The sequence below is a fragment of the Brevundimonas sp. Root1423 genome (genome assembly GCF_001426805.1).
In genome coordinates this window covers 1-57040 of the sequence record NZ_LMFL01000007.1, presented here as the reverse complement: position 1 = coordinate 57040, position 57040 = coordinate 1, and the positions used below count along the sequence as shown (strand labels likewise).

Here is a 57040-nt window from a genome sequence, read left to right as displayed (position 1 = left end):
GCCCGGCGGCGAACGGCGATGCTAGCGCTCCCCCTCCGGCGACCCCTGGCGGGTGCGGGCCATGACGCGCGTCACAGCCTCAAGCTGGGCGCCGGGCTGCTGCTGGTCGAGGTGGGCGTCATACAGCGCCTGCAGGTATGATCGGTCCCAGTCGGTCAGCCCCGACGGCGCGCCCGGACCGTCGAACAGGTTCAGGATGGTGTCGTACCCGGACGTGTCCGCGTCCGGATTGACCTGAGCGAGGGCGACCATGGCGACATAGTCGCTCAGGGGCCCGATGCTGGTCCCGCTCGCCCGGTTGAAGTCCACAATGACGAAGACCCGCTGCAGGTCGTTCCGCAGCTCGGTCCGAAGGCGCGAGCCGGTTTCACCCGACGATGCTCCCGGCGCCCCTCCGGGCAAGCTGACAGCCGCCTGCTCGCTGTAGGTGTTGACCGGAAGGCTGATATGCCACCAGCGCACCGGCTCATCCGCAGCCTGAAAGGCCTCCAGAGCGCTGCGGCTCCGGTTGGCGCCGGTGACATTCGTCAGGAACAGGCTGGACCGGGCGCCGACCATGGCGCGGGCCATTTCGTCGCCGTCCGCGGCGGCGACGACCAGCACATTGGGCCGGCAACCCGGGCTGCCGGTTTCGACCCCGATCTCACGCGCGATCTCCCCGACCCTCTGGACCATGAACCGCGCCAGCGGGGGCCTCAGGTACGCCACGCCGACGCACAGCCTGCGGTCCCACCGGGCGGGGCCGAAGCCGGGCAAGGGATCGGCAACCTCGTCCACGAAGGTTCGGACGATCTCCTCCAGCGGCCGGTTCTCCACCGTGACGTCCGGAAGCTGCGTCGGTTGTTGGGGCGCGGTCTGCGGCGCGCCAAGCGCGATCGCTGCGGCCGCCACGGCAATGGGTCCAGCCACCAGCGTGTCTCCTGCGAGCTACGTTGTCCCTGACGCGGGCGGCACATTGCTCCAGATCGCCCTGAACACGAGACGGGCCGCCGCTGCGATCGCAACGGCGGCCCGGAAATCGTCGGATCGAACGACCGATCAGATGTCGTCGTCTTCCTTGAGCAGCTCTTCCTTGGTGATCGGCGTATCGGTCACCTTGGCGGTGTCAAAGATCAGGTCGCAGACCTTTTCCTCATAGATCGGGGCGCGCATCTGGGCGGCGGCGTTCGGGTTCTGGCGGTAGAAGTCCAGCACCTGACGCTCCTGACCCGGATAGTTGCGGGCCTCGTTCATGATGGCGTTGTTCAGCTCCTGATCGGTGACCTGGACGTTGTTGGCGCGGCCGATCTCGGCCAGCACCAGACCCAGACGCACACGGCGCTCGGCGATCTTCTGGTACTCTTCCTTGAGCTTCTTCTCGGACTTCTTGGCGTCGTCCTCGGGCAGGCGGCCGGCTTCCTTGTCGGCCTGGACCTGCTGCCAGATGCCGTCGAACTCGGCCTCGACCATCTTGGGCGGCAGAGCGAAGTCGTGGGCCTTGTCCAGGGCGTCCAGCAGCGAGCGCTTCAGCTTGAAGCGGGCGGCGCCGACGTATTGCTGGTTCAGGTTGGTGCGCAGCAGTTCCTTCAGCTTGTCCAGCGACTCGATGCCGATGCGCTTGGCGAAGTCCTCGTCGACCACGGCGGGTGCCTCGGCCTTGATGGCCTTGACCTTGACGTCGAAGGTCACGGCCTTGCCGGCCAGATGAGCGGCCTGGTAGTCCTCGGGGAAGGTCACGTTCAGGACCTTCTCCTCGCCGACCTTGGCGCCCTTCAGCTGCTCTTCGAAGCCCGGGATGAAGCGGTTGGAGCCGATCACCAGCTGGGTGTCCTCGGCGGCGCCGCCTTCGAAGGGCTCGCCGTCCAGCTTGCCCAGGAAGTCGATGGTGACCTCGTCGCCGTCGGCGGCCTTCACGGTCTTGCCGGTCTTTTCGACATACGACTTGGCCTGGCCGGCCAGTTCGGTCAGGGCCTCGTCCAGATCGGCGTCCGACGCTTCATAGGTCGGGCGTTCCAGCTTCAGCTTCTTGATGTCGGTCGGGGTGAAGTCGGGCATGACCTCSARGGCCATTTCRTAGGCCAGGTCYTCSGTSCCKGCGATGACCTTGTCCATGTCSGAGGTCAGCTTCATCTCGGCGGGGGCGGCCGGACGCACCTTGGCGTCGTCGAGGGCCTTCTGGCTCGAGCTGTTCAGCGCGTCATTGACGATTTCGCCCATCAGGTCGCGGCCGAAGGTCTTCTTGACGTGCGACATCGGGACCTTGCCGGGACGGAAGCCCTTCAGCTTCATCTGCGGCGCGACTTCCTTCAGCTTGGCGTCCAGCTTCTGGTTCAGCTCGGCGACGGGGATGGTCACCGCGATGACGCGGCTGAGACCTTCGTTGGACTTTTCGACAACTTGCATGGCCGGGATTCTGACGCTCTGTGGCGGCGCCATTGAGGCAGGCGCTGCGCGGTGTGGGTAAAGCAACAAGGGCCGCCCTTTGGAGGCGGCGCCTTTGAAGCCCGCCCTTATGTCGATGACGGTCCCAAAGGTCAACGTGAGACGCGGCCAAGGATGGTTTCGGTCGGGACGGAGGCGCGCTATCTGGACGCCATGAGCTCCTCCCCTCCCCCAATCGGCGTCGCCGTCTTCCCGGTCACGCCCCTGCAGCAGAACTGCACCCTCGTCTGGTGCCGCAACACCCTGAAGGCGGCGATCATCGATCCGGGCGGTTCGGTGGACGCCCTGCTGGCGGCGGTGGCGAAACAGGGGCTGACGCTCGACGCGATCTGGATCACCCACGGGCACCTCGATCACGCCGGCGGTGCGGCCGAGATGCAGGAGAAGACCGGGCTCGACATCATCGGCCCGCACCCGGACGACCAGTTCTGGATCGAGGGCATCCCGGTGCAGGGCCAGCTCTACGGCCTGCCCGACGCCCGCACCTTCACCCCGACCCGATGGCTGGCCGATGGCGACACGCTGACGCTGGGTGACACGAGCTGGGAAGTCTACCACTGCCCGGGGCATACGCCGGGGCATGTGATCTTCTTCAACCGCGCGGCCCGCTTCGCCCAGGCGGGGGACGTGCTCTTCCAGGGTTCGATCGGCCGCACCGACTTTCCGCGCAGTGACCACGCCAGTCTGCTGAACGCCATCACCACCAAACTCTGGCCTTTGGGCGATGACGTCGCCTTCGTGCCGGGCCACGGCCCCACCTCCACCTTCGGAGCCGAGCGGCGCAGCAATCCCTTCGTCTCCGACGAGGCGATGCGCCGGGCGCCGATCGCGCGCCCGGCGTCGGGTCCGTCCTAGCGCGCGGCCAGCAGGCCGATCACCACGCCGATGCCGAGCGCATAGAGCGTCGCCTTGAGCGGCTCGGCCTCGACGACGCCGCGCAGGCGGTCGGCCCGGGTCTGGCCCCAGTCACGCGCGTGCACAGCGTCCTCGCGGATCGCCTGCCTCAGCGGGCGGGCGCCGAAGGTGCGATTTTCAGCATCCGCCAGAATCTCGTCAGCGCGACGGTCGAGGGCGGCCGTCGAGCCGTCGGCGGCGTCCTCGATATCCTCGCTATTGGTCGGGCCGGTGTAGGTCTCGGTCATGGCGGGCTCCTGCAGCTTGGGTTCAGCCCGTCAAACCGCCGCGCGGCGAGGCGGTTCCGGGCAAAACGTCGCGCTCCCGAAACGTGATTGAACAGCGCTGCGGTACGGGACGTTTCCTTTCCCGAGAAGGAGACCGCGATGACCTATATCGAGCCCGACACGCCCGACGGCCAGCCCGAGATCATGCCGCCCGATACGCCCGGTCCGGACTACGAACCGGGCGGCGTCCCACCCGAAGATCCGGGCGGCATGCCCGAGGAAATACCGCAGCAGGATATCCCCGGAGGCGAGCCCGGAGACTCCCGTCCGTACGGCTGATGAAGACGCAAACTCTGTGATTCGTTCGCAATTCTGTGACCCGACACCCGGAACCGGACCGGGGTGGAAGGGTTCAGTTCAGCAACCGCCACCGCCGCCACGAAAGGAACCCCCCGATGGCTCAAGGTCAGCCCACCCGCGCCTCCGGCGTCTCCAAACGGGGCTTCGCCTCGATGGACCCCGAACGTCAGCGTGAGATCGCCCGCAAGGGCGGCGCCAGCGTACCCAGCGAGAAGCGGAGCTTCTCCCAGGACCGCAGCCTCGCGGCGCAGGCCGGCCGCAAGGGCGGTGAAGCATCGCATGGAGCTCGCACGCGAGAGCCGGGCACGATCGTAGAATAACGGTCAGCGACGCAGACTTCGAAGGGCGGCGTCCACGCGGACGCCGCCCTTTTTCGTGTCAGGCTTCCAGCAACGCGAGGGCGACGGCGGGAGCGTCGCCCGTTTCAAACGCCGCCACCGACCAGCCTGCGGCCGCAGCCAACCGGCGAACGGCGTCCTCGGTGAATTTCCGCGAGTTCTCGGTGTGGATGGTTTCGCCCCGGGCGAAGTTGATGATCTCGTCGCCCAGACGGACCGCCATGTCGCGGGTCGCCTCCAGATGCATTTCCATCCGCGATTCCGCCGGGTTCCAGACCGCGCGGTGCGCGAAGGCGTCGACGTCGAAGTCCGCTTCCAGTTCGCGGTTGGCGCGTATCAGCAGGTTCTTGTTGAACGCCGCCGTCACGCCCGCCGCATCGTCATAGGCGGCTATCAGGACCTCGGGCTCCTTGACCAGATCCACCCCGAGGATGAACAGGGCGTCGTCGCCCAGCAGGGACCGCGCAGCCTTGAGGAAGGCGACGGCCTCCTCGGGCTCCAGATTGCCGATGGTGGACCCGGGGAAGAACCCGACCCTCCGGCCCTGCCCTGTCCCCGCCGGCAGTGCGCCCAGATGCAGGAAATCGCCGACCAGCGGCGCGACCGTCAGAGCGGGATAGGCGTCGGCAATCCGGCGCGCGGCGGCGTCCAGCGCGTCGGCGCTGATGTCGATCGGCACATAGGCGGCCAGGCCGGGCGCCGCGTCCAGCACGATCCGGGTCTTCTCGCTCGCGCCCGAACCGAACTCGACCAGCACCGCGTCCGGTTCGAACCGGGCCGCCCACTCCGGCGCGACCCGGCGGAGCAGCGCGGCCTCCTGACGGGTCGGATAATATTCCGCCAGCCGGGTGATTTCCTCGAACAGGCGCGAGCCCTCGGCGTCGTAGAACCATTTCGGCGAGGCGACCTTCGGCGACCGCGACAGCCCCGCGACCAGATCGCGGCGGAAACGGGCGGTCTCGCTGGTCTCGGCGTCCCGCGTCAGCGGCGCCGCAGCGTCGTCGGCCAGTCGCAGTCCCATGAACGCCCACCTTTGATGCGGATAGAAGAAGTTTCGATACGTGAGCCGGGCGTGTCCGGATGCGGTGGCGAAGGAAGACCCGCGCAGCACCATCTGGTTGGCCATGAACTTGCCGTTGTACTCGGAGGCCGTGCCCTCGGTCGGTTTGAACCCGGCGTAAGGGGCGTAGGCGCTGGCGGTCCACTGCCAGACCTCGCCGAAGGCGTTGGAAAAGGCGTCGGGACGGCTCCGCACCGCATGCTCCCACTCGGCCTCGCTCGGCAACCGCTGGCCCGCCCAGCGGGCGAAGGCGTCCGCCTCATAGAAGCTGACGTGCCGGACGGGTTCCGCCGGATCGACGTCGCTTCGCCCGGTCAGGCTCATCTGCGTCCAGCGCTCGCCGTCAGCGCGCCAGTACAACGGCGCGGTCCAGCCTTCGGCCTTCACCACCGCCCATCCGTCCGACAGCCACAGCTCGGGCCGGGCGTAGCCGCCGTCCTCGATGAAGGCGATCCAGTCGCCGTTGGTGACCAGATCGTTGGCCAGCGCATAGGGCTCCAGCCACACGCGGTGCGCCGGGCGCTCGTTGTCGAAGGCGAAGCCCGCGCCGCCGTGACCGATCTCGACCAGACCGCCGTCAAACCCGGACCAGCCGCCGCGCGCAGGCTCAAGCCCGCTCGCCCGCGGCGCTGTTTCGTAGGCCGCCGGCTCCAGCGGCGACCGCGACATAAGGTTCAGCAGATCCATCAGGAACAGCTCCTGATGCTGCTGGTCGTGATGCAGGCCCAGGGTGAACAGATAGCGTCGCCGGGGATCCGTATCCCCCTGCCCCAGCCACGCCGTCATGCGGCGATCGATCTCGCGGCGATAGGCCAGAACATCGTCCAGCGACGGCCGGGTCATCAGACCGCGATCGCGGCGCTCAACCCGCTGGCCGAGGGCCTCGTAGTAGCTGTTGAACAGGGTCTGGAACCGGGGATCGACCGGTTCATATCCCGGTTCCTCCCCAAGGATCATGGCTTCAAAAAACCAGCTGGTGTGGGCCAGATGCCATTTGCCCGGACTGCAGTCGGGCATCGACTGCGCCGCCAGATCCTCGGCGCTCAATCCCGCGGCCAGCGCGGGCATCGCCGCTCGCACTTCGCGGTAGCGTGTCAGGTCCCCGGCGATCACGTCGGGAATGCGCGATGGCGCGTTCATCTGGTCCGCCCCTGGCTGTCTACGCCGGACCGGCGCTCGGGCTTCGAACGGTCACGGTCCCGGTTTGTTCCAAGTTAGGGACGTTCTGTGAAGCTTCAACCGCGGCCCGCGCCTAAAGCGTCGAGATGGCCTCGATTATCTCGTCCACAGCCGACTCATGCGTGGCCCACGAACAGACAAACCGCACCGAACCGTCGTCGAAGCGGTAACAGGCCCAGCCCATGTCGTTCAGCCGCTGGTGCGCCGCCGGGGGCATGCGCACGAAGACGGCGTTGGCCTCGACCGGATGCGCCAGGGTGAAGGGCGAACGCGCGGCAATGCCGTCAGCCAGCCGCTGGGCCATCAGATTGGCGTGGGCGGCGCCGTTCTCCCATGCCTCGCTTTCCAGCAGTCCCACGAAAGGCGCCGCGAGGAAGCGCGCCTTGGACGCGGTCTGCCCCGCCTGTTTCATTGGCGCCGGCCTTGGCCCCGCCGAACACCAGCACGTCCACGCCCAGCCGCGCGATCTGCGTCAGGTCGAAGCCCGCCGCCGCCGCATTGGCCAGCCGCGCGCCGTCCATATGCACGCCGCAGCCCCTCAATTTCACCGGCTCGATCAGGTGGCGCAGTTCTTCCTCGGTGTAGACCGTGCCGTACTCCGTCGACTGGGTCAGGCTGAGCGCGGCGGGCGGCTGACGGTGACCGACCTCGGGCTCCTCAAGCGCGGCGTTCAGCGTCAGCGGGTCGATCTTGCCGGAGAACCCCGGCAGGCCGATCAGGCCGACGCCGGAGCCGAAGAAGCCGGGCGCCCCGGTCTCGTCCGTGCAGACGTGCGCGGCGTGGTGGGCCAGCACCGCCTCATGCGGCCAGGCCAGCATCGACAGGGCTATGGCGTTGGCTGCTGTGCCCGAGAAGACGAAGCGGATGTCCGCGTCCGCGTCCAGCCGCCGCCGGATCAGGTCCGCGGCCCGCGCCGTAACGTCGTCCGAGCCATATGCCCGGGCGAAGCCCTCGTTGGCCTCGACCACCGCCTGCATCGCCGCGGGAGCCATGCCCGCCGTATTGTCGGATCCGAAATCGTAACGCACGCCTCAGCCCTCGCCGCCGCTGTCCTGATGGGCGTCGCCCGGCGACGGATCGCTGGCCTTGCCCGATCTGGTCTTTCGCGCCGCCTTCCGCGCCGGAGGCGCCTGGGACGGTCTGTCCTCGGCATACGGTACGGCGACCTGATGGGGAAACGGGATTTCGAGCCCGGCGGCGTCCAACGCTTCCTTGGCCGCCTGCAGCACATCGGCCTTGGCCTGCCAGTAGTCGTCCGATTTCGTCCACGCCTGCAGGGTCATTTCGACCGAACTGTCCTTCAGCAACGTCACCCCGGCCCAGGGCTCGGGGTCGGGCAGGACGTGCGGGTGGGCCGACGCCGCGCCGATCAGGGCCTCGCGGGCGGTGTTCAGATTGTCGCCGTAGCCGACCCCGAACTTCAGTTCCATCCGCCTGGTCTTCTGACCGGACAGGTTCAGGATGGTGTCGCTGAACACCTTGGCGTTGGGGACCACGATCTTGACGTTGTTCGCGTCGGACATCTGGGTGAGGAACAGGTCCAGCCGCTGGACCTTGCCGACCCGGCCGCCCACGTCGATCAGGTCGCCGACGCGATAGGGCCTCAGGATCAGCAGCATCACCCCCGCCGCGACGTTCGACAGCGTCCCCTGCAGCGCCAGACCCACCGCCAGCGACGCCGCGCCCAGCACGGCGATGATCGAGGTCGTCTGCACCCCCAGCCGCTGCAGCACGGCGATGAAGCCGATGATGTAGACCAGCACCCGCACCACCTGCACGGCGAAGCTGAGCACCGTCGGGTCATGCCGGAAGCCCCTAACCCGCGACAGGGCCCGGCGCGTCAGCCCGGTCGCCCAGCGCGCGGCGAAGACGGTGACGATCAGGATGATGACCGCGACGGTCAGATTGATTGCGAAGTCGCCGGCCATTTCGGTCAGCTTGGCGATCATGGCGGCGTCGAGCGCAGCGGCCTTCTGGCCCGCGGAGAGCGCTTCATTCAGGGGAGCGACAAGGGGTGACATGAGCCGGGTCTAACGCCTCGGCCCCGATTTGGAACCCCGACGACTGTATTTCCGGCTTCTTGCCCGGGCCTCGCCGTCCTAAACCTCAGGTATGAGCGAGTCCGCAAAACTTTCGGCCCTCAAGGTCGGCGTCGACGTCCCCTGGGTCACCAGCTGGACCGGCGAGCCGGTGCTGGGCGTGCGGCCCTGCGCTTCGGTGAACGGCGCGCTCGCCATCGTGCAGGCGGACAACGCCGGCTACGGCAAGCCTTTGTATTCGCAGAACCATGCGGTGCGTCAGCGACTGACCATCCGCGACATGCTTTGTCCCATGTGCGGTCAGCCGACGACGCCGGAGGATCGCTATACGCAGGTGGCGCACCCGTTCGCCGCGGGGTCCCTGAGGGCCAGTGGACGCGGCGACGCCCTGCCGGCCGATATCGACGACGACCGGATTCTGATCGACGCCGGAGCCATCGCCCCGCTGCACAAGGCCTGTTCGAGCCGGTCCTTGCGGTACTGCCCGCACCTGAAGGCTGACCCGCACATCGACGTGCGCGCCTTTCCACGGTCATGGGTGGTGCTGCCCCTGATGGCCCGCGCCGAGGCGCCGCCGCAGCTGTTCCTTGCGCAGGCCCGGCCCGCTCGGGCGATCCCGGTGATCGGTTTCCTGCAGCTCTGCGGCCTGACCGATGATCGCGACCCGGCGTGGAGAAACCGTCAGCCCCTCGCAGGCTGAGCGATCCGTCCGCCGCCGCCCTCGATGGCGTCCAGCAGGTCCATGACGTCGGCGATGGTGTTCGCCTCCCGCGCGGGCTTGTCCCAGCGGATGCGACTGACCCTCGGGAAGCGCATGGCGACCCCCGACTTGTGCCGGGTCGACCGGTTCAGCCCCTCGAAGGCGATCTCCAGCACCAGCCCGAAATCCCGCTCGGCCCGCACCGAACGGACCGGTCCGAACCGGTCGACGGTATGGTCGCGCACGAACTTGTCCAGCTGCTTCAGCTCCTCGTCGGTGAAGCCGAAATAGGCCTTGCCGACGGGCGTCAGCGGCCCCTCGTCCGTCCAGACGCCGAAGGTGTAGTCGGAATAGAAGCTGGACCGTTTCCCGTGGCCGCGCTGGGCATACATCAGCACGGCGTCGATGACGTGCGGGTCGCGCTTCCACTTGAACCACGGCCCTTTCGGCCGGCCGGCGACATAGGGACTATCCCAGCGCTTCAGCATCAATCCCTCGGCCGCCGCCCCAACAGGCGGGTCAGCGCGCAACACGGCCAGATCGTCCCATGTCGCATACGGAACCACGGGTGACAGATGCAGCCGCTCCCCTCCGTCTGCGGCCACCGCCTCCAGTCGCGCGCGCCGCTCGCGCAGCGGCAAGGCCCGCAGGTCCTCTTCGTGGTCCGCCAGAATGTCATAGGCGACGATCGCGGCGGGGAAGGCGGCCATGGTCTTCGCATCCACCGCCTTGCGGTTCAGCCGCTGCTGCAGATCGCCGAAGGGAGCCACCCCGCCCTCTCCCGCATCATCGGCCCGCCAGACCACCAGTTCCCCGTCCAGCGCGCCCTCGAACGTCAAGCCCGCCATCACATCGGGAAATGCGCCAGAAATCTCGTCACCGGTGCGGGAATATAGCTTCTGAACCCCGCCCTCGCGCACGGCCTGGACGCGGATGCCGTCCCACTTCCATTCGGCGGCGAAATCCCCGGGCGACAGTTTGGGGAAGTCGACCGCCTCGTCGATGGCGACCGCCAGCATGACCGGCCGGAACCGCCCCGGCGCATCGCCGCTGGGCCGTTCGGAGCGGCCTTCGAGCCAGGCGAACAGGTCGGCGTAGGGCGGCTCAAGCGCGTGCCAGATTTCCTCGATGTCGGAGGCGTCCACCGGTTCCAGCGGCTTGACGGCTTCATCACCCTCGGGATCGGGCGGTTCGCTGACCGTCGCCGGCCGCATCATGGCCGCCGCCGTCTTGGCCAGACGCGCCGACAGGCCGACGCGGAGCCCGCCCGTCATCAGTTTCAGCAGCGCCCAGCGCCCCTTGGGCTCCAGCGCGTTCAGCCATCCTTCCAGCAGCGCCTTGACCTCGCCACGCCCCGCCGTGCGCAGGGCCTCGACCACCTCGCCCAGCTCGGGCTCGCGGTTGGGCTTGTAGTCAGGGTCGCGCGGCCAGATCAGCGCCACCGTCTCGGCCAGATCGCCGACATAATCGTAGGACCAGCCAAACAGCACGGAATCGATGCGCGCCTCGACCGCCTTGCGGATCATCGCCGGCTTGGCCGCGTCGAAGGTCAGCTCCCCGGTCAGGGCCGCCAGCGCCCAGCCCCGGTCCGGATCGGGCGTCGCCTTCAGATAGTCCCGCAGCAGCACCAGCTTCGCATTGCGCGACGCCGTCAGCGACAGTCGGTCCAGCAGTTCGGCGAAGGCGCGCATCGGACCTCATGTAAGCAGCTCGAACCCAAACGAAAAACGCCCCGGAGGTTTCCCTCCGGGGCGCCGACTCTTCGTGCGCGGGCCGTTTAGTTGAACAGGCTCGCGATGACGGCGGCGATCAGGCCGCTGTTCGAGTTCGACAGAAGCATGTCATTGCCGCTGCGGACATACTGATAGCCACGCGGCGGAGCCTGCAGGCCGTAACGATTGTAGTCGTTCACCACGTACTGGCTCGAGCGATAGGACGACGGCAGGCTCTGGCCATAGGCCCACTGGCGGGTCTGATAGCCGCGCGGCGCCTGGTATCGGCCGGCGCTGTAGCGGCGCTCGGCGCGCTGCCAGCGAGCGTAGGCGCGCTGTTGCTGGCGGGCCTCCTGACGGTTCTCGCGGGCGTCCTGACGCCATTCACGGCGGTCGTCACGACGGTCATTGCGGTCGTCACGACGATCGTCGTGACCGTTCTGGCGATGCTCGTGATGGCCGCGCGACTGGGCTTCGGCGGCGGAGGCCAGACCGAACGAGCTCATGGCGAGCGTGGCGGCGACAGCGGCGGTGAGAAACTTCTTCATGAGACGTCTCCAGATGAGGCCGAAAGATTTCGACTTGGCCTCACACTGGTCCCCCGCCCTTGAGCCGGGTGTGAACGGCGCTGGTCATGCGCGGTTCAGGCGACGGTCGCCTTTGGAACGCTATTGAAGGCAGGCCGTCGCGTCAGGCGGCGGCGGCCTGCGGGTTGTCGATGCAGCTGCGGACTCCGGCCCGGCCCAATCCCACCCGGTTCATCAGTTCGGCCAGCGCGCCGAAGTCGATGGGCTTGTTGAGATAGGCGTCGGCCCCGGCGTCCAGGCCCGCGGCGTGATCCTCGCTGCGCGCCGATGCGGACAGCACCACGATAGGCGTCTCGCGGTTGGAGCCCTCGCCGGCCCGGATCGCCCGCGTGGCGGTCAGACCGTCCATCACCGGCATGTTCACGTCCATGATGATCAGGTCGAAGGTCTGTTCCCGGGCCATATCGATGGCGACCTGGCCGTTCTCGGCGCTGACGGAGGCATGACCCGCCGAGCCCAGCCAGGCTTCCAGGATCATCCGGTTCACCGGGTGGTCCTCGACCACCAGCACAGTCAGCGCCTGACCGTCGATCAGCTCGGCCGCGATGGCTTCCACCTCGGACTGCCGCGCCCATTCGACGACCTCGGTCTCGACCGAGAAGGTGAAGGTCGATCCCTCGCCCACGATCGAGGTCACGCTGATGTCGCCGCCCATGATGTTGGCCATGCGGCGGGCGATGGTCAGACCCAGACCCGTGCCGCCGAAGCGGCGCGTCGACGAGCCGTCAACCTGGGTGAACGGCTGGAACAGCCGCTCCAGATCCTCGGGCGAGATGCCGGCGCCGGAATCGGTCACGGCGAAGTCGAAGCGCACCCGATCCTCGTCGAGACGCTCGCCGCGGACGACATAGGTGACGTCGCCGCGGTCGGTAAATTTCACGGCGTTCGACAGCAGATTGTGGATGACCTGACAGACCCTCAGCGGATCCCCGCGCACCACCGAGGGAATGTCCCCCTCGAACTGCGTCGCGAAGGTCAGGCCCTTGGCCTCGGCTTGGGCCTGGAACGGCCCCGTCACGCGCTTGTGCAGGTCGTCGACCGCGACGTCGACGACGTCGAATGTCATCTTGCCCGCCTCGATCTTGGTCATGTCGAGGATGTCGTTCAGCAGGCTCAGCAGATTGTCGCCGGAGTTGCGGATGATCGACAGATATTCACGCTGCGTCGGCTCCAGCGACGTCGCGCCCAGCAACTGGGCGGCGCCGAGGACGCCGTTCATCGGCGTGCGCAGTTCGTGGGAGATGACTCCGAGGAAGCTCGACTTGGCGTCGTTTGCGGCGTTGGCCCGGTCGCGGGCGGCCTCCAGCTCCTCGATCAGATGGGCCTGATGCTCCTGGAAGGCGCGGATCCGCTCCTCCCGCAGCATCGTCATCATGACCAGCACCACAAGACCCGCGGCCGTGAACGGCACGACAGCGATGAACTGCCAGAACGTCGGCGTGCCCCAGAGGCTGGCCGCGATCACCAGAGCCGCGACACCATAGGGCGAGGAAATCACCATGGCCTGACGCGGCGAACTGCGCAGCTGGGCGAAGACCAGCACATAGCCCGACACCAGCAAGGCCATGGCCAGCGCATGGCCGAAGGCGGCGCCCGAGAACCAGGCCAGAACCGGCGCGACCGCCCAGGAGGCCGTCGTCGCGGTCGCCACGGCCGGGAACACCAGTCCCCAGCCCGCGCCCACGCGTTCGCTGATCCGTTTCTCGACCGCCCCGCGCAGGGCGCCGGCGGCCAAGGTGCCCACGAACCACAGGGCTGCGGTGGTCAGGCCGACCGTGGCCATCAGGCCGACAGCCCATGTGCCGATGATCATATAGCGGAGGTATTGCGTCTGCAGGATCGCGCGAAGCGCCTGCGCGGCTTCGCCAGCGCCCGGTTCGCCGTTGATCGACTTGCCGATGCCGTCGGATTCCACCATGCGCGCCCCAACCCCCGTTACGTCCGGGCCGAACGCTATGTGTAAGTATCTAAGACGAGATGAACGATGACAGATTTCTGAAATCGTTGTTTTTCGGCGCTCAGCCCCCGGCCTCCGCCTCGGCCGGCGTCAGGGCCCGTATGGACAGGGCGTGCACCGGCCCGGCCAGTTCCTCGCGCAACAGGGCGTTGATGGCCCGCTGCCGCTGCACCCGACCCTGCCCCTCGAAGGCCGCCGCGACCACCGTCAGATTGAAGTGACTCTCGCCGCCGGCCTGCCCGTCCATGCCGCCTTCATGATGATGACCGGCGTGCCGGGCGCTGTCGTCCTCGATCACCAGCCGGTCCGGAGACAGCCCCGCCGTGAGTTTTTCCCGGATAATCGTCGCAATCGGGCCGTCCGGCATCGGTGTGTCCTTGTTGGTGACCAATTCGACCTTACACTTGCACCGATGTCATCCGAGTTTGAATACAAGCCCCGTTTCAAGGACATGCGGATCAAACCGCCCCGCCCCGAAGAGGAGGCGGCGGAGGCCGACGTCCTGCACCTGAAACCCGGCGAGAAGCCGTGCCAGTGGCCCGACTGCCGCGCGGCCGCCACGGCTCGCGCGCCCAAGTCGCGCGAACGGCTCAACGACTTCTACGATTTCTGCCAGCGCCACGCGGGCGAGTACAACAAGGGCTGGAATTTCTACGCCGGCATGAGCGACGGCGAAGTCCGCGCGGCCAAGGAAAACGAGGCCATGACGGGCGGCCGCCCGACCTGGGAGATGAAGGCGGGCAAGTTCAGCCGCGAGGCCGCCGCCTTCGCCGCCAAGATGGGCACCGCCAACACCAAGGGCGCCGGCAGCTGGCAGGACAGCTTCGGCCTCTTCGGCCGCCGCATGAAGGAACAGACCGGCCCGGCCGGCGAGGATACGCTGCGCCTCGGCAAGCTCGAGCGCGCGGCCCTGGCCACGCTCGACCTCGACGCCCGCACCGACAAGGCGGGCATCAAGGCGCGCTATCATGAGATGCTGAAACGCTTCCACCCGGACCTGAACCAGGGCGACCGCGGCGCCGAGGCCAAGCTGCAAAGCGTCATCAAGGCCTACAAGACACTGAAGAAAGCCGGGCTGGCGGCCTAGAACGCGGCCTTGCCGGTGCCCCGGGCCCGTGACAACCTGACTTCAGGATCACAGGTCCTCAGGGGGTTTCGATGCGCATTCCGGTTCTGGCCACGGCCCTTTGTCTGTCCGCGCTCGCGGGCTGTGAACAGTCGTACAGCACGACGCAGACGGTCACAGAATCCGGTGGAGTGACCGTCGAGCGCAGTGTCGAGGTTCAGATTGGCGGCGACCGCCCCGCGCCTGCGACAGCCGAAAGGCCCGCAACCGCGCCCGCCGAGCCCGGCGCACCCGCCGCTCCTGACACGCCCGTCGCCTCCGAAGGCTGACACATCGCGCACGCCCGCCCCTTTAACGCGGCGCGGCTCTGCCTAACTGTCAGGCTCCCCCGCACAGGAGCCGTTCCATGGAAGTCCTCTATAAAGCCCACGCCACCGCCTCGGGCGGCGGCCGCGACGAAGGCCGTTCGGCCACCGACGACGGCAAGATCGACGTCCTGCTGTCCGTCCCCGCCGAAATGGGCGGCAAGGGCGGAGCCGGCACCAACCCCGAACAGCTGTTCGCGACCGGCTACGCCGCCTGCTACCTCGGCGCCCTGCGTCTGGTCAGCGGCAAGGCCGGCACGCCGGTCGGCGCGGATACGAAGGTCCATTCCACCGTCGGTTTCGGCAAGAACACGCGTGGCGAGGGCTTCAACCTCGATATCGCCCTGAAGATCACCGACCACGGCCTCGATCAGGCGGTCATCGACGACCTGATCCAGAAGGCCCATCAGGTCTGCCCCTATTCCAACGCCACGCGCGGCAATGTGGATGTGGCGCTGACGGCTGAGTAACGACCGCCTGACGCACGGAACGCTATCGCCTCGACCGGGGCGATAGTATTTCGCGCAATGCAACTAAAACTATACACGGACATTCTGTATTCCTGAGGTGCTGGGAGGCGCTTGGGAAAATGAAGCGTCAGATTCAACACAGCAACATCAGCCGTCAGAAACTTGTTCTTTGCCTATCGCGTGAGAGCGACAGCGACACCCATGCGATAGACTTACTTGGCCTGTCATCCAGTGTCGCCGCATATGCATGGGCGATCGGAAAAGACGCGTCACGTCGTGTCAGATCCCGCCGCCCGACCGGTTGCGCCTGAACTCATGCCGGATTCGACGGCCTTCCCCCACCGGCCTAGATTTGGCGCATGGCCCCCTCGCCCCAGGTCCTGATCGTCGGCGCCGGTCCTGCGGGATTGGCGGCCGCGCTGTTCCTGAGCCGGCGCGGCGTTCCCGTTCGCATCATCGACGCGGCGGCCGAGCCGACGCGGACGTCGAAGGCGTTGGGCGTCAATCCACGCACCCTGCACCTGCTGGAAGACACGGGGGTCACCGCCCGCATACTCGCCGAGGCGCAGGAGATGCGGACCCTGTTCCTGCATCATAACGGCAAGCCGCTGACGACCCTCAAGCCGGACTGGAAGGCGCTGGGCGCCGACCACCCGATGGTCATCCTGCCCCAGGCCCGCACCGAGGCCCTGCTGACCGAGGCGCTGGCGGCGTTCGGCGTGGCCCCGGAACGCGGCAAGGCGCTGGCGACCGTGTCGCAGACGGACGATGAGGTCACCGCCACCCTCGCCGACCGCGAGACCATCGCCACGCCCCTGCTGTTCGCCGCCGACGGCGCCCGTTCCACTGTCCGCAAGGCGCTGGACCTCGACTTCCCCGGCGACGGCTGGACCGAGCCGTGGCAGCTGATGGATGTCGACATCGACGGCCTCCAGCCCGATCAGGGCTGGATCGACCTGCATGACGAGGGCGCCCTGATTGTCCTGCCCTTCTCGGGGAAAACCTTCCGCCTGATCGGCTTCGGCCGTCCGCTGCTGGACGACCTGCCGCCCGCATGGACCATCGGGACCATCCATTGGCAGAGCGACTTCCGCATCTCGCACCGGATGGTCGAGGGCATGACCGTGGGCCGCATCTGTCTGGCCGGCGACGCCGCCCATATCCACTCGCCGATGGGCGCCCGCGGCATGAACCTCGGCATTGAGGACGCCTTCGTCTACGCCGCCTGCGCCGCCGATTTCCTGCGCGGCGAGCCCGGCCGGCTTGAGGATTACAACCGCATCCGCCACCCCGTCGACGCGGCCGTCGTCGACCGCGTGCGCGGCCTGACCAACATGATCCGCAACACCTCGCCGCTGGCCGACTGGCTCAAGGGCGTGGTCCCGCCCGTGCTCTCGCATCTGCCCTTCTTGCTCAATGCGGGACTTCGTGTCGGCATGGGCCTCGACCACCCGGTGACGGTGCGGTAATCGCAGCCTCATGACCTCCCTGCTCGACGCCTCCCCCGATCCCCTGCTGACGCTGGAACCGCACCGCCGCGCCACCGTGCGCGAGATCTTCGGCGTCGATTCCGACATGACCGTGCCGGTCTTCACCGAGCGCGACAGCCATGTGCCCGAGATCGACGAGGCCTACCGCTTCGATCCGCAGACGACCCTGGCCATCTGCGCCGGCTTCAGCTTCGACCGCCGCGTCATGGTCCAGGGCTATCACGGCACCGGAAAGTCGACCCATATTGAACAGGTCGCCGCCCGCCTGAACTGGCCGATGGTGCGCGTGAACCTGGACAGCCACGTCAGCCGCATCGATCTGGTCGGCAAGGACGCCATCGTCCTCAAGGACGGGAAACAGATCACCGAATTCCGCGAGGGCATGCTGCCCTGGGCCATCCAGCGCCCGATCGCGCTCGTCTTCGACGAATACGACGCCGGCCGCCCCGATGTGATGTTCGTCATCCAGCGCGTGCTGGAGGCGCAGGGCCGCCTGACCCTGCTGGACCAGAACCGCGTCATCCGCCCGAACAAATTCTTCCGCCTGTTCTCGACGACCAACACCATCGGTCTGGGCGACACCTCGGGCCTGTACCACGGCACCCAGCAGATCAATCAGGGTCAGATGGACCGCTGGAACATCGTCACCACGCTCAACTACCTCGACCACGACGTCGAGGCCGAGATCGTGGCCGCCAAGGTCCCCGAATGGTCCGACGCCGACGGCCGCCGCCGCATCGCCGCCATGGTCCGCGTCGCCGACATGACCCGCAACGCCTTCATGAACGGCGACATCTCGACGGTCATGAGCCCGCGCACGGTGATCACCTGGGCCCAGAACGCGATCATCTTCGCGGGGGATGTGGGGCTGGCCTTCCGGCTGACGTTCCTGAACAAGTGCGACGAGCTGGAACGGCCGACGATCGCGGAGTTCTACCAGCGGGCGTTTGGCGAGGATCTGCCGGAGGCGGCGACGCGGGTGAAGGTGGGGTGATGGGGGCCGTGTTCGGATTGGCTCTCGGACTGTTGGTCCAGGACGCCGCCGAACGACCGCCCCGGCCTTCGGACGACGCCATGCTGGCCCAACTCCTGGCCGGGCGGTCGGGCGCGCGGGTGGTGTCGATCAGCTTCCGGGAGACGCCGTTGGGTGGAGGTCGTGTCGCCTGCGGCTTGATCGATATGGACGGAACCATTGAACCTTTCGCCCTGTTCGCTGCCTGGCAACCGACCCGGCCGCCTGTCGTGCTTCAGGAAGGGGTCACGCCTCCGCCGCCAGAGCCGGCCGGCTGGCATCTGTCTGACGTGGCGCCAAAGCCGGCCGATCAAAATAGCGACGGCGTCATTGACCCTGCGGAGCGGGACATCAATACGCTGAGACGCAAGCTGGCTTTGGCGACCTGTAAGGAAATCACGCCGCCGCCCGGCGTCCACTGGGCAACGGAGCTTGAGCGAGCCCCGCAACAGTAGCCGTCGCTCAGAAGCTGACGACAGCCCCGTTCCGCCAAGCCCCTGCCGCCATCCCGCGCGCCGTCTCCCGCACCCCTTCCGGCCACCCTTCCACCGCCGCATCAAACGCCGTCCAGTCGCCGGCGAACAGCATGCGGGTCGCCTCCTCATAGTTCGGCAGGTCCCCGGCGATGGCGGTCATGAACCGATACGCCGCCTCCTTCGCCCTACGGGCGCGGTCCGGCCCCTCGGCCTCGCGCAACGCGCCCTCGACCAGTTTGCGCAGGGCCACCGAGGCGCCGCCGGGTTGGGCGGACAGCCAGTCCCAGTGGCGGGGCAGCAGGGTCACCTCGCGCGCGGTGACGCCCAGCTTCGGCCGGCCCGGCCCGCGCTTCTCGGCCTCGGGCGCGGGCGTCAGCCGGGCCCTCGCCTCGTCCAGGGTCCCGCGCAGGTCCAGATCGACCACCCGCCCCGTCGCGGCGTCGAACACCAGCAGGCCCGCGTCCGCCTTGGCCGCCGTCCGGACGTCGGCCAGCACCTCCCCCAGCGCCCCTTGGGCGATCAGCTCATGGCTCGAAAACACGACGACGGGCAGATCAATGGACGCGGACACGGCGATCTCCGGACTGGCCGCCTGTGCGACCGTTTCTGACGCAGGCGCAGTCTATGCCTGGAGCATGGACGCGAAGGATGGGCCGCCGCCCCGACCGGATGAGACTCATGAGACTGATGAGACTGTTTTTTTTCCGCCGGACGACCGACACGCCGCTTTCTACCCGGACCAAACCCGCCCGGTCAATATCACCCGGATATAACCATCCGCCATCACGCCGCAGCGGCGGCGAAAAGATTGACCAGGGACGCCTTGCCGCAGGAACCGCCGGCCCCGACATGCACTTCCGGTGCAGGCCTCCCCGCCCCGCTGGCAGACAAGGATTTCCAACATGACCGACCAACGCATCGACGGCGCCGTCACCGAGCTCGAAGGCAAGGCCCAGTCCGGCCTCGGCCGCCTGACCGGCGACAGCAAGCTTCAGCTCGACGGCAAGATCAACGAGGTGAAGGGCAAGGCGCTGGACGCCTATGGCCGCGTCATCGACGGCCTCGACGGCCTCGTCGAGAAGGCCCCTGTCCAGTATCAGGACAAGGCTCGCCAGGGCCTCGACTTCGCCCGCCGCAAGCCCCTGCTGACCACCGGCATCATCGCCGGCCTCGCCATCCTGCTGGGCGGCGTCGGCCGCCGCCGCTAGGGCGACCCGCGTCCGGAACCATGAAAGCCCCGGCCGCCGGCCGGGGCTTTCGCATGTCAGGCTCCGGCCCGAAGGCGGGCAAGCGCTGCTTCCAGGACGGCGTCCCGGCCGGTCGCCCCGATCGCCACAGGATCGTCGGCGACCTCGGTCGACAGCGGCGGCCGGGGCGGCAGGCGCTGGCCGGTCTCATCCTCGGTCCAGGAGGCCGTCATCCGGACCATCCACCCGGCCGTCAACGGGACCGGCCGCAGGGTGTTGTTGCCGACGCCATAGGTCTCCTCGCCAATCACGAAGCCCCTCCCGGCCCGCGCGATCTGGATGGCCATGGCCTCCGAGCAGGACGCCGTATTCTCGTTGACCAGCACCGCCAGCGGACCGCTCCAGCGCGTGGGGCGCTCAACGGTCAGGACGGTCTCCATCCCATTGGCCGGTCCCATCTCCACGTGGTCGGCGTGGATGGACATCACCGTCGCCTCGCCCCGGCGATCGCGCTGGACGGCCTTGTAGTCGGTAAAGGCGCCGGTCATGGCCGCGCATTGCAGGCCGCCTCCGCCATTGTCCCTCAGGTCGAGCACCACAGCCCGGACCTTGGCCGCTTCGGCCCGGGCCAGAAAATCATGACCGGCCTGCGCCGCCCCCTCGCCTGTTCCGCTGGGAAAATGGATGACGGCGATGTCGTCGGCCATGGTCATGGTCGGCATGGCGCCGTCGCGCCCTGCGTCGGGGGTCAGGTCGACCTCGAAGGTCCGCCCCTCGCGCTCGATCGAAACCCGGACCGGACCGGTCCCGGTGTTGAGCAGCCCCGCCGTCACGCCGGCGGGTGCGATGACCCGGTCGTGGCGACGCACGCCCGCCTTGCCGGCGGGACCGTCCGGATCGACCCAGGCGACGTAGAGGTGGTCCTGACCCCGGACCGGACGCACCGACCAGCCGAACGGCAGGCGCTGCACCGGAGGCCCTCCCCCGGCCGCGGGCGCGGGTCCGGCTCCCGGAGGCGGGGTCGGGGCCGGGAAGATGACGGTGTGGCGGTCGCCCAGCTCCGCGATGGCGCCCCGCGCGACCTCGAGCCCGGTCTCGACCGGACAGGCGTCGCCCTGCCCTTCGCAGGCGACCGTCAGCTTGCGGGAGGCCTCGTCCATGACCCGGGTCAGATCGATGCCGGGCGGGGCGTAGTAGGTCTCCTCCATCCGGCTTCGCAGCGCGTCCAGCAGATCCGTGGCGGGAGAGGCGGCCGCCGGTCCGGTCATGGCCAGGACTGAAAAGGCGGCCAGCAGGCCGCGGCTGGGGGAGGTCATGAATGCGGGGTCCCGTCTGAATCACGGCGTAGATGAGGGCCGCACGTTACGCGCACGTTTCACCCGCGAAACGAAGGTTGCCGAAGTCTGTCAGTCAGCCGTTCCTCGCCGCCTCTGCAAACAGGCCCGCGACCTCCGTGTCGACCCCTGCGGGATCATCGAGTTCGACGATGGAGATCAGGCGCTCGGACCAGCTTTCCTTGCGCACGGCCGGCGTCAGGCGCGGCGAGGTTGCGGGATCCAGCTTCAGGCCCAGCAGGGCGCGACCGCCATTCAGCGGTCGAACCGCGGCGAACTGAACGGCGCGGGAGAAGGAGGTGTAGCCCTTGCGCTGGCCCGAGATGACGCCGTCCAGCGAGGCCGCGACGGTTTCTATCGCCTCGAGGATCGCCAGCGATCCGGCGTCTTTCCAGAGGGCGGCGCGCAGGGCCTCGGGCTCGCCCCAGCCCATGCCGTCGTCGGGGCGACAGGCGTCGAGGATTTTGGCTGCGTGGTTCTGGCCGACGCCGTGCTCGGCCTTCAGCCATGCGGCCTGCGCCTTCGGCGTGGTGGCCGGGCAGGCCTTCATGATTTCGACCCAGGCCGCGACGGGCCTGCCCGTGGCCTTCTCGAAATTGGCGTTGACGGTGGCGAACCACTTCTTCTGACGCTCGGTCAGCACGGCCCCGGTCATGTCCCCTACCCCTCGCAAGGCGAAAGGCCCCGGCGTCGCCGCCGCGGCCTCGTCGCATCAGTCCGCGGCCTGGGCCTCGACCGCCTTCACCTGCGCCGCATTGGGCCCGGCGATGTCGAAGGCGATCTTGCCGTCGGTCAGGGTCACCTTCACATGGCCGCCGCGGGTCAGGCGTCCGAACAGTATGTCGTCGGCCAGCGGCTTCTTGATATGCTCCTGGATGACCCGGGCCAGAGGCCGCGCGCCATACAGTTCGTCGAAGCCGTTCTTGGCCAGCCAGTCGGCCGCCTCGTCGGTCAGTTCGATGGTGATGTTCCGGTCCGCCAGCTGGGCCTCCAGCTGGATGATGAACTTGGTCACCACCGGCGCGAACAGGCGCTGGATGGCCTTGTCGTCCTCGCCCTCGACCTTGCCCCGGCCGAAGCCGATGGAGGCGCGGGCGTTGTCSGCGGCCCCGGCGTTGGTGGTCATGATCAGGATGGTGTTCCTGAAATCGACCTTCTTGCCGACCGCGTCGGTCAGCATGCCGTTGTCCATCACCTGCAGCAGGATGTTGTAGACGTCCGGGTGGGCCTTCTCGATCTCATCCAGCAGGACCACGGCGTGCGGATGCTGGTCGACGGCGTCGGTCAGCAGCCCGCCCTGGTCATGGCCGACATAGCCCGGAGGCGCGCCGATCAGACGGCTGACRGTGTGCCGCTCCATRTATTCSGACATGTCGAAGCGCAGCATCTCGATGCCGAGGGTCGAGGCCAGCTGYTTGGCCACCTCGGTCTTGCCGACGCCCGTCGGGCCGCTGAACAGGAAGGCGCCGATGGGCTTCTGCGGATCGCGCAGACCCGCGCGGGCCAGCTTCATGGCCGCGGAGACCTGTTCGATGGCCGAGGACTGGCCGAAGACGACGCGGTTCAGATCGCTCTCCAGCGCGCGCAGGCCCTCGGTGTCSGACTTGGAGACGGACTTGGCCGGGATGCGGGCCATGCGGGCGATGACGACCTCGACCTCCTTCTGGCCGATGACCTTCTTCCGCTTCGACTCGGGTAGCAGCATCTGGCTGGCGCCCGCCTCGTCGATGACGTCGATCGCCTTGTCCGGCAGTTTGCGGTCGGTCATGTAGCGGGCCGACAGCTCGACCGCCGTACGCAGGGCCGCGTCGGTGTAGCGGACCTTGTGGTGGCCTTCGTAGGAGGTCTTCAGACCCTTCAGGATCTTGATTGTGTCCTCGACCGTCGGCTCGTTGACGTCGATCTTCTGGAAGCGGCGGGCCAGCGCCCGGTCCTTCTCGAAATGCTGGCGGTACTCCTTGTAGGTCGTGGAGCCCATGCAGCGCAGGCTGCCCGAAGCCAGAGCCGGCTTCAGCAGGTTGGACGCGTCCATGGCCCCGCCCGAAGTGGCGCCGGCGCCGATCACCGTGTGGATCTCGTCGATGAACAGGATGGCGTTGTCGTGCGTCTCCAGYTCCTTGACGACCTGTTTCAGCCGCTCCTCGAAGTCGCCGCGATANCCGATCACCGTGTGGATCTCGTCGATGAACAGGATGGCGTTGTCGTGCGTCTCCAGCTCCTTGACGACCTGTTTCAGCCGCTCCTCGAAGTCGCCGCGATAACGGGTGCCGGCCAGCAGCGCCCCCATGTCGAGGCTGTAGATGGTGGCGCCTTCCAGCACCTCCGGGACCTCGTGATTGACGATCTTGCGGGCCAGGCCCTCGGCGATGGCGGTCTTGCCGACGCCGGGGTCGCCGACCAGCAGCGGGTTGTTCTTGGTCCGGCGGCACAGGATCTGGATGGCCCGCTCGACCTCTGCGTGGCGGCCGATCAGGGGATCGATCTTGCCGTTGCGCGACTTCTCATTGAGGTCGACGCAATAGGCTTCCAGCGCCTCTCCGCCGGTCTTGGCGGCGGCCGCGTCCTCGGCGTCCTCGGGCGAGGAGCCGGCCTTGGCCGGACGCGCATCGCCCGAACCGCCGGCCTTCTTGGCGATGCCGTGGGCGATGTAGTTGACCGCGTCGTACCGCGTCATGTCCTGCTCCTGCAGGAAGTAGGCGGCGTGGCTTTCGCGCTCGCTGAAGATGGCGACCAGCACGTTCGCGCCGGTAACCTCCTCTCGGCCCGAGCTCTGGACGTGGATCACGGCGCGCTGGATCACGCGCTGGAAGCCAGCGGTCGGCTTGGCGTCCTCGCCGTCGCTGGTAGCCAGCGCCGCCAGGTCGGTGTCGACGTAAAGCGTCAGCGCCGCCTTCAGATTGGTCAGGTCGACGTTGCAGGCCGTCATCACATTGGCTGCTCGAGCGTGGCGTACTCATGCCGGCGCTCGTTGGCGTAGTGCACCGCGCGGTGCAGGGTCTCTTCGAGAGGACGGGAGAACGAGGGCATGGACAGATCCTCTCAGTCTTTTTCCATCGTGCATTGCAGGGGGTGCTGGTGGCGGCGGGCGGTCTCGATCACCTGTGCGACCTTGGTTTCGGCCACCTCGTAGGTGAAGACGCCGCAGACCCCGACTCCATGCTGATGCACATGCAGCATGATGCGAGTCGCGGCCTCGCGGTCCTTTTGAAAGAACCGCTCCAGCACATAGACGACGAATTCCATCGGCGTGTAGTCGTCGTTCAGGATCAGCACCCGATACAGCGAGGGCTTCTGAAGTTTCGGCTTGGTCTCGGTGACGGTGGCGGCGCCGAGGCCTCCATCGTTCTGTTCACCTGGCCTGCGTGACGGCGGCATTCGTGGTCCAGTTTGGGGGAGAAGACGATCAGATAGGGAATGATGGCCTGATTTGAAGACGCGTCCAGTCACAGGTTCATGTTTTGGGGCAAGTTCTTCTCCTCGTCCCCTGCTGTCGTCATCCCGGGGTGCGCAGCGACCCCGGGACCCAGCGGCGCGCGAGAGCGAGAACCGAAGGTCGGCGCTTAGCAGCCAACCTGCCGGGAGCGCGGCTGTGTCATCACCTCCGCTGCGTTTCGGCACCGCTGGGCTCTGGCCTTCGCCGGGATGACGACACCAGGGCGTGCGTCATCACTCTCCGGCCCGAGGACCGAAAAGTGGGGAGGTCGCGGAGCGCGGGCGGTCTGCCCGGAACCGTGAAATGGCCCCCTGCTTTCGCGTTRCGGGGACCGTGAWGAGTTTTCGGCGTCGCCGCCTGCGCTCCGCGCGACCGGTTCACACGAGCCGACGGGGGCGGGCTTCTGGTGGCGGCCCGCGGGGCTTGTGGAATTTTCCCGCCCCGGCCTTGTCGCCGCTTCCCTTTCCATCGTACGCCCGCGACGGGCGGAAGGCTTCCAGGCCTCCCGGGCCCCGGGGTTTCACGCCCCCGGGCAGTCCACCGTCCCCACGCCCCCGATATTCCACAGGCACAGTTCCTCACCGCACAAGGGTCCGGATGACGATTCCGGGACGACGTTTCCCGCTCGATCGCACCCCGCCGCACGTGATTGGCCCTGGCGCCAGACGCCCTCCCCCGCGACGGGATGGGGAGAAGGATAAGGGGGCCGCGGACCAAGGCTGGGAAATGACGCTGATGGTTCGGAAATCCTGCGACGGATCAGAGAGTTGGTATTTTTAACGTGTATGGCCAAGAGTTTATTGCTGGCACTCTGCCGTCATCCCGGCGAAGGCCGGGACCCAGCGGCGCCGAAGGCGATGCCGACACAGCCGCGCGCCCGGCAGGTTCGCGCTCTCGCGCGCCGCTGGGTCCCGACCTTCGCCGGGATGACGACAAGGTGGTGTCAGTCCGCGTTCTCCGGCGGCATCCAGTCGGGATCGTTTTCGGGCAAACCCCTCGGCGGCGAGAGCAAGCTTCGACGCACCAGCGCTCCCGGCGGGGAGAGCGTCCACAGCAAAAAGCCCCCGGCGTTTCCGCCGGGGGCCTTCGCTTACGCTTACTGAACTCTCAGGCGCCTTAGCGGGCGGCCTGGAACTTTTCGACCGAGGCGGTGACGCGCTCGTTGATCGGCTTGAAGCTGTCCTTGACCGAGGCGGTCACGACGTCCGTGGCCTTGGTGGCTTCAGCCAGCCAGGCTTCGGTGGCCGACTTGGCCCAGGTCGTCTGCAGCTCGAGCAGCTCCTGGATCGAACGGGCCTGCGAGATCGACTGGGCGGCGGCGACGCCGTCTTCCCAGGACTTCTTGGTGAAGGCGACCGACTGGGCCGACAGGGTCTCGACGCCCTTCTGGGCGGCGGCGGCCGAGGCCACCAGCGCTTCGAGGTTCTGCTTGCCCTGGGCGTTCAGCTCGCTGATGCCGGCGGCCGACTTGTCGGCGACGTCACGGAAAGCCTTGGCGCCCGCGGCCTGGGCCTGCTCGGCGTTGGCCTGGAACGTGGCTTGGGCCTTCTCGGCCGAAGCCTTGACGGTGTTGGCGGCGGTTTCGACGGTCTTCTTGACGGTCTCGGCGGTGTTGTCAGCCATGATAGTCTCCTGATCGTTTTTTCGCGGCCGGGGGACCGCCTGATTGGTTTCGCGAGGACGTTGATCCATCGCGACAGACGGCTATATGGTGCAAGTGCGAAGGCGGGTCAAGGTTTTTTGTGCGCTGCACAATAAGTTCACGCCGGCGTCGCAGCGCCTGAGAGGCGAAGCCGCTTCACAAAGTTGTTGACGGCTTGTTTACCCTCACGAAACCCCGATGACGCATGTTAGCCTTTCGTCTGCGTCGCGTGTGGTGGGGCCGCCGTCGCGCTAAATGTCTTGTGAGGCCTGCCTTTGTCGCTCTCCGTTCTGATCCGCCGCGGATGGCTGTCGTTGCTGCTGGCAGCCGCCCTGACCATGACGCCGACCACGGCTCCGCTGGTCGCCCAGTCCTCTGACAACGCCCGCTACGCCGCCATCGTCGTCGACGCCGAGTCGGGCGAGGTGCTGTTCGCGCGTTACGCGGACGAGCGGCGCTTCCCCGCGTCGGTCACCAAGGTCATGACCCTGTATCTGGCCTTCGAGGCGCTGGCCGAGGGCAAGGCAAAGCTTGACGACGTGATCACGGTGTCGCCGCGCGCCGCGCGCGAACCGCCGTCGAAACTGGGGCTCGCAGCCGGACAGACCATCACGCTGGACGACGCCATGCGCGCCACCGCGGTTCGCAGCGCCAACGACATGGCCATGGCGATCGCCGAACACATCGGCGGTTCGCAGGAGCGTTTCGCCGCCATGTCCAACCGCAAGGCCCGCGAACTGGGGATGACCCAGACCCACTATGTGAATCCGAACGGCCTGCCTGACAGCCGTCAGGTCACCTCGGCGCGCGATCTGGCCGTCCTGGCCCGCGCCGTCATGCGCGACTATCCGCAGTACTATCGCTATTTCGGCCAGCACGACTGGTACTATCAGGGCCGCGAATACCGGAACACCAACGGCCTGCTGCGCAGCGGCGGCGGCTATGACGGGATGAAGACCGGCTACACCAACGCCTCGGGCTACAATCTTGCGGCGTCGTCGGTGCGCGACGGCAAGCGGCTGATCACCATCGTTCTGGGCGGCCGTTCGACGGCCAGCCGCAACGCCCATGTCGCCGCCCTGATGGACACCGGCTTCGACGTCGAGCGCGCCCGCGCGCGCGGCGAGACGATCCAGATCGCCCAGACCTTCTTTGAGTCGCGCGGCTTCGGCATTGGCCAGGAGCCCTCGGGCGGCATCGAATACGCCTCGGCCGCCACAGAGGACGGACCGGACGTCGGCGGCGAGGGCGTGGCCTATACCGCGGTCGTCGCGGCCCAGCCCCAGCCCCTGCGGGTCACCCCCGCGCCGTCGGAAGTGCGCGCGCCTGCTCCGGTCCAGCGGGCCGAGGTCCGGACGACGGCCGACCTGACCGCCAGCCTGAATGGCGGCTCCGCCCCCGCGCGCGCCACGCCGCCCCCTGCCCGGCCCGCCGCCCGTCCGGCGCGGACGCCCGCGGGCGCCTGGTCCGTGCAGGTCGGCGCCTTCCGCGACGAGACGGTGGCGAGCAACTGGCTGACCGAGGTCAACCGCCGCTTCCGCACCCAGTTCGCGTCCGCCGAACGGACGGTCCAGAACGCCGAGGGATGGTACCGCTCGCGCTTCACCGGCATGAGCGAACAGGCCGCCCAGGGCGCCTGCGCCGCCCTGTCCGAGCGCCGGGTCACCTGCATGGTCATCCGCCCCCAGAGCTAGGGCGAACCCCGCGGTCTTGTCGCGCCGGGACCGATCGGCCGGCTGTCGAAAAGCCGGGGCTGACCTGGGCCAGCCTGCCGCCGCAAGCAGTGGTCGACGCAGCCTGATCGGTCACGCGCCACGCGCGCCTTGCCCCGCAGCCCCTTTTCCCCTATACGCGCCGCCTTTCCAGGGCTTCGGTCCCGGCTGCGGAATTCCAAAGGGTTCGGGAAGTCATCCCGACCGCCGCGCCAGGATCCATCGTGGGAGAGGACTTAACCCGGTCCCCTCGCGCCGACGCCCTACAAGGGAGACTACCGCATGGCTCTTTACGAGCACACGGTCATGTCGCGTCAGGATATCTCCGCGCAACAGGCCGAAGCGCTGAACGACACCATCAAGGGCTTGATCGAAGCCGGCGGCGGCACCGTCGCCAAGATCGAGTACTGGGGTCTGCGCAACCTGACCTACCGGGTCAAAAAGAACCGCAAGGCGCACTATTCTCTGCTCGCCGTCGACTGCCCGCCCGCCGCCATGGCCGAAGTGGAACGTCAGCTGTCGATCAACGAAGACGTCCTGCGCTGGCTGACCGTCCGCGTCGAGGAACTCGACCTGGAACTGTCGCCGCTGCTGGCCCGCCGCGAGCGCGAGCGCGAACGTGAACGCGAGCGTACGCCGCGTGACGACGCCGCCGCCGAAGCAACCTTCTAAGGGAACCGGAACATGACCGACACCACCGCCCCGTCGCCGGGCGCGCCGGCCGGCTCCGGCCCGGCCCGCCGTCCGTTCTATCGCCGCCGCAAGGTGTGCCCGTTCTCCGGCCCGCAAGCGCCGAAGATCGACTACAAGGACGTCAAACTGCTGCAGCGCTACATCAGCGAGCGCGGCAAGATCGTTCCTTCGCGCATCACGGCCGTTTCCCAGATCAAGCAACGCGAACTGGCCAAGGCCATCAAGCGCGCTCGCTACCTGGCCCTCCTGCCCTACGTGGTGAAGTAAGATGAAGGTCGTTCTGCTTGAACGCGTCGAGAATCTCGGCGCCATCGGCGACGTCGTGTCCGTCAAGGACGGCTTCGCCCGTAACTTCCTTCTGCCGCGCGACAAGGCCCGTCGGGCCACGTCGGCGAACCTGAAGGCCTTCGAAGTCGATCGCGCCGCCATCGAGGCGCGCAACGAGAAGAACAAGGCCGACGCGCAGGCGATCGCCGACAAGATCGACGGTCAGACCTACGTCATGATCCGGCAAGCCGGTGAAACGGGTCAGCTGTACGGATCGGTCGCCGGCCGCGACGTCGCCGAGGCCGTCCAGGCCGAAGGCGGCAAGGTCGAGCGCTCGCAGGTCGTGCTCAACGTTCCGATCAAGACGCTGGGCGTCCACGAAGTGCTGGTCCGCCTGCACGCCGAGGTCTCGGCCACCGTCAAGATGAACGTCGCGCGTTCCGCTGACGAAGCCGAGCGTCAGGCCAAGGGCGAGGACGTGATCAAGGCCGCCTACGACGAGGACCGCGAAGCGGCCCTCGAACAGGCCAAGGACATGGTCGCCGGCGGCGCCGGCCAGCAGGACGGCCTGGGTTCGGAAGCCTGAACCCGGCCTCACCGCTGATCTGAAAGAAGAAAAGGGCGCGGCCTGCGGGGCGCGCCCTTTTTGCATTCCGGATGCGGCGATCCATGCTTCGTGAACAAACGTTCTTGACCTCGCCCATGTCCTGACCACAGCATGCACGATCATTTTGGGTTGGGGCCCTGTCATGCACATTTTTTCCACGCGCACCGCGCTGCTCGCCTTTACGTCCGTGGGGGCCTTGCTGGCCTTCCCGGCGGTTGTATCCGCTCAGACTGCAGCGGGTCAGGAGCCGGATACGACCGAGATCGATGAGGTCATCGTCACCGGCACGCGGGTAGCCGGTCGCACGCGACTGGACACGATCGCCCCGGTCGACGTCATCTCCAGCGAAACCCTCGAGCGTCAGGGTTCGACCGAACTGGCCCAAAGCCTGGCCAACCTCGCCCCGTCAATCAGCTTCTCGCGCCCGTCGATCACCGACGGCACGGACACGGTCCGTCCCGCAACCCTGCGCGGCCTGGCGCCCGACCAGACGCTGGTGCTGGTCAACGGCACGCGTCGCCACAGCTCGGCGCTGGTCAACGTCAACGGCTCGATCGGCCGGGGTTCGGCGGCGGTCGACCTGAACGCCATCCCGTCCATCGCCATCGACCGCGTCGAGGTGCTGCGCGAAGGCGCCTCGGCCCAGTACGGGTCAGACGCGATCGCGGGCGTCATCAACCTGCGCCTGCGCGAAGCGCGGTCGGGCGGGGCGGCCGTCTTCACCCTGGGCCAGTATTTCACGGACTTCGCCACCGCGCGTCTCCCGTCCCGTTCCGAGGAAGACGGCCAGACTTTCACCGCCGCCGGTTGGCAGGGCCTTCCGCTGGGCGAGGAGGGCTTCCTGACCGTCTCGGCCGAGTACCGCGACCGCGGCTTCACCAGTCGTGGCGATCTTGATCCGCGGCTGGCGCCGCGTCCGGCGCGGATCACCAGCCGGTACGGCGACCCTGAAACCACCGACGCCACCCTCTATCTGAACGCCGGCATTCCGCTGCAGAACGATTTCGAGCTCTATGGTTTCGCCGGCTATCAGAACCGCGAGGCCGAAAGCGCCGCTACCCCGCGCACCTGGAACAACCCCAACAACGATCTCGCCGTCTATCCTGACGGCTTCCTGCCCCTCATCGCCCCGACCGTCGAGGACTTCACCGCGGGCGCGGGTATCAAGGGCCAGATCGCCGGCTTCGACATGGACCTGAACCTCGTCTTCGGCAGCAACGAGGTGGCCTATCGCGTCGAGGACTCCCTCAATGGCTCGCTGGTGCCCAACTCGCCGACCAGCTTCGACGCAGGCGGCCTCGCCTACGATCAGTTCGTGCTGGGGCTCGATGTCGTGCGTCGCTACGACATCGGCCTGTTCGAACCGCTGAACGTCGCCTTCGGCGCTGAGGCCCGCCGCGAACATTTTGAGATCTTCGCCGGCGAACTCGCCTCGTACCAGTTCGTTCCGGGACGCCCGGGCACGGGCGCCGGTTCGCAGGGCTTCATCGGCTTCCGTCCGTCCAACGAGGTGGACGAAAATCGCCACTCATATGGCGTCTATGTCGACGTCGACGCACAGGTGACCGAACAGTTCAACGTAAACGGGGCTGTTCGCTTCGAAGACTTCTCGGACTTCGGCAACACGACCACCGGCAAGATCGCTGGCCGCTACGATTTCACTGACAGCTTCGCCCTGAGGGCCGCGGCCTCAACCGGCTTCCGGGCGCCGGCGCTGCAGCAGTCCTATTTCACCGCGACAGCGATCAACTTCATCATCATCGGCGGCGTGAGCACCCCCGTCGAGGTCACCACCTTCCCTGCGACCGACCCGGTTGCGCAGTCGCTGGGCGCCCGCCCGCTGGAGGCCGAGGAATCGACCAACTTCTCGGCCGGCCTGGTCTTCCACACAGGACCGTTCGAACTGACGATCGACGCCTACAAGATTGAAATCACCGACCGTATCGTCCTGTCGGAGAACCTGCTGGGCAGCCCCACGGGCAACGCCACCGCGGTGGCCATCTACAACCTGCTGAACCCGCCGGGATCCAGCGGTTCGGTGGGCGGCGGCCGCTTCTTCATCAACGGCGTCGACACCACGACGGAGGGCGTGGATATCGTCGCCCGCTATCGTCACGACTACAGCCCGACGGGGCGCGTTGATTTCACCCTTGCCGGCAATCTGAACAGCACGGACGTCACCCGGGTGCCGGCCATTCCGACAGGCGTCCCGATCCCCAATCCGCCGGCCCTGTTCGACCGCATCAACGTCCTGACTTTTGAGGAAGGCACGCCGAAGGAGAAGTTCGTCTTCACGGCGGACCTTGACGACGGCCCTCTGGGAGTGACGTTCAAGACCCAGTATTTCTCCGACGTCCTCCACCCGTTCAGCAACACCAACCCCGCCTTCGACGTCCACACAGGCGACAAGGTGCTGCTGGACTTCGAGGGCCGCTATGACTTCAACGACCGGGTGCAGCTGGCGGTTGGCGTCAATAACGCGACGGACGAATATCCCGACTTCACGCCGGCGGCGGTCAACTCGAACGGGGCGCTGGCCTTCTCCAACTATTCGCCGTTCGGCTTCAACGGCCGGTTCGTCTACGGACGGCTCAGCCTGAGCTGGTGACTACGGCGGCGGGGCTGCGCGTCGCAGCCCCGCCTGACGTTGTTCTGCCTCAAATTCTCGCCCATTCTTGGTCTCCGGGGAGAAGACCATGAAGAAGATCGCACTCATTATTGGCGCAGCCGCCTGCCTGGCCGCCGGATCCGCCGCGGCGCAGTCGGGCATGACGCTGGACGACTTCGTCACCCGCGCCAATCGCATCCCGCTGAATCCCACTGCCATGCTGCGCCCTGATGCACACCGTCTGAAGGGAGAGGCGGAGCGGGCCTTCCGCGCGGTCGGAAATGAGATCCGGACCGCCCGGACTGCGGGAACCACGCCGCCGGCCTGCCCGCCGGAACGCATCAATCTGGATGTGCGCCAGCTTCTGGCGTTCCTGAACGGCATTCCCGAGGCCCGGCGGGAGCGTATGACCGTCACCGACGGCATCCGGTCATGGATGCGTTCGCGTTATCCCTGCCCGGCCTGAGCGGGTTCCAGCGTGACCGTTAACTGATCCGGCTACGGAATTCCGCGTCGTCCACAGCGGGCCCAATCTGTCCCCGACGAAGGTTACGTCCAAACGTGTCGTAGCCCGCGCGCATGGGTAAGACATGAGCCCCATGAACGCCTTCGCACCGCTCGCCTTCCCCGGTCCTTCGGACTCGGGGTCCATCCCCTCGATGCCCCACAATCTGGAGGCCGAGCAGGCCCTGCTGGGCTCGCTGATGTTCGACAATGCGGTGTTCGAGCGGCTGAGCGACCGGCTGCGCGGCAGTCACTTCTACGAACCCTTCCACCAGCGGCTCTATGAGGCGATCGAGGACCACATCCGTCAGGGCATGCTGGCCGAGCCCACCATCCTGATGGAACGCTTCAAGCAGGACCCGGCCTTCCAGGAGTTCGGCGGCCTGCGCTATCTCGCCGATCTGGTCGACCGCGCCCCGCCGGCGGCCAACGCCCCCGACTATGCCCGCGTGGTCTACGACCTGGCCCTGCGCCGCGACCTGATCCGCATCGGCGGCGAGATCGTGCGCGAGGCGCCCCAGCCTGAAACCGCCGCCATCGACCAGATCGAACAGGCGGAGCAGCGGCTCTACACCCTGGCCGAGACGGGCAAGCCGTCGTCGGGGTTCGTCAGCTTCTCCAGCGCCCTCTCCGGCGCCGTGCAGATGGCGGCCGAGGCCTATCAGCGCGACGGGAAGCTGGCCGGTCTGGCGACGCACCTCGACGATCTGGACGCCAAGCTGGGCGGCCTGCACCCCTCCGACCTGCTGGTCCTCGCCGGCCGTCCGTCGATGGGCAAGACGGCGCTGGCGACCAACATCGCCTTCAACGTGGCCCGCAACTATCGCTGGGAGCCTTTTTCGGTCACTGCGCCAAGCAAAGTGCCANGCCAAGCTGGGCGGCCTGCACCCCTCCGACCTGCTGGTCCTCGCCGGCCGTCCGTCGATGGGCAAGACGGCGCTGGCGACCAACATCGCCTTCAACGTGGCCCGCAACTATCGCTGGGAGCCGACGCCCGAGGGGCGCAAGACGGTCAACGGAGGCGTGGTGGCCTTCTACTCGCTGGAAATGAGCGCCGAACAGCTGGCCATGCGTATTCTGGCCGACGCCTCGGGCGTGTCGTCTGACAAGCTGCGCAAGGGCGAGATCGACGCCGGCGACTTCGGCAAGATCCGCGAGGCAGCGGTCGAGATCGGCGAAAGCCCACTGTTCATCGACGCCACCGGCGGCCTGTCCATCTCCAAGCTGGCCGCCCGCGCGCGGCGGCTGAAGCGGATGGAGCACGGGCTGGACCTGATCATCGTCGACTACCTGCAGCTCATCACCGTCGGCGACGGTAACAACCAGAAGAACCGGGTGCAGGAGGTGTCGGAAATCACCGGCGCCCTGAAGGCCCTGGCCAAGGAACTGTCGGTGCCGATCATCGCCCTGTCGCAGCTGTCGCGTCAGGTCGAGCAGCGCGAGGACAAGCGGCCGCAACTGTCCGACCTGCGGGAATCCGGCTCGATCGAGCAGGACGCCGACGCAGCGCGAGGACAAGCGGCCGCAACTGTCCGACCTGCGGGAATCCGGCTCGATCGAGCAGGACGCCGACTGCGTCATGTTCGTGTACCGGGAAAGCTACTACCTCGGCCGCGCCGAGCCGCGCGAAGGCTCGCCCGAACACCTGCAGTGGCAGGAGGACATGGACCGGCTGGAGCACCAGGCCGAGGTCGTCATCGGCAAGCAGCGCCACGGCCCGATCGGCATCATTAAGCTGAGCTTCGACGCCAATACGACCAAGTTCGGCAATCTGGCGCAGGGCCAGCGGTACGACAACTACGACTGATCCCGTCGGGGATCAGCGCATCTCGACCCGCCGCGCGCTGGCCGGAATGGCCAGTTCCGATCCGGTCCAGCTCGCGGCCCGGCCGTCGATCCGCACCTGCGGCGGTGGCGTCTCTCCGGTCGGCCACTGGATGACGAAGCCGCCGGGCGGCGTGACTTGGCCGTCGAGCGTCAGCGTATAGCCGCCGTCATCCTCGCGCAGTCGGTAGGTCAACGGACCGTACGGCGTGCGCACGCCCCCCACCCCCACGCCCTCGCCCGCCAGCCAGGCCGTCGGCACGCCCGCCGCCAGCACGAGGGCGTGGTCGCGGTCGCGCTCATAGACCAGCAGGTCCAGCGCCGAACGGATGTAGTCCGAGCTGATCCACGCATGCGGCATGTCGCCGATGAAGCGCGGCTCGCGTTCGTCGCGGCCGACCACCTCGGCCCAGCCGTTCCAGGCGCGTGGCCGTACGTCGGCGAAATAGAAGTCGAGCGCGCGCAGGGCGTCTTCCCGGCGCCCCAGACGAACCATCGCCCCGACGTTGCGCAATTCGTAGGGCGTGTAGTCCTTCCACGCCTGCCGGTTCTCCTGCCGCGCGGTGAAGTTGGCCCACCATTTGTCGAAGGTGCCCTTGAGCAGGCCCTGCGGCAGTTCGTCGATCAGGCCGGCGGGCGACAGGGCGATGGTGGTCGAGGTGGCGTCGAAATCGCCCCGGTCGGCAGCGCCGGCGATCCAGTCGATGCCATGCACCCGCGCCGTCGCCTCGATGGAGGCCATGATGTCGGTGCGGAACCCGGCCTCTGCGGCGCGAATGCGGGCGGCGGCGGCCGTGTCGCCCAGCGTGTCAGCGATGAAGGCGGCGTCACGGTAGCCCAGCAGGCCCCAGAAATCGTCCCAGTAGGAGTAGGCGATCTTGTCCGAATACCCCTCGTGGCTGATCGTCGGGGGCAGCAGGCCGAACAGGTGGCGCTTCTCCGCCGTCTGGAACTCAGCCGTCCGGGTCGAGGCGCGCAGGGTGTCCATGTGGCCGATCGCGGCCTGAACCTGGGGCCAGACCTCACGCAGCAGGGCCTCGTCATGGGTGTAGCGATACGTCTCGGCGGCGAGGAAGATGAACTCGCCGTGGCTGTCGTTCTCGGGCACGGGATCGGCCCCGCGGGAATCGACGCAGCAAGGGACCTTGCCGTTGTCGAACACGAAGGGCGCGTACCAGCGCAGATAGTCGGCAGACAGATCGGCATGCCCCAGCCGGTTCAGCCCCTCGGCCATCATGGCGCCGTCGCGGATCCAGCTGCGGTTATAGCTGCGGGTGCCGGGCTGGAGGATCGGGCCCTGACGCGACATCAGCATGTGGGCGAGGGACGACTTCATCACCGCCTCGACAGGCCCGGCCTGCGGCGGCAGGGTCAGGTCGAACCGGTCCAGCTTCCCGCGCCATTCGGCGGCAAGATTCGCCTGCGCCGCATCGAGCGAGGCCTCCACGGTCGGTTCGTCAGGCAGGGGTGCGAAGGCGCCGCTCATGGCCGTACCCCAGGCGATCTGACGCGTCTGTCCGGGCTGAAGCTCGATCTCGTAGATCAGGGCGCCGGCCGCCAATGCGTCGTCTGACTCCACCAGCCGGTCGCGGGGCGATCGGCGGCGGGCGGCGTTGGCGAGCAGGGCCTGCGGGTCTCCCCCTGCGGCGAAAGTCGAGACCGCGACGGCGTCCGGGGGCATCAGGGGGCGGATGCGCAGGGCGTCGTTCAGAACCAGCTCGGCCCCGTTCCAGTCGACCTGCTGGATCGGCCCCACGCCGCCGGGCGTGGTCAGGAACTGGACCGGCCCGTTCACCTGAAAAGGCCGCGCCATCAGGGCCAGGGTCAGGATGCGGGGCGCGGCGCCGAGGTTGGTCAGATAGTAGCGGCCGAACAAACGCGGATTGTCGGGCGTTCCGTCCGCGAAGGTCTCGATCTTCAGGGACCAGCCCTCGCCGGTCCAGGTGACGTCCGGCATCGGCAGGTGGTCCGAACCCGACATCAGGCCCTGGGTGATGTTCACGTCGGCCCAGGTCACCAGCCGTCCGTTCTCGATCACGAACGGCTCGATCGAGGGCCCGCCACGGCGCAGTTCGATGGCGCCGTCCTCGCCCATCAGGGCGCTCTCGCCGCCGCCGTCGACGCCGACAAGCGTCCAGTAGGGCTGTTCGCCCACGAAGCCGCGCGGATAAAGGCCGCGCCGGCTCTCGTCCGCCACCGCGCGCATGAAGGTCGTCGGGGTCTCGCCGAACGACAGGGGCTCGATCTCGAAAGCGTTCAGGGCGTACGCCCCGGCCCGGCGGGCGTTCAGCATCTGGCCCGCGCCCGACTGGGTCGCATTGGAAGGGCCGTCGCCCGTGGGCGCCAGCAGATCCAGCCGCAGCCAGCGGGCCGAGGCCTCGGGCGTACGCAGCCAGTCGACGCCGCCATTCCCGTCGGTCACCGCCGCCAGCTCGCGCCAGTCCCGGCGGTCCGACGACGCCATGAGCCGATAGCCCGACGCCGCCAGACCCTCGGTCCAGCGCAGGGTCACGCCGCCGAACTCGCGCTCATAGCCGAGGTCGAGCGTCAGGCTCTGCTCGCCCGCCGCGCCCGTGCGCCATGCGGTGCCGGGGTCGTCGTCCACCGCGCGGGCGGCGAGATTCAGCCCGTCCTCGCTGCTGGCGCTGGCCAGCGGACGCGGCGGGACCGAGGGTTCGGGCGGCAGTTCGCGCAGCTCCAGCTGGTCGACCTCGATCCAGCCCTTGCCGCCCTCGCCCGCCGTGACCACGAACTCGATCCGCTCGGCGCCGCGGAAGGTGCGGTCGGGCTTCGGACCCCAGGCCCAGATGATCTGGCGCGCCTTGATGGTGTAGCGGGTCCAGTCGGCATTGGCCTTGAAGCCGCGGATCTGCCGCCAGTGGACATTGTCGCCCGAGCCGTCGACGAATTTTATCTCCAGCGTATTGGGCGCCATGTCGCCGCGCAGCCAGAAACTGATCTCGTAGTTGGCGGGGATGGTCAGATCGATGGCGCGGGCGGCAAAGGCGTAGCCGGACCGGCCGTTGAAATCGTAGTCGAGCCGCATGGCCTTGCCGTCGTGACCGGGCACAGCGCTGATCGTCGAGGATACGTCGGTGGAGGCGTCGGCCGACCATGGAGTCAGCGTCTCGAAGCCATCGAGCACGCGGGGCGTCTGGGCGTGGGCGGGAAACGCCAAGCCTACTGCGACCAGGATCAGCGCGAACATTCGCATCCTAAATACTCCGCTCATCCCGGCGAAAGCCGGGACCCAGTTCTGTCCAGCGAGCCGCCGGTGTTCACGGATCGGCAATTGCGCAATCCGTTGATCCGCCTGTCACCCAAAGCACTGGGTCCCGGCTTTCGCCGGGATGAGCGGATCAATGAGCCTCATCCCTTCACGCTCCCCGCCAGCATGCCGCGGATGTAGTAGCGCTGAAGGGCGAGGAAGAGGATCAGCACCGGCGCCACGGTGATGACGGCGCCGGCCATCATCAGCTCGATGTCCTGCACATGCTCACGCGACAGGGCGGCCAAGGCCACGGGCAGCGTATAGTTGGACTGGTCCGTCAGAATGATCAGCGGCCACAGGAAGTCGTTCCAACTGCCCAGAAAGACGAACAGCGCCAGCGTCACGATGATCGGCTGTAGCGTCGGCAGGACCACGCGGCGGAAGATCTGCCCCTCGGAGGCGCCGTCGATGCGGGCCGCCTCCAGCATCTCGTCGGGAATGCTCAGCGCATACTGGCGCACCAGAAACAGGCCGAAGATCGAGGCCAGCCAGGGCACCAGCGCCCCGGCATAGGTGTTCACCAGCCCCATCCCCTTCAGCATCAGGAACAGCGGCAGGGTGCCGATCTGGGCCGGGACCACCAGCGCCGCGACGAGGATCTGGAACACCCGGTCGCGGCCCTTGAAGGTCAGCTTGGCGAAGGCGTAGCCGGCCGGCACGGTGAACAGCAGCGCCAGCCCGGTCGCCAGCGACGCGAGGGCGAAGCTGTTCCACAGATAGCGGCCCATGCCCTGGGTCACGAACAGGTCGCGGTAGTGCTGAAGCGTCCACGATTTCGGCAGCAGTGGCGGCGGGAAGGTCGCGGCCTCGCCCGTGGTCATGAAGCTGACCGACAGCATCCACAGCAGGGGGAACAGCACCACCAACCCGATCAGGCCGACGGCGAGGTTCAGCAGAAGGGCGCGCGGCTTCATTCGTACGCCCCCATCCGCTTCGCCACCGCCAGCTGCACCAGCGTCACCGCCAGAATGCAGAGGAAGAGCACGAAGGCCACGGCGCTGGCGGAGCCGAGGTTCCACCATTTGAAGCCCTCTTCGTACATGAAGTAGAGCACCGTCACGGTCGACTGGGCGGGTCCGCCCTGGGTCATCACATAGGGCTCGGCGAACAGCTGGAAGAAGCCCGCGACCGATATGATCGACACCAGCAGCAGGGTCGGGGCGATGGCCGGCAGGGTGACGTGTTTGAACTGCTTCCACGGCCCGGCCCCGTCGATGCGCGCGGCCTCATAGAGGTCGTCCGGCACGGTCTGAAGAACCGCGAGGAAGATCAGCATGTTGTAGCCGAATATCTTCCAGACAACGAACATCAGGATGGCGGGGATCGAGGTCGACGGCTGGCCCAGCCAGTCGACGGGCGGCAGGCCGATGCTCTGGATCGCCCAGTTGATGACGCCGTATTTCGTGTGCAGCAGATAGTTCCAGAGCACCGCCGTCGCGACCAGCGTCGTCACATAGGGGGCGAAGAACATCACCCGCCAGACCGGCCGCCATTTGATCACCCGCGCGTTCAGAATGACCGCCGCCGCCAGCGAGGTCGCGATCGACAGCGGCACCCCGATCAGGGCGAACAGGCCGGTGTTACGCATCGCCCCCCAGAACAGCGGATTGCCCAGCAGCCGCTCATAGTTCTGCAAGCCCACGAACCGGACGTTGCCGATGTCGGCCAGTGCGTAGATGTCGAAATCGGTCAGGCTGAGCAGCAGGGCCGAAAAGACGGGAATGGCGAAGAAGACGCCGATCGCGATCAGGGCCGGGGCCACGAAACCCCAGGCCGCGCGCTCGCGGTTGCGGGCGTTGCGCGCCGGCCGAGGCGCGGGCCTTGCCAGAATGCCGTCCGCCGAAGCGGGCACATCGGTCATACCGCCCTCCCCTGTTCCATCATCCAGCGGCGCTTCTCCAGCAGCCGGTCGGCGCGGCGGTCGATCTCGGCGGCGGCGGCGCGCGGGGTGTACTCACCGCGGACCATGCGTTCGGCGACGATCTGCATTTCGGTGACAACGCGCTCCCACTCCGGCACCTTGGGCACGGCCTTCGCCCGCGACAGCTGGCCCTTGAAGGCCGCGACGTACGGATCATTGGCCACCGCCGGCGTAGTCCAGGCGCTCGGCCGCGCCGGCAGGTCGCCGGTGATGGTGTTGAAGCGCGCCTGCACGGCCGGATCGGCGAGGTAGCGCACCAGCTTCCACGCCGCCTCCTGATGTGGCGAATGGCGATAGACGACCAGCGACGATCCGCCCGGGGCGGAGGCTCCCGGTCCGGTCGGCCCCGGCACGCCCGAGGTCATCCAGCGCGTCGTCGGCTTGAGGCGGTTCTTGAAGTCGCCAATGGTCCACGGGCCGGAGAAGTAGAAGCTGAAGAAGCCCCTCTCGAACTCGGTCCAGACGTTGGAAATCTGTGTCGACGACGCCACCGGGGCCAGCCCCTCGTCGAACAGGCTCTTGTAGAATTCCAGCGCCGCAACGAACGAGGCGCTGGAGAAATTGCCGCGCGTATCCCGTTCGCGCAGCAGCGGCTCGGCGCCCTGCAGGCCGAAGGTCAGCAGCTGTTCGAACTCGTTGACCGGCAGCAGGACGGCGTAGTTCCCCGGCCCGGCCACGCGTTTGACCGCATGCATTGCCGTCTTCCAGCCGTCCCACGTCTGCGGCACGCCGTCGCCGAAGCCCGCCCGCTGCAGCAGGTCGGCGCGGTAGTAGATCAGGCGCGTGTCGACGTACCAAGGCACGCCCACGACCTGCCCGCCGATGCGGTTGGTCTCCAGCACGGCCGGAAACTGGTCGGTCAGCAGGTCCGAGGCGGCCTCCGGCAGGGCGCTGATCGCCCCGATGGCGGCCATCTCGGACACCCAGGTGTTGCCGACCTGACTGAGGTCCGGCAGCGAGTTGCCCGCGTAGGACGTGAGCAGTTTCGAATGGGCCGCGGTCCACGGCAGGGCCTGGACCTCGACCTTGATTCCCGGATTCAGCCGTTCGAACTCGGGCAGGATCTGGGGGACGTTGGTCGCCTCGTTTCCCATGGCCCAGAAGCGCAGGCGGACAGTCCCGTCGTTGGGTCCGCCGCACCCGGCCAGACCCGTCGCCGCGCCCGCCAGCAGGCCGAGGGCCGTCCGCCGATCCGGGCGCGGGTCTGTCACAGCGCGCGCACCGCCGGGAGATTGAGCCAACCCCCGTGGAAGCCGGCCCGTTTCAGGCCTCGCACCAGATTGGGTTCGAGCCGCATCTTGCTCCACACGGCCTGCGTCCGATGGTTCTCGATCTGGATGACGATCGGGCCCTGATCGATGCCCAGATAGTCGCCGTCGACCCAGCCGACATTCGGCACGATGCGGCCGTGCTGCAGCCGCCCGTCGCGCTGCGTCAGGGTGGGGTTGAACGAGTCGAGGAAGCCGAACTCGGTGTAGATGCCGGTCCCGTACCGCGCCTTCATCGCCTTCAGGCAGGCGGTCACCTCGGCCGGCGCAAAGGGATAGGAGGCCATGGCCGCCGTCGGCGCGATGGTGCCGTCGTCGCGGTCGCCGGGACCGCGCGCCGAATAGCTGAAGAACTCGCGCTCACGGCCGTCGATGACCTGTTTGAAGTCGCCCGGCCCGTCGCAGGCCGTCAGCCCCCAGACATCCGCCGAATAGCCGGCCCAGCCCATGGGATTGTCGATGGCGTATTTGCGCTGGGCCTGTACAGCCCGGACACTGTTGATGCGGTAGTCGAACTCCTCGCCGGTCTCGCGGATCTTCGCCCGGATCCAACGGTCGTAGATGCTGCCGAAGTCGACGAACATATGGCTGTACTGGTGGCCGAACAGCGGGGCGAAGGCGAGGTGCGGCGGGCCCCAGCGGTCCGTCCAGCTCTGGTCGTAGACGCTGCACCACTCGTCCCAGACGGTGGCGGGAACCGGGTGGGTGCGGCTGCCGATGGCCAGCAGCAGGACCAGCATGCCCTCATTGTAGATGTGCCAGTCGGCGGGAATGAATCCGGTCTCGGGATGCCAGCCCATGGAGATGCGGTTGGGCCGGACCATGACCCAGTCCCACTCGATCCGGTCATAGACGGCCTGGGCCAGACGCCGGATCTCGGCCTCGTCGGCATGGTCGCCGTCGAACCAGCGGGCCGAGAACAGCATGCCCGCGACCAGCAGGGTGGTGTCGACGGTCGACAGCTCGGTGCGGCCGAAGCGGTGGCCGGTCTCCATGTCGAGGAAGTGGTAGAAGAAGCCCTTGTAACCGCTGACGCCCGAGGCTTCCGGCCCCTGCGGCGCGTCGTGGAAGAAGCGGATGGTGGTCAGGGTCCGCTCGCGCGCCTCCTCGCGGCTCATCCAGCCGCGCTCGACGCCGATGGGCCAGCAGGTCAGGGCGAAGCCGACGGCGGCCACCGACGAGAAGGACTCGGTCGGCCAGCGGTCGGGCGTCAGGCCGTTGGCGCGATTGGTGACATGGGCGAACCAGTTGAAGGTGCGCTGCTGAAGTTCATCGACTTCGGGGTCGACCCGCGGTTCGGAGGAGTCGAGGAAATAGCCGAGGCCGGCGCCCCCGCATCCGCCAACCGACAGGGCCGCGACGCCAGCGACCGTGGAGCCCATCAAAAACCGGCGGCGATCCATGGTCTGCATCCTCATACGCAAGCTCCCGACAGTCAAAAAAAGGAGCCGCCCCTCGTCGGGATCGAGGGGCGGCCGTCAGGCTCAGGAGACGGTCAGAAGCTGTAACGCATACCCACCTGGAAGGTGCGGGTCGGGAACAGCACACGGGAAGGCCTCTCGAAGTTCGGGTTGGGGTTCGTCGCCGAACCCGTACCGCCGTCGAAGCCGGTGAAGTTGTCGAAGTTGAACACGTTGATGGCGTCCAGGTAGAGCGACAGCTCCGAGCCGCCGAACTCAAAGTCCTTCGTCAGACGGAGGTCCAGGTTCCGGTAGGCGAAGGAGTTCGGGATGATGAAGTTGAACTGCTGCGGACGTCCGTGGTTCGGGCGATAGACGAAGTTGGGTCCGCGTCCGTCGAACACGTCGAACGGCACGCCCGAACCCAGCGTCAGGATGCCCGACAGCTGGAAGTCCCACGGCAGATCGACGATGCCGTTCGCCACAATGCGGTGACGCTCGTCATTGTCGGCAGGACGGACGGGCGAGCTTTCGATGCTGAAGCAGTCGAAGCAGAAGGCGTCCCGGCCGCCGTTCTGTTCAGCCTCCGACCAGGTATAGGCGACGTTCAGGCCCCAGCCGGAGTCGGGCGTGTAGTTCTTGTCCAGCTTGACGTAGAGGGCCCGGAACTCGCGCTCCTTGTTGTGGTCGGACGCGAAGTAGCCGCGATAGGGGTTCGTCCCGCCGGGGCCGCAGAAGCCGCCATTGTCGCCGAAGCCGCCGCCGTCGTTACCGCGTGTGGGTTCGCGGCAGCGGGTGACATAGGCCCAGGTGAACTCGTTTTCGGTCTTGCCGTAGGCGAGGGTGAATTCGCTCTGCCAGTCGCCGAAGCGCTGACGAAGACCCAGGTTGAACTGGTCCGTCATCGGCGGTTCGAAGTCGTTCGCCAGCAGGAAGGCTTCGCCCTTGCCCGGGATGTTGGCGAAGACGGGATCAAGCCCGGCGGCGGTGCGGTAGGACTCCTGCCACAGCACCGGATCATCGGATTCGCCCGGGAAGTCCGTGCCCGGTCCCGGATCGCGATCCTGTCCAGCCGGACGTCCGCGCGCGGGATTGGTGGTGAAGAAGGCGTTCTGGCGAATGTCGAACGGCTTGACGATCTCGTCATAGGAGAAGTTGAAGTTGACCCGGTCGTAATACCGGCCGGCGCCGCCGAAGATCACCGTCGCGCGATCCCCGAACACGTCATACGAGAAGCCGATCCGGGGCTGGAACGCGCCGGCGAACGGATCGCGGTTGTTCCCGGTCGAGATGTAGTCGGCCCTGTTGAACCAGCTGGGCGCATAGCCCGCCGGCTTGCCGCCGTCGGTCGAGGCGATCCACTGGTCCAGACCCGCCACTACGCTGGCCGGCGTGACGTAATCGTTGTTGTTGGCGTTCGTCTCGTAGTCCCAGCGGATGCCGAGGTTCAGTTCCAGCTGATCGGTGATCTGCCAGTCGTCCTGGGCGTACAGGCCGATGACGGTGTTATCGAGATCGACCTCCGGGAACGACCGGCCCAGTTCTACCCGGTAGGGGACGGTGGTGCTGCCGCTTAGTTCGGGCCGGCCGTCGACGTCGTAGTAGAACAGCGGGTTCCGGCCGAACTGCTTGTTCACTTGATAGTTCTGCAGCGAAACCTTGGCGCCCAGCTTGATGGTGTGGAAGCCGTTGAACTCGACGTCGTTGAACGTCAGGTCGTCGCGGAAGGTGAGCGCGTTGTCGTGGATGTCCTGGGTGCTGTCCCGGCCGCCCGCGTTGAAGACGGTGATGCCGCCAAAGTAGTCGGGCTGGAAGCCCGGGGCCGGATTGGTGTCGGTGAACACCCGGTAGTTTTCGCCCAGATCCGTGAAGTTCGCAGCGCCCGGGTTGTAGTTGTAGTCGCGGTAGTCGACGGCGAATTCATTCAGGAACGAGTCCGTCCGCCATTGGTAGCGGAGATTGCTGGTCAGGGTCGTTTGCTGAAGGTTGTTGGCGCGGTCGACGGAGGTCGGGCCGTTGCCGAAGTCGCGCAGATCGGATTCGTCGCGATAAGTGACGCTCCAGTCGACCAGGTGGCCGTCCGCCGGCTGCCAGCTAAGCTTGCCGAAGAACAGATCTTCCTCGAACGGCGCGGCGAAGGTCCCGAGCTCGGGCCCGAACTGGGCGACGAAGCGGGGGTCCTGGAGGTCGAGGCTGACCGTGCGGGCGCGGTTTTCCTGCTTGTGCTCGTATGTCCCGAAGAAGTGCAGCGTGTCGCGGATGATCGGGCCGCCGAGGGCGAAGCCGTACTGCTGGACTTCCAGATCGACCTTGGGCTGGTTGTTCTGCTTGGCGTAGTAGTCCTGCGAGACCATGTTCTGGTCGCGGTAGACTCCGAAGATCTCGCCGTGGAACTCGTTGGTGCCCGAGCGGGTGACGGCGGTGATGATTGCCGAAGAGGCCTGTTCGTACTCGGCCTTGAAGTTCTGGCTGACGACCCGGAATTCCTGGATGCCGGCCTGGGGGAACGGGTTCCCGCGGCTGTCGTCCTGGCCGATGATGCCGCCGCCGATAACGTTGGACTTCAGGCTGGCGCCATCGATGAAGGCGTTGATCGACTCCGCCCGCTGGCCGCCTGCGGTGATGGTCTGCTCTTCCTCGTTCAGCGACAGCCGGACGCCCGGCGCCAGAGCCGCGAAATTGAGGAAGTTGCGGTTGATCTGCGGCAGGCCGTTGATCTGCTGCGTCGTGACGTTGGTCGCGTTCTCGGGCGTGCGAACCTCGGCCAGTCGACGGCCGGTGACGACGACGTCGCCCAGATCCGTGGCGTTGGGGTCGGTAGCCACGGCCACCGGCGCGCCGACGGCCAGATCCAGATCGCCGACCTGACCGACGCCGATGGTGACGACGTCCGAGGCCGTTTCACCATCCGCCGTGGTCACCGTCACCTCATAGGTGCCGGGGCGCAGGCCCGACAGCACATAGCCGCCGTTGGCGTTGGCCGTGGACCGGGTGGTGAAGCCCGACGAGGTGTCGCGGGCCACGATCGCGGCGCCGGCCTCGGCGACGCCGTCATCCGTCACCGACCCGCGGATCGTCGCGGTCGTGACCTGGGCCGAAACCCCGCCGGCGCACGCCAGCGAGACGGCGAGAGCCAGCGCCGAGGCAGCCCCCATGTAGTGGATCGATTTGCGGTTCATCAGGATTTCTCCCCCTTCAGAGACGAATCAGCGTCGGCGCGAAGACGCCCGCCGGATGGTTTTGCTTGGGACGCCGTCGGTTGGCTGGACGGACGCACGACCAGTTCGGGCCGTACGACCTCGCATGCGGTGTCGGCGACGGCTTCGCCCGCTGCGTTGATCAGACGGACGACGCGCTCGAGGGCGCTGCGTCCGGTTTCTGCGATCTGGATTCTCAGTGTCGTCAGGGCCGGCCGAACGAGGCTGGCGATCGGCACGTCGTCGAAACCGACGATGGCGACATCCTCGGGCACGCGCAGGCCCGCGTCCTGCAGGGCCAGCATGGCGCCGACGGCCATGTTGTCGTTGCCGGCGAAGACCGCGTCGGGCCGGGCGTCACCCCTGGCCAGCAACTCGCCTGCGTCGTGACCCGAGGCCTGGGTGAACGCGCCCTCGACCACCGTCGTCGGCAGACCCGCCCTGGCCATGGCCTCGAGATAGCCGGCAAGCCGCGTCTCGGCCTCGAGGTTGCCGGTGGGGCCCGAGATGTGGGCGATGCGCCGGCGGCCGGTGGCGATCAGGTGTTCGACCGCCTGTACCGCGCCGCCGTGGTTGTCGACCACGATCGAGGGCCGGCTGGCGTCCGCGCCGCCGTTCATCAGCAGGATCGGCGTCCGCCCGGCCAGACCCGCGGCCAGGTTGGCGGCGTCCAGATGGGGCGACAGGACGATCAGGCCGTCGACGCGTCCGCGCATGGAGCGGATCGCCGCCGAGGCCTCCTCCGCATCGTCGTGCGAGCTGGAAACGATCAGGTGATAGCCGACCGAGCGGGCGGCGATGTCCATGCCGCGGATCAGTTCGGAGAAGAACTCGCCATACAGGTCCGGCAGGATAACGCCGATCGTGTGGGTCTTGCTGGTGGACAGGCTGCGGGCGCCCGAATGCGGCACGTACTGCAGGGCGTCCGCCGCCTCCAGCACCTTGGCGCGGGTCGCCTCGGTGACCGGGCCGGCGCCGTTCAGAACACGCGAAACCGACGCCACAGAAACCTCGGCGCGCTCGGCGACATCGCGAATCGTGGCGGCCTTCATGCCGCCGCCGTCGCGCAGATTCGTGGGGCCGCCCTGGGCGTCAAAATGCATCCTCCCTGGGATTTTCCAGCCCCGGCCCGCTTGGCGCGGGTCCGTCCGAAAAAACCGTGTAACCGATTACATGACACACTAGTCAGGCGCCCCGCAAGTGCCCTAGTTTGGTCACACGGAGGTTGTGCCGGCCGAGGTACAGGGGTACCGACCACCGGAAATCGCTTCCGCCAGTCCGCGTTCCAGCTCTTCGAGGCTTCTCCAGATGACTTCAGAAAACACAGGTAACTATCGGTTTCCCGAAGGTTTTCTGTGGGGCGCCGCGACGGCCGCCTATCAGATTGAAGGCTCCTCCATGGCGGACGGCGCCGGGGCGTCCATCTGGGACCGGTTCAGCCATACTCCCGGCATGATGCTGAACGGCGACACCGGCGACGTCGCCTGCGACCATTACAACCGGTGGCGCGAGGACATCGATCTGATGACCCGCCTGAACCTGCAGGCCTACCGGTTTTCGGTCAGCTGGAGCCGGGTGATTCCGGAGGGCCGCGGGGCCATCAACCAGAAGGGTCTCGACTTCTACGACCGGCTCGTCGACGGCCTGCTGGAGAAGGGCATCGAGCCGCTTTGCACCCTCTATCACTGGGACCTGCCGGCGGCGCTGGACGATCGCGGCGGCTGGCTAAACCCCGACATTTCCGACTGGTTCGCCGACTACGGCCAGGTCCTGTTCGAGAAGTTCAAGGGCCGGGTGAAGACCTGGGGCACGATCAACGAGCCGTGGGTCATCGTCGACGGCGGCTATCTGCACGGGGCGCTTGCCCCCGGCCACAAGTCGGCCTTCGAGGCCATGATCGCGGGCCACAACGTGCTGCGCGCCCACGGCGCCGCCGTGAAGCGCTTCCGCGAAACGGGCGAAGGCAAGATCGGCATCGTCCTCAACATCGAACCGAAATACAGCGCCTCGGACAAGCCCGAGGACGAGGCCGCGCGCAAACGCGCCGAGGCCCAGATGAACCGCTGGTTCCTCGACCCCCTGATGGGCCGCGGCTACCCCGAGGAACTGAAGGACGTCTACGGCGAGGCCTACCGCGAGTTCCCGCAGGAAGACTTCGACCTGATCGCCCAGCCAACCGACTGGATGGGTCTGAACTGGTACACCCGCGCCGTGCCGGAGAACGCGCCGGACGCCTGGCCCGTCCGCGCCCGTCCGGTGAAACAGATCCAGCACGCCCACACCGAGACCGGCTGGGAGGTCTACCCCCCTGCCCTGACCGACACCCTGGTCTGGCTGCACGAACAGACCAACGGCCTGCCGCTGATGGTCACCGAGAACGGCTCGGCCTGGTATGACCCGCCCCACGCCATCGACGGCCGCATCCACGATCCGATGCGCGTTGAATACCTCAAGAACCACCTGAAGGCCCTGCACGACGCCATCGGCAAGGGCGTCGACATCCGCGGCTACATGGCCTGGTCGCTGCTCGACAATCTGGAATGGTCGCTCGGCTATTCGAAGCGGTTCGGCATCACCCACGTAAACTTCCAGACGCAGGAGCGGACCATCAAGGATTCCGGCCTGCTGTACGCCGAGGTGATCAAGAGCCACGGCTCGGTGCTGGACACCCTCTAGGCGAACGCCTCAGCGGATGCGGGCGTAGTAGGCCTCGATCAGGTCCAGCCGGTCCGCGAACGGGATGGGCTTCGCTTCCGGGCCGTCATTGGTGAACTCCAGCAGACGGTCCCGCTGCGCGCCGAACTCTGGCCAGACGGGTCGCCCGGCTTCGTTGGGATCGCCCGTCGTCGCGAACCGCGTCCAGTAGTCCGCCATGGCTGTCGCCGCCCGGTCGTCCCGCTCCGCCATGGGCCGGCCGACCGTGTGCAGGTTGTCGAAGACGTATGGCCGCTCTGATGCGTGCGTGGCCCCGCCGCTGGGCTCGGGGTTCGAGTCAGGGACCACGTCGAAGCGATAGAGATACGTCGGATGGCCGTTGCGGGCGTGCAGCCGCGCCAGATGCCGCGCCGGCTCGTTGAAGGCCAGGTCGCTGACCACATGGGCGCGATAACCGTCCTCGCCGCCATAGGCCGCGTACAGATCGACCCGTTCCTGCGAGGTCAGGGCGTCGTCGATGGCGCCATAAGGGCTGATCTCCGAGGGCCGTATCCACCAGAACTCGGCGCTGTTCGTGCCGATGATCATCGGCACCGGCGCCTCGCGCCCGGCGGCGAAGGCGGCCTCGACATCCTCCGTCACCACCTGGCCGTCGATCACCAGATTGTCGCCGCCGTAGAAGTTTGGCGCCGGCCTCAGCAGCGCCTCCGCTGGAACGGCGCGCAACTGGGCCGCGGTGGTCGCCCCGACGCTCTGCGCGAAGCCGACGCCCCGATCCTGCAACGACGGCCCGCCGATGGCTGAAGGCGCGTCCAGCGGCACGCCGGAGTCCCGTCCCAGACCCGACTGCACGACGGCGCGGTGAAACAGTCCGCGCGCCTGTGGCGAGATCATCAGCCGGGTCACCGCCGCGCCGCCCGCCGACTCGCCGAAGACGGTGACATTGCCCGCGTCCCCGCCAAAGGCCGCCGCATTGTCGCGCACCCATTCCAGCGCCGCGACGATGTCCATCATGCCGTAGTTGCCGCCCGGCTCGCCGCGCGCCCGCTCGGCCGCCAGCGCCGGATGGTCGAAGAAGCCCAGCCGCCCCAGACGGTAATTGACCGTGACCACGATCACGCCGCGTCTCGCGAGGTTCGCCCCGTCGTAAAGCGCCGCCGTGCCGGAGCCGTTGTTGAACCCGCCGCCGTGGATCCAGACCATCACCGGCCGCGGCCCGGCCCGTTCCACCGGCGTCCAGACATTCAGCGTCAGGCAATCCTCGCTCATCGGCAGCGGGCCGACACCGGGGTCGCCGTTCGCCGGCGGCTGGATGCAGATGGCGCCGACCTGCCCCGCGTCCCGCTGGCCCTCCCATGAAGTCGCAGCTTGCGGCGCCCGCCACCGCAGCGGCCCGACCGGCGCGGCAGCGTAGGGCACGCCCCTGAAACTGCTCACGCCATCTTCGGCCCGGCCGATGAGAACGCCCTGTTCCACAACGGCGCGGGGATCGGGCGTGGTGGTCCGGCCTGGGGTCATGATCAGGGCCGCCGCGAGGAAAAACACCAGAGACATGGACCGACACTAGCGCGACGCCCCGCCATGTCTCAAATAGCAACCGTTGGTCGCTTGTTTCGACGAAGTGAACCAATGATGGATCAAGGCGTTATGGCCCGGATTGGGGTGAGGCTGTATTGAAGCAACTGGCGGAATCGGGCGGCCTGGTGGTCGATCTGGCGGATGCGTTTGACGCGTCGCCGAACCCGTATGTGCTGTTGACCCCCGACCTGCGCATCGCCGGCGCCAACAAGGCCTATCTGGAGGTGACCCGCACCGCTCGCGAGGCGATCATCGGCCGGCCCCTGTTCGCCGCCTTCGATTCCGGCCCCGGCGACGATGCGCCGGAGAACGTCCGTCAGGTGAAGGCCTCGCTGGAAAAGGCGCGGGACACCCGGCAGCGCGATCATCTGGCCATGGTGCGGTTCTCGATGCCGGGAAAGTCGGACGGCCCGACGCCTGTCTTCGAGGAGCGCGTGTGGAGCGCCACCCACACCCCCATCCTGAATGCGGCGGGCGAGGTGATCTGGCTGCTGCAGCACACCACGGACATCACCGAGCTTGAACAGCTCCGTCAGGGCACCCGCCACCGCAAGGCGAGCGCCCGCACCCTGGACGCCATCGTCGGCGGCGGCGTGCTGGCCCGGGCCCGAGAGGTGCAGGAAGACAACCGGCGTCTCGCGGAAGAGCGCAATCGCCTGCAGGACATGTTCATGCAGTCGCCGGGATTCGTTGCGGTTCTGGCCGGTCCGGACCACGTCTTTGAATTCTACAACGACGCCTACCGCCGGCTGATCGGCGATCGCGAGATCCAGGGACTGCCCACCGCCGAGGCCCTGCCCGAGGTCGTGGGCCAGGGCTATATCGACATGCTGGACAGCGTGTTCGAAACCGGCGAGCCCGTGCAGGGACAGGCCAGTCTGGTCCAGTTGCAGCGCGCCGCGGGCGAAACCCCGCAGGACGCCTACGTCGACTTCTTCTACCAGCCGATCCGCGACCCTGACGGGACCATCATCGGCGTTTTCGTTCAGGGCCACGACGTCACGGAAGGCGTCCGGGCCGCCGAGCGCCAGAAGCTGATGATCGACGAACTGAACCACCGGGTGAAGAACACCCTGGCCACTGTGCAGTCGATCGCCATGCAGACCGCCCGGTCGCATACGGATCCCAAAACCTTCGCGGAAGGCTTCCAGGCCCGGCTGCTGGCGCTGTCGCACACTCATGACCTGCTGACCCGCAGCCACTGGGAGGGCGCGGATCTCGCCGCCGTTCTGGAACATGAGACCGAGGCCCACGGCGCCCATCGCGTGACGCTGAACGGCCTTCCTGTGGCGCTGGGACCGGCCTCGGCCCTGTCGCTCGGCATGATCTTCCACGAACTGGCCACCAACGCCGCCAAATACGGAGCCCTGTCGGCGCCCGAGGGCCGGGTGCTGGTCGACTGGTCGGTCTCGAACCAGGCGCGTCCGGTGCTGCACCTCAGCTGGCGCGAGATGGGCGGGCCGCCCGTCCTCGAACCGGCGCGGCGCGGGTTCGGCAGCCGGCTGATCGAACGAAACGTGCGCCACGATCTGGCGGGCGAGGTCAAACTCGATTACGCCAGTGAAGGTTTCAGTGCGGACTTTTCGATTCCGCTCGATCGCGGGACAAATTCATGAGCGCACCTCTGGACGGCCGACGGGTCCTTGTTGTCGAGGATGAGTCCCTCGTCGCCATGCTGCTCGAAACCATTCTGGAAGACATGGGCTGCACCCCGGTCGGGCCGGCGTCCAACATCGACGACGGTATGGCCATGGCCACGGACGGCCAGCATCTCGACGCCGCCTTGCTGGACGTGAATGTCGCCGGCCGTCAGGTCTTCCCCGTCGCCCAGGCGCTGAAAGACCGGGGCATCCCCTTCGTCTTCTCCACCGGCTATGGCGAAGGCGGCCTGCCGGACGAATGGCGCGGCCAGGCGACGATCCAGAAGCCCTTCACCGAGGCCGCCGTCCGCGACGCCCTGATGAAGGCGATGGGCGTCGAACTGGCCTGAGTGGCTAGTGGCTAGTAGCTGGTGGCTAGTTTGATCGCCGTTCGCTGACGGCGGAACGGCGGCGCAGACCGCGCCCTCGCACCGACGCTGGCCAGCCACAAGCAACTCCCTATCTCCTCAGGTCCTTCAGCACGGCCTTCGCCGCATTGTGACCCGGGGCGCCGGTGACGCCGCCGCCCGGATGGGCGCCGGATCCGCACAGATAGAGGCCCGGGACCGGCATCCGGTGATCAGCGTGGCCCAGTACGGGCCGGGCGCTGAACAGCTGGTCCAGCGACAGCCGGCCGTGGAAGATGTCGCCGCCAACCAGCCCGAACCGCCGCTCCAGATCGCGCGGCCCCAGCGCCAGCCGCCCGACCACCGAGGCCTTGAAGCCAGGCGCATGGGCGTCGACCGTATCGATCATCAGATCCGCCACCGCGTCGCGGTGCTCGTCGGCCAGATCAGGCGAGACATGCTGGCAGAACAGGCTGGCGACGTGCTGTCCCGGCGGCGCCAGCGTATCGTCCAGCGTTGACGGAATCAGCATCTCCACGATCGGCTTGGAAGACCAGCCGTTCAGCCGCGCCTCCGCATGGGCCCGATCCATGTAACCAAGCGTCGGAGCGATGATGACGCCCGCCGTCAGATGGTCTCCCGCGCCCGGCAGCGCCGTGAAGTTCGGCAGTTCCGACAGCGCCACATTCATGCGGAATGTGCCGGAACCCGACTGGTAGGCGCCGATCCGCTCGCGGAAGTCCGCCGGAACCACCGCGTCGTCCACGAACCGTTCGAACAGCAACCGCGGATGCAGGTTGGACACCACCGCCCGCGCCCGGACCACGTCGCCGGCTTCCGTGACCGCCCCGACGGCCCTGCCCTTCTCTGTCAGGACCGAGGCGATCGGCGTATCCAGCCGCACATCGACGCCGGCCTCGGCGCAGGCCGCGGCCATGGCCTGGGTAATGGCGCCCATGCCGCCGATGGCGTGACCCCAGACGCCCTTGCGCCCGTTCACCTCGCCGAAAACGTGATGCAGCAGCACATAGGCCGAGCCCGGGGTGTACGGGCTGGCGTAGTTGCCGACGACGCTGTCGAAACCGAACAGGGCCTTGATCGGATCGCTCTCGAACCAGCCGTCCAGCCAGTCGCCCGCCGACTTGGCGAACAGGTCCAGCAGGTCACGCCGCCCCTGCGTATCCAGCCCCGCCGCCTGTTTGCCCAGCGACGCGCCCTTCAGCAGTTCCGGCAGCATGGCCATCCAGCCGCCATCCACCATGTTGGGCGGCGCCTTCAGGATCCAGTCGCGCAGCACCGAGGCCACCACCTCCAGCCGCCGCTCGTATTCGGGCAGCCGCTCCGCGTCCCGCGCCGAGAATTTCGCCAGCTCGCCCTGCGTCCGCCCCTCGCCCGCGAGGAAATACCGGCCGTCGTCGAAGGGCAGGAAGTTGGACACCTTGCGCTCGACCACCCGCAGGCCGTGCCGTGCGAGCTCCAGATCGGCGATGATCTTCGGGTTCAGCAGGCTGACCGTGTAGCTGGCGGTCGAGTTGCGGAAGCCCGGGTGGAACTCCTCGGTTACCGCCGCCCCGCCGACGACGTGCCGCCGCTCCAGCACCGTCACCTTCAGCCCGGCCTTCGCCAGATAGAAGGCGCAGACGAGGCCGTTGTGGCCCCCGCCGAGAATGACGATGTCGGTTTCGATCTGCGCCATGTTTCCTCCCGCTGGCTGCGGTCTATCACGCAGGCGGCGAAGGGGAAGGCTCATCCTCCGGCCGGTGCACCAGCGACACCAGCACCACGCTGATCATCATCAGCAGGAACCAGCTGCCCAGCTTTTCGATCGAGACCATATGCCAGCCGTCGCTCTGGGACGGATAGACCCACGCATTGGCGAAGGTGGCGATGTTCTCGGCCAGCCAGATGAAGGTCGCCACGAGGAAGAAGCCCAGCAGGAACGGCATCCTCCGCCGCCTCCGGTCCGGCGTGAACCAGAACCAGCCGCGCCCGAACAGCAGGGCCGTCGCCGCGAACAGGCCCAGCCGGATGTCCGGCAGCCAGTGATGGGCGAAGAAGTTGACGTAGATCGCCGCCGCCAGCACCCAGGTCGTCCACAGCGGCGGATAGTGGCTGAACCGGATGTCGAATATCCGCCAGATACGGGCGATGTAGCTGCCGACCGCCGCATACATGAAGCCCGAGAACAGCGGCACCATGCCGATACGCAGGACGCTGTCCTCCGGGTAGATCCACGATCCGTGCTGGGTCTTGAACAGCTCCATGATCGTGCCGACCACGTGGAAGACGAAGATCACCCTCGCCTCCTCCCAGCTCTCCAGCTTCAGCGCCAGCATGGCCCCCTGTATCGCCAGCGCCCCGACGACCAGAAAGTCGTACCGGCTGACCGGCGCGTTGTCCGGCCACCACAGATGCGTCGCCAGCAGCAGGGCCAGCATCGCCCCGCCGAACAGACAGGCCCACCCCTGCTTGATGCCGAACATCAGAAACTCGAAGCCGTACCGGCTCCAGGCGGCGCGGTCGGCCCATGTCTGCAACCGGCCCAGCCAGTGACGGCCCCATGTCTCGAGCGGAAGGCGGCGCGGTTCGGTCATTCGCTCACCCTCGCCGCATTCGCCCGCCCAGGCATGAGCGGAATGTGAGCATTTCACGCGGCGCGTGAAATCACCCCCGGCCGCGGTACGTCGGCACGCCCTGATCCGGCAGCCAGAGTCCCTCGGGCGCCGGTCCCGTCTGCCAGAAGACATCGATCGGGATGCCGCCGCGCGGATACCAGTAGCCGCCGATCCTCAGCCATTTCGGCTGCAGCAGGTCGGCGATCTTCTTGCCGATGGCCACGGTGCAGTCCTCGTGGAAGGCGCCGTGGTTGCGGAAGCTGGTCAGGTACAGCTTCAGGCTCTTGCTCTCGACCAGCCATTCGCCGGGCGCATAGTCGATGACGATGTGGGCGAAGTCCGGCTGGCCGGTCACCGGGCACAGGCTGGTGAACTCCGGCGCCGTGAAACGCGTCAGATACAGGGTCCCGGCGTGCGGATTGGGCACGCGCTCCAGCTCGGCGGTCTCCGGGCTGGTGGGAGCGGCGGTGATCTGGCCGAGCTGTTGCAGGCCTGAGGTGTCGGTGGTCATGGCGGGGATGTAGCGGGTTCGGCCTGCGGCGTCATCTGGTCGCTGGCGGCTGGCGGCTTGCTTCCATTTGCCTTCCCCCGCGACACCCCGCTATCCGTAGTGAAAGACAACGCGGGGAGCTTCGCATGGCCATTCCGGCATCGCTGAAAAACGGACTGAAGCTGCCGGTCATCGCCGCGCCGATGTTCCTCGTCTCCGGCCCTGATCTGGTGGTCGAGACCTGCAACGCCGGCGTCATCGGCACCTTCCCCTCGCTCAACCAGCGCACCACCGAGGGCTATAGGGACTGGATCCACGAGATCAAGGGCCGCCTGACCCCCGACGCCGCCGCCTTCGGGGTCAACCACATCGTCCACCCGACCAATCCCCGGCTGATGGCCGACATGATGGTCTCGGTCGAGGAGAAGGTGCCGCTGATCATCACCTCGCTGGGCGCGGTGCGCGACGTGGTCGAGGCCGTGCACGGCTACGGCGGCGTGGTCTTCCACGACATCGCCAACGTCCGCCACGCCCGCAAGGCGGCGCAGGCCGGCGTCGACGGCCTGATCCTTGTCGCCAACGGGGCCGGGGGCCACGCGGGCGTGGTCAATCCGTTCGCCCTCGTCGAGGAGGTGCGCTCCTTCTTCGACGGGACCATCATCCTGTCCGGCTGCCTGTCCACCGGCCGTGACGTGGCGGCGGCGACCATGATGGGCGCCGACTTCGCCTATATGGGCACCCGCTTCATCTCGACGACCGAGTCCGAGGCCCAGGCCGAGTACAAGCAGATGATCGTCGATGCCGGCGCGTCCGACATCACCTACACCCCGGCCGTCTCGGGCATTCCGGCGAACTTCCTGACACCGTCGTTGATCGCCAACGGCATCGACCCGAAATCCCTGCCCGAGCACAAGCTGGACATGGGTGAGGAGGCGAAGGCTTGGAAGACGGTCTGGTCCGCCGGTCAGGGCGCGGGCGCGGTGCATGACGTGCTGGCCACAGGCGATCTGGTTCGTCGGCTCCGGGACGAATATTCGCAAGCCTGTGATGAATTCGACAAAAAGCGGTTCTAGACCCGGCCCACACGAGAGGCCGACTCACATGCTCCGCACCCTGACGACCGCCGCCGCCGCGGCGACCGCCCTGCTGGCGTTTGCCGGCTCCGCCTCGGCCCAGGACGCCCCCTTCCCGGGCGGCAGCGTGTCCTTCGCCCTCGGCGCCGCGACCGACAACCGCTCCAAGGACGCCTCCAAGTCCAATGGCGAGCCTTACGTCTGGGGTCAGGCGGAATGGGAAAACGGATCCGGACTGTTTTACGCCGCGACCGGATTCGAGACGATCAAGAGCTCGACCGGCTCGGAGCTGGAACTGGAAATCGGCGCGGGCTTCACCCCTGAGGTCGCCGGTTTCGATCTGGATCTGAACGCCACCTTCAAGCAGCAGATGGACGCCAATCCGGGTACGGACGACGACGCCTGGGAGTTCACGGCCGACGTCAAACGCTCCATCGGACCCGCCAGCGGCCGCCTGCGCCTGCAGCACTCGCCGGACGGCACGGGTTCGACCGAGGCCTGGACCTGGTACGAGGCCCGCATCGGCTGGGACTTCACCAGCAAGCTGGAAGCCACAGCCTCCATCGGCCGGCGCGAGCAGGACAACAGCGTCGACTACACCGGCTGGAACGCCGGCTTCACCTACGCCCTGACCGACAATCTGGAAGCCGAGCTTCGCTACCACGCGACCGACGCCGACGTTCCGGGCGAACAATACGCCGACGCCCTCGTCGCCGGGATCAGCATCGCTTTCTAAAACCTCGCGTTTTTGCGGCGAAGCTCCTATCTATTGCTGATGAGCAACCACCGTCCCACGACCCTCGAACGCGCCTATGAACTGGCGCGCGCCGGGGGCTGCCGCACTGTCGGCGACATCAAGACCGCACTTCAGGCCGAAGGCTTCGAACGCATCCAGGACTCCCTGTACGGCCCCACGCTGACGGCCGCCCTGCGCAAGCTGTGCCAGGAACACTATATCGCCACGCCCGACAACATGCCGGATCAGGCAGCGGCCTGGTCGGCCCGAGCCAGGCTTCCGTCGNCAGGCCGAAGGCTTCGAACGCATCCAGGACTCCCTGTACGGCCCCACGCTGACGGCCGCCCTGCGCAAGCTGTGCCAGGAACACTATATCGCCACGCCCGAGGGCGAAGCGGCCGAATAGGCTTGCGGCTTGATTTCGCCGCAACGACGCGTCAAAAGCGTTTTGTCGATCTCTCTGCGAAACGCCACCCTCTGCTTTCGCACTGAGGTCTAGCCGCTCCATTCAGACCCGACAGGCCGCAGGGGCTATTCCCTGGGGCCAACGCTAACGGAGGTCCTGAAAATGGCTACCGGCACTGTAAAATGGTTCAACTCCACCAAGGGCTACGGCTTCATCCAGCCTGACGACGGCGGCAAGGACGTCTTCGTCCACATCTCGGCCGTCGAGCAAGCGGGCCTG

At 67.4% G+C, this 57040-nt stretch carries 49 protein-coding genes and 5 pseudogenes; 26 read left to right on the top strand and 28 right to left on the bottom strand.

The window, feature by feature from the left end:
* Positions 1–21: 21 nt before the first annotated feature.
* Both ASD25_RS05215 and tig read right to left on the bottom strand, forming a co-directional pair.
* The gene (locus ASD25_RS05215) at positions 22–909 is read right to left on the bottom strand and encodes a hypothetical protein (RefSeq protein ID WP_156389190.1); all 888 of its coding nucleotides are present in this window, start codon (positions 907–909) and stop codon (positions 22–24) included.
* Between the two features lie 129 nt (positions 910–1038).
* Positions 1039–2382 carry a trigger factor gene (gene tig, locus ASD25_RS05210; protein ID WP_056615170.1) on the bottom strand — a complete coding sequence of 448 codons (1344 nt, stop codon included), beginning with the start codon at positions 2380–2382 and terminating at the stop codon, positions 1039–1041.
* 192 nt (positions 2383–2574) lie between these two features.
* Between tig and ASD25_RS05205 the strand changes: the two genes are divergently transcribed.
* Complete coding sequence (locus ASD25_RS05205; RefSeq protein ID WP_056615206.1) at positions 2575–3276, top strand: MBL fold metallo-hydrolase; 702 nt, start codon at positions 2575–2577, stop codon at positions 3274–3276.
* On the opposite strand, the gene ASD25_RS05200 is transcribed toward ASD25_RS05205, so the two are convergent.
* On the bottom strand, positions 3273–3563 hold the full coding sequence (locus ASD25_RS05200; RefSeq protein WP_056615167.1) for a hypothetical protein: 291 nt from the start codon (positions 3561–3563) through the stop codon (positions 3273–3275). The two genes, ASD25_RS05205 and ASD25_RS05200, sit on opposite strands and share 4 nt — an antisense overlap.
* Positions 3564–3701: 138 nt before the next feature.
* Here ASD25_RS05200 and ASD25_RS05195 point away from each other — a divergent pair, with 138 nt between their 5' ends.
* Together ASD25_RS05195 and ASD25_RS05190 are read left to right on the top strand one after the other, a co-directional pair.
* On the top strand, positions 3702–3881 hold the full coding sequence (locus ASD25_RS05195; RefSeq protein ID WP_056615162.1) for a hypothetical protein: 180 nt from the start codon (positions 3702–3704) through the stop codon (positions 3879–3881).
* 116 nt (positions 3882–3997) lie between these two features.
* Entirely contained in the window at positions 3998–4222 is a 225-nt protein-coding gene (locus tag ASD25_RS05190) for a general stress protein (RefSeq protein WP_056615161.1), read from the top strand.
* Between the two features lie 58 nt (positions 4223–4280).
* Here ASD25_RS05190 and egtB read toward each other — a convergent pair whose 3' ends face one another.
* From egtB to ASD25_RS05175, 3 genes and pseudogenes are all read right to left on the bottom strand, one after another.
* A complete protein-coding gene (egtB, locus tag ASD25_RS05185; RefSeq protein WP_056615158.1) occupies positions 4281–6440 on the bottom strand; it encodes an ergothioneine biosynthesis protein EgtB in 2160 nt (719 codons plus the stop codon).
* A gap of 112 nt (positions 6441–6552) precedes the next feature.
* Positions 6553–7471, bottom strand: a pseudogene (locus ASD25_RS05180) (low specificity L-threonine aldolase).
* Between the two features lie 39 nt (positions 7472–7510).
* Positions 7511–8500, bottom strand: a complete 990-nt coding sequence (locus tag ASD25_RS05175) for a mechanosensitive ion channel family protein (protein ID WP_082572205.1) — start codon at positions 8498–8500, stop codon at positions 7511–7513.
* A gap of 91 nt (positions 8501–8591) precedes the next feature.
* Between ASD25_RS05175 and ASD25_RS05170 the strand changes: the two genes are divergently transcribed.
* On the top strand, positions 8592–9218 hold the full coding sequence (locus ASD25_RS05170; RefSeq protein ID WP_056615156.1) for a hypothetical protein: 627 nt from the start codon (positions 8592–8594) through the stop codon (positions 9216–9218).
* Here the strand turns inward: ASD25_RS05170 and ASD25_RS05165 are convergent.
* From ASD25_RS05165 to ASD25_RS05150, 4 genes are all read right to left on the bottom strand, one after another.
* Positions 9200–10909, bottom strand: a complete 1710-nt coding sequence (locus ASD25_RS05165) for a cisplatin damage response ATP-dependent DNA ligase (RefSeq protein ID WP_056615153.1) — start codon at positions 10907–10909, stop codon at positions 9200–9202. The two genes, ASD25_RS05170 and ASD25_RS05165, sit on opposite strands and share 19 nt — an antisense overlap.
* A gap of 86 nt (positions 10910–10995) precedes the next feature.
* A complete protein-coding gene (locus tag ASD25_RS05160) occupies positions 10996–11478 on the bottom strand; it encodes an RcnB family protein (protein WP_056615150.1) in 483 nt (160 codons plus the stop codon).
* Positions 11479–11620: 142 nt separating this feature from the next.
* Complete coding sequence (locus ASD25_RS05155; RefSeq protein WP_056615147.1) at positions 11621–13435, bottom strand: ATP-binding protein; 1815 nt, start codon at positions 13433–13435, stop codon at positions 11621–11623.
* Positions 13436–13535: 100 nt separating this feature from the next.
* The gene (locus ASD25_RS05150; protein ID WP_056615145.1) at positions 13536–13841 is read right to left on the bottom strand and encodes a BolA family transcriptional regulator; all 306 of its coding nucleotides are present in this window, start codon (positions 13839–13841) and stop codon (positions 13536–13538) included.
* Positions 13842–13886: 45 nt separating this feature from the next.
* Between ASD25_RS05150 and ASD25_RS05145 the strand changes: the two genes are divergently transcribed.
* The 6 genes from ASD25_RS05145 to ASD25_RS05125 all read left to right on the top strand — a co-directional run bounded on the left by ASD25_RS05145 (position 13887) and on the right by ASD25_RS05125 (position 18332).
* A complete protein-coding gene (locus tag ASD25_RS05145; protein ID WP_056615142.1) occupies positions 13887–14561 on the top strand; it encodes a J domain-containing protein in 675 nt (224 codons plus the stop codon).
* Between the two features lie 71 nt (positions 14562–14632).
* Positions 14633–14869 (top strand): hypothetical protein, encoded by a 237-nt coding sequence (locus ASD25_RS30175; RefSeq protein ID WP_156389189.1) that lies wholly within the window; start codon positions 14633–14635, stop codon positions 14867–14869.
* A gap of 77 nt (positions 14870–14946) precedes the next feature.
* Positions 14947–15375 (top strand): organic hydroperoxide resistance protein, encoded by a 429-nt coding sequence (locus ASD25_RS05140; RefSeq protein ID WP_056615141.1) that lies wholly within the window; start codon positions 14947–14949, stop codon positions 15373–15375.
* Between the two features lie 359 nt (positions 15376–15734).
* Positions 15735–16844 carry an NAD(P)/FAD-dependent oxidoreductase gene (locus tag ASD25_RS05135; RefSeq protein WP_056615140.1) on the top strand — a complete coding sequence of 370 codons (1110 nt, stop codon included), beginning with the start codon at positions 15735–15737 and terminating at the stop codon, positions 16842–16844.
* 10 nt (positions 16845–16854) lie between these two features.
* A complete protein-coding gene (gene cobS, locus ASD25_RS05130) occupies positions 16855–17859 on the top strand; it encodes a cobaltochelatase subunit CobS (RefSeq protein ID WP_056615138.1) in 1005 nt (334 codons plus the stop codon).
* Positions 17860–17939: 80 nt separating this feature from the next.
* Positions 17940–18332 carry a hypothetical protein gene (locus ASD25_RS05125; protein WP_156389188.1) on the top strand — a complete coding sequence of 131 codons (393 nt, stop codon included), beginning with the start codon at positions 17940–17942 and terminating at the stop codon, positions 18330–18332.
* A 7-nt stretch (positions 18333–18339) separates the two neighbouring features.
* Here the strand turns inward: ASD25_RS05125 and ASD25_RS05120 are convergent, their stop codons facing one another.
* On the bottom strand, positions 18340–18924 hold the full coding sequence (locus ASD25_RS05120) for a DUF2239 family protein (protein ID WP_255356142.1): 585 nt from the start codon (positions 18922–18924) through the stop codon (positions 18340–18342).
* Positions 18925–19255: 331 nt separating this feature from the next.
* Between ASD25_RS05120 and ASD25_RS05115 the strand changes: the two genes are divergently transcribed.
* A complete protein-coding gene (locus ASD25_RS05115) occupies positions 19256–19561 on the top strand; it encodes a CsbD family protein (RefSeq protein WP_056615134.1) in 306 nt (101 codons plus the stop codon).
* A 56-nt stretch (positions 19562–19617) separates the two neighbouring features.
* On the opposite strand, the gene ASD25_RS05110 is transcribed toward ASD25_RS05115, so the two are convergent.
* The 6 genes and pseudogenes from ASD25_RS05110 to ASD25_RS05090 form a co-directional block, all read right to left on the bottom strand.
* The gene (locus ASD25_RS05110; RefSeq protein ID WP_056615132.1) at positions 19618–20856 is read right to left on the bottom strand and encodes a S41 family peptidase; all 1239 of its coding nucleotides are present in this window, start codon (positions 20854–20856) and stop codon (positions 19618–19620) included.
* 94 nt (positions 20857–20950) lie between these two features.
* Positions 20951–21529 carry a DUF4287 domain-containing protein gene (locus ASD25_RS05105; protein WP_056615131.1) on the bottom strand — a complete coding sequence of 193 codons (579 nt, stop codon included), beginning with the start codon at positions 21527–21529 and terminating at the stop codon, positions 20951–20953.
* 57 nt (positions 21530–21586) lie between these two features.
* A pseudogene (locus ASD25_RS31645) lies at positions 21587–23032 on the bottom strand (AAA family ATPase); the annotation flags it as partial.
* Between the two features lies 1 nt (position 23033).
* A pseudogene (locus ASD25_RS33065) lies at positions 23034–23901 on the bottom strand (AAA family ATPase); the annotation flags it as partial.
* Between the two features lie 12 nt (positions 23902–23913).
* Positions 23914–24249, bottom strand: a complete 336-nt coding sequence (gene clpS, locus ASD25_RS05095) for an ATP-dependent Clp protease adapter ClpS (protein WP_055832546.1) — start codon at positions 24247–24249, stop codon at positions 23914–23916.
* Positions 24250–25423: 1174 nt separating this feature from the next.
* Positions 25424–25930, bottom strand: a complete 507-nt coding sequence (locus ASD25_RS05090; RefSeq protein WP_056615129.1) for a phasin family protein — start codon at positions 25928–25930, stop codon at positions 25424–25426.
* Between the two features lie 333 nt (positions 25931–26263).
* Between ASD25_RS05090 and ASD25_RS05085 the strand changes: the two genes are divergently transcribed.
* From ASD25_RS05085 to ASD25_RS33055, 9 genes and pseudogenes are all read left to right on the top strand, one after another.
* Positions 26264–27643, top strand: a complete 1380-nt coding sequence (locus tag ASD25_RS05085) for a D-alanyl-D-alanine carboxypeptidase (protein ID WP_235562613.1) — start codon at positions 26264–26266, stop codon at positions 27641–27643.
* 300 nt (positions 27644–27943) lie between these two features.
* Complete coding sequence (gene rpsF, locus ASD25_RS05080; protein WP_056615127.1) at positions 27944–28333, top strand: 30S ribosomal protein S6; 390 nt, start codon at positions 27944–27946, stop codon at positions 28331–28333.
* 12 nt (positions 28334–28345) lie between these two features.
* Positions 28346–28621: a 30S ribosomal protein S18 gene (rpsR, locus tag ASD25_RS05075; protein WP_056615125.1), complete on the top strand. Its 276-nt coding sequence runs from the start codon at positions 28346–28348 to the stop codon at positions 28619–28621.
* Between the two features lies 1 nt (position 28622).
* Positions 28623–29207 carry a 50S ribosomal protein L9 gene (rplI, locus tag ASD25_RS05070; protein WP_056615124.1) on the top strand — a complete coding sequence of 195 codons (585 nt, stop codon included), beginning with the start codon at positions 28623–28625 and terminating at the stop codon, positions 29205–29207.
* A gap of 163 nt (positions 29208–29370) precedes the next feature.
* The gene (locus tag ASD25_RS05065) at positions 29371–31836 is read left to right on the top strand and encodes a TonB-dependent siderophore receptor (RefSeq protein ID WP_056615122.1); all 2466 of its coding nucleotides are present in this window, start codon (positions 29371–29373) and stop codon (positions 31834–31836) included.
* A gap of 88 nt (positions 31837–31924) precedes the next feature.
* Complete coding sequence (locus tag ASD25_RS05060) at positions 31925–32302, top strand: hypothetical protein (protein ID WP_056615120.1); 378 nt, start codon at positions 31925–31927, stop codon at positions 32300–32302.
* Between the two features lie 133 nt (positions 32303–32435).
* Positions 32436–33206: pseudogene (locus ASD25_RS05055) on the top strand (DnaB-like helicase N-terminal domain-containing protein); the annotation flags it as partial.
* A 58-nt stretch (positions 33207–33264) separates the two neighbouring features.
* Positions 33265–33786 (top strand): annotated as a pseudogene (locus ASD25_RS33060) (DnaB-like helicase C-terminal domain-containing protein); the annotation flags it as partial.
* 133 nt (positions 33787–33919) lie between these two features.
* On the top strand, positions 33920–34147 hold the full coding sequence (locus ASD25_RS33055; RefSeq protein WP_369816550.1) for a DnaB-like helicase C-terminal domain-containing protein: 228 nt from the start codon (positions 33920–33922) through the stop codon (positions 34145–34147).
* Between the two features lie 12 nt (positions 34148–34159).
* Here the strand turns inward: ASD25_RS33055 and ASD25_RS05045 are convergent, their stop codons facing one another.
* The 7 genes from ASD25_RS05045 to ASD25_RS05015 all read right to left on the bottom strand — a co-directional run bounded on the left by ASD25_RS05045 (position 34160) and on the right by ASD25_RS05015 (position 46324).
* Entirely contained in the window at positions 34160–37378 is a 3219-nt protein-coding gene (locus tag ASD25_RS05045) for a discoidin domain-containing protein (protein WP_056615116.1), read from the bottom strand.
* Between the two features lie 155 nt (positions 37379–37533).
* On the bottom strand, positions 37534–38349 hold the full coding sequence (locus ASD25_RS05040; protein WP_056615114.1) for a carbohydrate ABC transporter permease: 816 nt from the start codon (positions 38347–38349) through the stop codon (positions 37534–37536).
* Positions 38346–39296, bottom strand: coding sequence for a carbohydrate ABC transporter permease (locus ASD25_RS05035; protein WP_082572201.1), 951 nt, complete (start codon positions 39294–39296; stop codon positions 38346–38348). The genes ASD25_RS05040 and ASD25_RS05035 overlap by 4 nt, the downstream gene beginning before the upstream one ends.
* Positions 39293–40567: an extracellular solute-binding protein gene (locus tag ASD25_RS05030; protein ID WP_056615112.1), complete on the bottom strand. Its 1275-nt coding sequence runs from the start codon at positions 40565–40567 to the stop codon at positions 39293–39295. Before ASD25_RS05030 ends, ASD25_RS05035 begins: the two co-directional genes overlap by 4 nt.
* The gene (locus ASD25_RS05025) at positions 40564–42042 is read right to left on the bottom strand and encodes a glucoamylase family protein (RefSeq protein WP_235562611.1); all 1479 of its coding nucleotides are present in this window, start codon (positions 42040–42042) and stop codon (positions 40564–40566) included. The genes ASD25_RS05030 and ASD25_RS05025 overlap by 4 nt, the downstream gene beginning before the upstream one ends.
* 77 nt (positions 42043–42119) lie before the next feature.
* Entirely contained in the window at positions 42120–45203 is a 3084-nt protein-coding gene (locus ASD25_RS05020; RefSeq protein ID WP_056615109.1) for a carboxypeptidase regulatory-like domain-containing protein, read from the bottom strand.
* A complete protein-coding gene (locus tag ASD25_RS05015) occupies positions 45203–46324 on the bottom strand; it encodes a LacI family DNA-binding transcriptional regulator (RefSeq protein WP_235562609.1) in 1122 nt (373 codons plus the stop codon). The genes ASD25_RS05020 and ASD25_RS05015 overlap by 1 nt, the downstream gene beginning before the upstream one ends.
* A gap of 205 nt (positions 46325–46529) precedes the next feature.
* Between ASD25_RS05015 and ASD25_RS05010 the strand changes: the two genes are divergently transcribed.
* Positions 46530–47897, top strand: coding sequence for a GH1 family beta-glucosidase (locus tag ASD25_RS05010; RefSeq protein ID WP_056615107.1), 1368 nt, complete (start codon positions 46530–46532; stop codon positions 47895–47897).
* Positions 47898–47906: 9 nt separating this feature from the next.
* On the opposite strand, the gene ASD25_RS05005 is transcribed toward ASD25_RS05010, so the two are convergent.
* Positions 47907–49430 (bottom strand): carboxylesterase/lipase family protein, encoded by a 1524-nt coding sequence (locus ASD25_RS05005; RefSeq protein ID WP_056615104.1) that lies wholly within the window; start codon positions 49428–49430, stop codon positions 47907–47909.
* A 119-nt stretch (positions 49431–49549) separates the two neighbouring features.
* Between ASD25_RS05005 and ASD25_RS05000 the strand changes: the two genes are divergently transcribed.
* Entirely contained in the window at positions 49550–51070 is a 1521-nt protein-coding gene (locus ASD25_RS05000) for a sensor histidine kinase (protein WP_056615097.1), read from the top strand.
* Complete coding sequence (locus ASD25_RS04995) at positions 51067–51444, top strand: response regulator (RefSeq protein ID WP_056615094.1); 378 nt, start codon at positions 51067–51069, stop codon at positions 51442–51444. Before ASD25_RS05000 ends, ASD25_RS04995 begins: the two co-directional genes overlap by 4 nt.
* A gap of 109 nt (positions 51445–51553) precedes the next feature.
* On the opposite strand, the gene ASD25_RS04990 is transcribed toward ASD25_RS04995, so the two are convergent.
* From ASD25_RS04990 to queF, 3 genes are all read right to left on the bottom strand, one after another.
* Positions 51554–53137, bottom strand: a complete 1584-nt coding sequence (locus ASD25_RS04990; protein ID WP_056615090.1) for an NAD(P)/FAD-dependent oxidoreductase — start codon at positions 53135–53137, stop codon at positions 51554–51556.
* A gap of 25 nt (positions 53138–53162) precedes the next feature.
* Positions 53163–54035 carry a DUF817 domain-containing protein gene (locus tag ASD25_RS04985; protein WP_082572199.1) on the bottom strand — a complete coding sequence of 291 codons (873 nt, stop codon included), beginning with the start codon at positions 54033–54035 and terminating at the stop codon, positions 53163–53165.
* Positions 54036–54105: 70 nt separating this feature from the next.
* A complete protein-coding gene (gene queF / locus ASD25_RS04980) occupies positions 54106–54567 on the bottom strand; it encodes a preQ(1) synthase (RefSeq protein ID WP_056615086.1) in 462 nt (153 codons plus the stop codon).
* 125 nt (positions 54568–54692) lie between these two features.
* Between queF and ASD25_RS04975 the strand changes: the two genes are divergently transcribed.
* From ASD25_RS04975 to ASD25_RS04965, 3 genes are all read left to right on the top strand, one after another.
* Positions 54693–55619, top strand: a complete 927-nt coding sequence (locus tag ASD25_RS04975) for a nitronate monooxygenase family protein (RefSeq protein ID WP_056615081.1) — start codon at positions 54693–54695, stop codon at positions 55617–55619.
* Between the two features lie 28 nt (positions 55620–55647).
* Positions 55648–56355 carry a TorF family putative porin gene (locus ASD25_RS04970; protein ID WP_056615078.1) on the top strand — a complete coding sequence of 236 codons (708 nt, stop codon included), beginning with the start codon at positions 55648–55650 and terminating at the stop codon, positions 56353–56355.
* Positions 56356–56923: 568 nt separating this feature from the next.
* A partial coding sequence (locus ASD25_RS04965) for a cold-shock protein (protein WP_162252058.1) occupies positions 56924–57040 on the top strand: 117 nt, incomplete at its 3' end.

Bases quoted from the DNA above. Each gene is read 5' to 3' on its own strand.
- ASD25_RS05205 (WP_056615206.1), top strand. From the start codon at position 2,575: ATGAGCTCCTCCCCTCCCCCAATCGGCGTCGCCGTCTTCCCGGTCACG.
- ASD25_RS05200 (WP_056615167.1), bottom strand. From the start codon at position 3,563: ATGACCGAGACCTACACCGGCCCGACCAATAGCGAGGATATCGAGGAC.
- ASD25_RS05195 (WP_056615162.1), top strand. From the start codon at position 3,702: ATGACCTATATCGAGCCCGACACGCCCGACGGCCAGCCCGAGATCATG.
- ASD25_RS05190 (WP_056615161.1), top strand. From the start codon at position 3,998: ATGGCTCAAGGTCAGCCCACCCGCGCCTCCGGCGTCTCCAAACGGGGC.
- egtB (WP_056615158.1), bottom strand. From the start codon at position 6,440: ATGAACGCGCCATCGCGCATTCCCGACGTGATCGCCGGGGACCTGACA.
- ASD25_RS05175 (WP_082572205.1), bottom strand. From the start codon at position 8,500: ATGTCACCCCTTGTCGCTCCCCTGAATGAAGCGCTCTCCGCGGGCCAG.
- ASD25_RS05170 (WP_056615156.1), top strand. From the start codon at position 8,592: ATGAGCGAGTCCGCAAAACTTTCGGCCCTCAAGGTCGGCGTCGACGTC.
- ASD25_RS05165 (WP_056615153.1), bottom strand. From the start codon at position 10,909: ATGCGCGCCTTCGCCGAACTGCTGGACCGACTGTCGCTGACGGCGTCG.
- ASD25_RS05160 (WP_056615150.1), bottom strand. From the start codon at position 11,478: ATGAAGAAGTTTCTCACCGCCGCTGTCGCCGCCACGCTCGCCATGAGC.
- ASD25_RS05155 (WP_056615147.1), bottom strand. From the start codon at position 13,435: ATGGTGGAATCCGACGGCATCGGCAAGTCGATCAACGGCGAACCGGGC.
- ASD25_RS05150 (WP_056615145.1), bottom strand. From the start codon at position 13,841: ATGCCGGACGGCCCGATTGCGACGATTATCCGGGAAAAACTCACGGCG.
- ASD25_RS05145 (WP_056615142.1), top strand. From the start codon at position 13,887: ATGTCATCCGAGTTTGAATACAAGCCCCGTTTCAAGGACATGCGGATC.
- ASD25_RS30175 (WP_156389189.1), top strand. From the start codon at position 14,633: ATGCGCATTCCGGTTCTGGCCACGGCCCTTTGTCTGTCCGCGCTCGCG.
- ASD25_RS05140 (WP_056615141.1), top strand. From the start codon at position 14,947: ATGGAAGTCCTCTATAAAGCCCACGCCACCGCCTCGGGCGGCGGCCGC.
- ASD25_RS05135 (WP_056615140.1), top strand. From the start codon at position 15,735: ATGGCCCCCTCGCCCCAGGTCCTGATCGTCGGCGCCGGTCCTGCGGGA.
- cobS (WP_056615138.1), top strand. From the start codon at position 16,855: ATGACCTCCCTGCTCGACGCCTCCCCCGATCCCCTGCTGACGCTGGAA.
- ASD25_RS05125 (WP_156389188.1), top strand. From the start codon at position 17,940: ATGCTGGCCCAACTCCTGGCCGGGCGGTCGGGCGCGCGGGTGGTGTCG.
- ASD25_RS05115 (WP_056615134.1), top strand. From the start codon at position 19,256: ATGACCGACCAACGCATCGACGGCGCCGTCACCGAGCTCGAAGGCAAG.
- ASD25_RS05110 (WP_056615132.1), bottom strand. From the start codon at position 20,856: ATGACCTCCCCCAGCCGCGGCCTGCTGGCCGCCTTTTCAGTCCTGGCC.
- ASD25_RS05105 (WP_056615131.1), bottom strand. From the start codon at position 21,529: ATGACCGGGGCCGTGCTGACCGAGCGTCAGAAGAAGTGGTTCGCCACC.
- clpS (WP_055832546.1), bottom strand. From the start codon at position 24,249: ATGCCGCCGTCACGCAGGCCAGGTGAACAGAACGATGGAGGCCTCGGC.
- ASD25_RS05090 (WP_056615129.1), bottom strand. From the start codon at position 25,930: ATGGCTGACAACACCGCCGAGACCGTCAAGAAGACCGTCGAAACCGCC.
- rpsF (WP_056615127.1), top strand. From the start codon at position 27,944: ATGGCTCTTTACGAGCACACGGTCATGTCGCGTCAGGATATCTCCGCG.
- rpsR (WP_056615125.1), top strand. From the start codon at position 28,346: ATGACCGACACCACCGCCCCGTCGCCGGGCGCGCCGGCCGGCTCCGGC.
- rplI (WP_056615124.1), top strand. From the start codon at position 28,623: ATGAAGGTCGTTCTGCTTGAACGCGTCGAGAATCTCGGCGCCATCGGC.
- ASD25_RS05065 (WP_056615122.1), top strand. From the start codon at position 29,371: ATGCACATTTTTTCCACGCGCACCGCGCTGCTCGCCTTTACGTCCGTG.
- ASD25_RS05060 (WP_056615120.1), top strand. From the start codon at position 31,925: ATGAAGAAGATCGCACTCATTATTGGCGCAGCCGCCTGCCTGGCCGCC.
- ASD25_RS33055 (WP_369816550.1), top strand. From the start codon at position 33,920: ATGTTCGTGTACCGGGAAAGCTACTACCTCGGCCGCGCCGAGCCGCGC.
- ASD25_RS05045 (WP_056615116.1), bottom strand. From the start codon at position 37,378: ATGCGAATGTTCGCGCTGATCCTGGTCGCAGTAGGCTTGGCGTTTCCC.
- ASD25_RS05040 (WP_056615114.1), bottom strand. From the start codon at position 38,349: ATGAAGCCGCGCGCCCTTCTGCTGAACCTCGCCGTCGGCCTGATCGGG.
- ASD25_RS05035 (WP_082572201.1), bottom strand. From the start codon at position 39,296: ATGACCGATGTGCCCGCTTCGGCGGACGGCATTCTGGCAAGGCCCGCG.
- ASD25_RS05025 (WP_235562611.1), bottom strand. From the start codon at position 42,042: ATGAGGATGCAGACCATGGATCGCCGCCGGTTTTTGATGGGCTCCACG.
- ASD25_RS05020 (WP_056615109.1), bottom strand. From the start codon at position 45,203: ATGAACCGCAAATCGATCCACTACATGGGGGCTGCCTCGGCGCTGGCT.
- ASD25_RS05015 (WP_235562609.1), bottom strand. From the start codon at position 46,324: ATGCATTTTGACGCCCAGGGCGGCCCCACGAATCTGCGCGACGGCGGC.
- ASD25_RS05010 (WP_056615107.1), top strand. From the start codon at position 46,530: ATGACTTCAGAAAACACAGGTAACTATCGGTTTCCCGAAGGTTTTCTG.
- ASD25_RS05005 (WP_056615104.1), bottom strand. From the start codon at position 49,430: ATGTCTCTGGTGTTTTTCCTCGCGGCGGCCCTGATCATGACCCCAGGC.
- ASD25_RS04995 (WP_056615094.1), top strand. From the start codon at position 51,067: ATGAGCGCACCTCTGGACGGCCGACGGGTCCTTGTTGTCGAGGATGAG.
- ASD25_RS04990 (WP_056615090.1), bottom strand. From the start codon at position 53,137: ATGGCGCAGATCGAAACCGACATCGTCATTCTCGGCGGGGGCCACAAC.
- ASD25_RS04985 (WP_082572199.1), bottom strand. From the start codon at position 54,035: ATGACCGAACCGCGCCGCCTTCCGCTCGAGACATGGGGCCGTCACTGG.
- queF (WP_056615086.1), bottom strand. From the start codon at position 54,567: ATGACCACCGACACCTCAGGCCTGCAACAGCTCGGCCAGATCACCGCC.
- ASD25_RS04975 (WP_056615081.1), top strand. From the start codon at position 54,693: ATGGCCATTCCGGCATCGCTGAAAAACGGACTGAAGCTGCCGGTCATC.
- ASD25_RS04970 (WP_056615078.1), top strand. From the start codon at position 55,648: ATGCTCCGCACCCTGACGACCGCCGCCGCCGCGGCGACCGCCCTGCTG.